Consider the following 56,058-nt stretch of genomic DNA (forward strand, 5'->3'; position numbering starts at 1 on the left):
AAGCTCAGCGAAGTCGAGTCCATTAGCCTGTCGAAGACGGCAACGGGCTACGCGTTCAATCGCGAAATCAGCAAGCCCAACGTGCGTAACGTCTACGTCCACGGGGTGATCAACAGCTCCCTGTCGCAGTCCGCGCAACGTGCCGGCCTGACTCATAGCATGACGATGGACATGGCCAACATCTTCGGCTACGACATCGACTTCGCGCAGGACATCCGCAAGGGTGATGAATTCGATGTGGTATACGAACAGAAAGTGGTCAACGGCAAGAGCGTAGGTACAGGGAATATCCTGTCCGCCCGCTTCACTAACCGGGGCAAGACCTACACCGCCGTTCGTTACACTAATAAGCAAGGTAATACCAATTACTACACGGCTGATGGCAACAGCATGCGCAAGGCCTTCATCCGTACCCCGGTAGACTTCGCCCGCATCAGCTCGATGTTCTCGATGGGCCGCAAGCACCCGATCCTCAACAAGATCCGCGCCCATAAAGGCGTCGATTACGCAGCGCCACGCGGTACGCCGATCAAGGCAACCGGCGATGGCAAGGTGCTGCTCGCCGGCCGCCGTGGCGGATACGGCAATACCGTTATCATTCAGCACGGTGACACCTACCGCACGCTGTACGGCCACATGCAGGGCTTCGCCAAAGGCATACAGACCGGCGGCACTGTCAAGCAAGGTCAGGTTATCGGCTATATTGGAACTACCGGCCTGTCCACAGGCCCACACTTGCACTATGAGTTTCAGGTCAATGGCGTTCACGTAGATCCACTGGGCCAGAAGCTCCCAATGGCGGACCCGATCGCCAAATCCGAAAAACAGCGGTTCATGCAGCAAAGCCAGCCGTTGATGGCACGCATGGACCAGGAAAAAGCCACCACGCTGGCCTCGAATAAAAGGTAATCCATGGACTTCTTCTATATAGGTGTGATGTCCGGCAGCAGTCTCGATGGGATTGATATCGCCCTTTTGAAGCAGGATGACCGATCAAGGCTTCTGGCCACTCACTACATCCCCATGCCGGAAGACCTGCATGCCGAGCTGCTGGGGCTTTGCTCCAGCGGCGCTGATGAGCTTGCGCGTGCTGCAATTGCAGAGCAAAAGTGGTGCAGGCTGGTCGCACAGGGCGTGCATACCTTGCTAAAAGATCAAAACATGGTGCCCGCTCAGATTCGCGCCATCGGCAGCCACGGCCAGACTATTCGCCATGAGCCCGCGCGCGGCTACAGCATTCAGATCGGCAACCCTGCGCTGCTGGCAGAGCTGACTGAAATTACCGTGGTCAGCGACTTCCGCCGCCGCGATATCGCAGCAGGCGGCCAGGGCGCCCCTCTGGTACCGGCTTTCCACGAAGCGCTGTTCGACGACAACAAGGATCATCGCGCCGTATTGAACATCGGCGGGTTCAGTAACCTGAGCCTGATCGAGTCCGATCGCCCGGTCGAAGGCTTCGACTGCGGACCCGGTAACGTCCTGCTCGATGCGTGGATACAATCACAGCGCCACGAGAGCTACGACAAGGATGGCGCATGGTCGGCGAGCGGCAAGGTTGATTCTGCGCTGCTCAAGAAACTGCTCAGCGATCAGTTTTTCCTGACCAAGGGCCCCAAGAGTACAGGCCGGGAAGTATTCAACCTGGGCTGGGTTCACCACCATCTGTTCCAGTTGCCAACCCTGGCGCCCGAGGATGTGCAGGCCACTCTGCTGGAACTGACGGCGTTGACGATCACCGAATCCCTGCAATCGGCGCAAGCGATTACCCGGGAGCTTCTGGTCTGTGGGGGCGGTGCGCATAACAAGGCGCTGATGAAACGCCTCGCAGAACTGCTGCCCGGCACCGAGGTCAGCAGTACCGAGAAGTTCGGCGTAGACCCTGACTGGGTTGAGGCGATGGCGTTTGCCTGGCTGGCTCATTGTTGCCTCGAAGGCGTTCCGGCCAACCGTCCGACGGTGACCGGCGCCAAAGGCAGACGCGTTCTGGGCGCCATCTACCCCGCCTGACGCGATGCCACAATGCAAAACGCCGCTCAATGAGCGGCGTTTTTGTTTACAGCAAGCTTCAATCAGATCGAAAACGAAGAGCCACAACCACAGGTCGTGGAGGCATTCGGGTTCTTGATCACGAAGCGCGACCCTTCAAGCCCTTCCTGATAATCGACTTCTGCGCCGGCCAGGTACTGAAAGCTCATTGGATCGACAACCAGGCTTACGCCCTCGCGCTCGACGATGGTGTCATCGTCTGCCACATCTTCATCGAAAGTAAAACCGTACTGAAAACCTGAGCAACCGCCACCTGTAACGAATACACGCAGTTTGAGACGATCATTGCCCTCTTCGTCGACCAGGGTTTTCACCTTGTGCGCTGCATTTGGAGTGAACTCCAAAGCGGTAGGCGTGAAGGATTCGACACTCATGTCAGATATCTCCCGGCGTTAGCCGTCGTAATGCGTAATGACGGCATTATCCGCTTCTCCTAGAAAATCGGTCAACTATTTGCTGGACGGCGGCAGCCCTTACGGCATCATGCCCGCATGAGACAACCCGGCGCGCTCATCAAGGCCGAACAGGATGTTCATGTTCTGCACTGCCTGACCGGACGCACCTTTGACCAGGTTATCGATCACCGAAAGCACGACGACCAGATCGCCGCCCTGCGGACGATGCACTGCGATGCGACACACGTTGGCGCCACGCACGCTGCGGGTTTCGGGATGACTGCCTGCTGGCATCACATCCACGAATGGCTCATCGGCGTAGCGCTTCTCGAACAGTGCCTGCAGGTCCACCGAGCGATCAGTGACCGTTGCATAGAGCGTTGAGTGAATGCCGCGAATCATCGGCACCAGATGTGGCACGAACGTCAGGCCGATATCCCCACCCGCTGCGCGACGCAGCCCCTGGGTAATTTCAGGCAGGTGACGGTGGCCCTTCACGGCGTAGGCCTTGAAGCTTTCATTGGCTTCCGAGTACAGCGAACCGATGTTCAGACCACGTCCAGCGCCGCTCACGCCAGATTTGCAGTCGGCAATCAGACGAGTGTTATCGGCAATACCGGCTTCAAGCAGCGGCAGGAAACCCAACTGGGTAGCGGTCGGATAGCAACCCGGTACGGCGATGAGTCGCGCGTTCCTGATCTGTTCGCGATTGACTTCCGGCAGCCCGTACACCGCGTCTTCCAACAGTTGCGGAGCACCATGAGGCTGGCCGTACCACTTGGCCCACTCGACCGGGTCCTGCAGACGGAAGTCGGCAGACAGGTCGATCACCTTGGTGCCTGCCGCGAGCAGTTCACCGGCCAGGGCATGAGCGACACCGTGGGGCGTGGCGAAGAACACAACGTCACAGGCACCCAGGGTTTTCACGTCAGGCACGCTGAACGCAAGGCCGTCATAGTGCCCGCGCAGGTTCGGATACATCTCGGCGACTGGCATGCCGGCCTCCGAGCGCGAGGTAATGACCACTACTTCTGCCTGCGGATGCTGTGCCAACAGACGCAGCAGCTCGACCCCGGTGTAACCCGTGCCGCCGACGATACCGACCTTGACCATAACCTGCCCTCAACGAAACAACTGGAAAGCGGTCGATAATAGGAGCCTATCGCCTCTGCGACAACCGACAACGTGACGTATGGGCGCACAAGACACTACTATTCGGCCACCGTGAACCTGGGAATAATCAAAAATGCTCTATCTATGGATAAAGGCGCTTCATGTCATTTCAATGGTCTGCTGGTTTGCAGCCCTGTTCTATCTGCCAAGACTGTTCGTCTATCACTCAATGAGTGAGGACACAGTCAGCCGCGAGCGTTTCATCGTCATGGAGCGCAAGCTGTACCGTGGCATCATGACCCCGGCAATGATCGCAACCCTGGTCTTCGGCGGCTGGCTGATCAGCTTCGACCCCAGCGGTTATTTCAGTCAGGGCTGGATGCACGCCAAGCTCGCACTGGTTGTCCTGCTGATCGGCTATCACCACGTCTGCGGCGCACAGATGAAACGCTTTGCCCGTGGTGAAAATGGCCGCAGCCATGTGTTTTATCGCTGGTTCAATGAAATCCCGGTACTGATTCTGATCGCCATCGTCATTCTGGTTATCGTCAAACCCTTCTGATTCCAGGAGTCACCCGGCCTCATCAGTAACGCGGCAGGGCGCCCTGTCTCAGACAGGCGCCCGGCATTGTTTTCCATTTAAAGACAAGGAAGCCCCGTATGGCCGATTCACACTTCAAGATCGTATTTGAAGGGCAGGTGCGTGAAGGCGTCGAGCTCGACACCGCAAAGGCCAACCTGGCGGGGCTGTTCAAAAGCGAACCGTCTGCAGTGCAGAAACTGTTCAGTGGTCAACCCGTTGCGCTCAAGCGCGGGCTTGCTTACGAGGACGCGGAACGCTACCTGAAGGCGCTGAACGATGCAGGCGTCGAAGCGCGTATCGAACCCGACATTGAAATCAGCCTGAGTCTGGATGAAGTGGTCAGCCAGCCCTCCCCCAAACCCGCGCATCTGGACATATCACCCTACGCACCGCCCAAGGCACAGGTTGGCGCTGATCAGCCCGGCCATTCGACGCTGAAGGTGCTGAGTATCAACGGGCGTATCGGGCGCTTGCGCTATCTGGCGTGGAGCATGGTCTTGAGCGCCGCGACGCTGGTGCTGGTAGGTGTGTGCCTGCTGGTCATGAACGGTTCGCTGGTCGCCGGTGGCCTGCTGATGGCGGTGGTGCTCGTCGTGTTCGCGGTCATCGGCGCACAGATCGGCGTTCAGCGGCTGCACGATCTGGGTTGGTCAGGCTGGCTTCTGCTGCTGACCATGGTGCCGTTCGTAGGCAGCGTCTTCCCGTTCCTGATGATCCTGCTGCCCGGAACAAAAGGTCCCAACGCTTTCGGCCCACCGCCGCCACCGAACTCCAGAGGTGTGAAGACACTGGCGATTCTTTGGGTGTTACTCATCCCCATAGTCGTGATGGTGCTCACCGCTGGCGGCGCAGGCATGCTGCGCGATGAGCTGGAATTGCAGACCGATGAATACGAGCAATCCCTCCCCTATGACGACGAAGAAAGCCGCGACAGTGCCTTGACCGCGCCAGCGGATGTCAACATAGAGCCCGAAGAACAAAGCGACAAGTAATAGACTGCCCCACGGTTCGGCAGACTGCCGGTCGCAACACGCTCAATGGAGAACTGCATGACCCGTTACGCCCTGATCACCGGCGCGTCCAGCGGCATAGGCCTGGCGATGGCCGAAGCGCTGGCACGTCGCGGTCGCAACCTGATCCTGGTCGCCCGCCAGCGCGACCTGCTGGAAACAATTGCACTGGAGTTGACTCAGCGTTTTGGCGTGGAAGTGCTGTTTCGAGCATGCGATCTGGGCGAGCCACTGAGGCTCTCGGGCTTTCTGCTGGAGCTGGAAGACGGTGCCCACCAGATCGATCTGCTGGTCAACGCTGCGGGCATCGGCACATGCGGACCTTTTCTGGCTCAGGACTGGAGTGCCGAGCAGGACCTGATCGATCTGAACATCCTGGCCCTGACGCGCCTGTGCCACACGGTCGGCAACCTGATGGCCATTCAGGGCGGCGGCCAGATACTCAACATCGCCTCGGTGGCGGCGTTTCAGCCTGGGCCATGGATGAGCACTTACTACGCGAGCAAGGCGTATGTGCTGCATTTTTCCGAAGGGCTGCGCGAGGAAGTGAAGAAGGCCGGGGTGAAGGTCTCGGTGCTGTGCCCCGGTCCGACCAGGACGGCTTTTTTTCGCACCGCGCAGTTGCAGGTCAATGTGGATAACCTGATGAGCCCGGAAGAAGTGGCGCTGTATACCGTTCGCGCGCTGGCAAAAAACCGTGCGGTGATCACTCCCGGTTTCGGTAACCGGTTGTGGACGCTCGGCCCGCGCCTGGTTTCACGCTGGCTGGCTCGCCAGATCAGCGGCTATATCAACAAGAAATACTGCCCGCGCTGAGCGACAAACGGCTGGGCGAGCCGCGTCCCGCTCAGTACACTCGGACGCGCTGAAGCACAGCGATACCCTGTGACGACCATCAACCGACAAGGAGCAAACGGCTGTGGACACTTTGTTTACCAAGATCATCAATCGGGAAATCCCGGCGAAGATCATCTATGAGGATGATCAGGTACTGGCCTTTCACGACATCGCCCCACAGGCACCCGTGCATTTTCTGGTTATCCCGAAAAAGCCTATCCGCACCCTGAACGATCTGACCGAGGAAGACAAAGGCCTGGCCGGGCATATTCTGTTCACGGCGCAGCGTCTGGCCCTCGAACTGGGCTGCGAAGAAGGCTTCCGCGTGGTGATGAACTGCAATGAGCTGGGCGGGCAGACCGTCTACCACATTCACATGCACGTACTCGGTCAGCGTCAGATGAACTGGCCACCGGGCTGAGCCAGCGTTTTCGGGCTTTCCGGCCGACCAGCGGGTGGGATCAGCGCTGGTCGGACCACACAAGCCCTGCCCGCTCCGGCCGATTGGGGTAAACTGCCCGCATGATCTTCCGGAGGTGCCCATGGCTACCGAACGTCAATACTCCCCCCTCGACCGTCTGTTACTGCAAGCCGACAGCGCGATGCGCACCTTGCTGCCGTCCAGCGCGCACTCGCAGCGCCCTTCCCCAGCCGTCGTTCAGCCCGAACACAAGATGAGCGAAGTCGACACGCGCCACGTCGCGGGTCTGATGCGCATCAACCATACCGGCGAAGTCTGCGCCCAGGCGCTTTATCAAGGCCAGGCCCTGACGGCAAAGCTGCCCAAGGTGCGCAAGGCGATGGAGCATGCGGCTGAAGAAGAAATCGATCATCTGGTCTGGTGCGAACAGCGCATCCATCAGCTTGGCAGCCATACCAGTGTGCTGAACCCGCTGTTCTACAGCCTGTCCTTCGGGATGGGCGCAATAGCCGGTGTTATCAGCGACCGGGTCAGCCTGGGTTTTGTCGCGGCGACTGAAGATCAGGTCTGCAAGCACCTGGCTGAACATCTGGAGCAACTGCCGACCGAGGACGGAAAGTCCCGGGCTATTCTGCAACAGATGCTCAGCGATGAAGAACACCACGCTGAATCCGCACTGGAGGCAGGCGGTTTTCGTTTCCCGGCACCGGTCAAGTTCGGCATGAGTGTGCTGGCCAAGGTCATGACCAAGTCGACTTATCGCATCTGACGAGGCGTATACAACGCCCATAAAAAGGCGCCTGAATCAGGCGCCTTTTTAATGTCCGGAATCCAGGCTTATACGGCGACGTTGCGGCCGTAGAAGATTTCCAGCATTTCGTGTTTGACCTTGGCGGTCACTTGCTCGCGCTGCTCGGGAGACAAGTTGCTGGTGGCGTCGCCAAACAGGTAGTTGTCCAGTTCGAACTGCTTGAGCAGCATCTTGGTGTGGAACAGGTTTTCCTGATACACGTTCACGTCGGTCATCTGGTAACCGTTGCGCGTGTCTTCGGAGAGGTAGTTCTGGATCGAGTTGATCTCGTGGTCGATGAAGTGCTTCTTGCCTTCCACGTCACGGGTAAAGCCGCGCACGCGATAGTCGACCGTCACGATATCCGACTCGAATTTATGGATCAGGTAGTTCAACGCCTTGAGCGGTGAAATAACGCCACAGGTCGACACATCGATATCCACGCGGAACGTGGCAATACCGTCAACCGGGTGGATTTCCGGGTAGGTGTGGACCGTGATATGGCTCTTGTCCAGGTGCGCCAGGATGGTTTCCGGCAGTGGACCTGGCGACTCTTCGATCTGGCTTTCGGTAGGCGTCACCGGCTGCTCAGAGATCAGAATGGTCACACTGGCACCTTGTGGATCGTAATCCTGACGCGCAATGTTCAGGATGTTGGCACCAATGATATCGACAACATCAGTCAGAATCCGCGTCAGGCGTTCTGCGTCGTACACACTGTTGATGTACTCGACATACGCCTGCTGGTCCTGCGGGGTTTCCGCATAGCAGATGTCATAAATGTTGAAGCTCAAGGTCTTTGTCAGGTTATTGAACCCGTGGAGCTTGAGTTTGCTTTTCACCGTTAAAAACTCTCTATATGGGTGCGGCGCCAGCCGCGTGATCAAGCATGCCCGTCAGGTGAGCCCGGCTCATCTGCGTAGGACGGTTAACACCTCTTCGCGTTGGCGATTTTGGTTGTCTGTTCGGACCGGCAGCAGAAAACCAATACATGCTGCGCCCGTAAAAAGTGGCGCATTATGCAGACGTCCGAAGCCGTCTGCCAGAGTGTGCGCCGTTTTTATGATCGTTGGATGTCTGGCGTTCAGCCCAGTTCGACAATTTCATAATCGTGAGTGATCTTCACACCCGCGTTGCCGAGCATGATCGAGGCAGAGCAATACTTCTCTGCGGACAGTTCGATCGCGCGCTTGACTTGCGCTTCTTTCAACCCGCGCCCCTTGACGACAAAGTGCAGGTGGATTTTGGTGAACACTTTCGGGTCTTCATCCGCACGCTCGGCATCCAGAAACGCCTCGCAGCTTTCGACGGGTTGGCGCGACTTCTTCAAAATGCTCACAACATCGAAGTTGCTGCAGCCACCCAGACCGATCAAGACCATTTCCATAGGGCGTACACCCAGGTTGCGACCGCCGCTTTCCGGCGGACCATCCATTACCACCACATGACCGCTTCCGGATTCGCCGAGGAACATGGCTTCGCCAGCCCATTGGATGCGTGCCTTCATCGCCAAGACTCCACTGTAAAAAAAGGGGTCGCCAGCTTAGCACAGGGCCAAAAGCTGCCCGAAAGAAATGCTTTTTGTAGGAAACGCGTAGGAATGTTCGCAAATAGCTTCCTACACGTCTGGAAAAGCTGGCGAGAATAAAGGCGCAGCCGATACCTATAGGTATGCCATTTGGCCATACACCTTATTTCGGAAGTCTCGCATGGTCGCAATAACTTTTACGCCCAAAGCAAACAGTCTGGACAAGCTGCTGCCCCATGCAGAACGCCGCCGCTGCCCCGCGAAAACCAACATCATCAATGCCGGTGAGCGCTCCGAGTCGTTGTTTCTGATCCTCAAGGGTTCAGTCACGGTTCTGATCGAGGATGACGAGCGCCGGGAGATGATCGTCGCCTACCTCAACAGCGGGGATTTCTTCGGCGAACTGGGCCTGTTCGAGCAACCGGGCAAGGAATCCGTGCGCAGCGCCTGGGTGCGGGCCAAGACAGAGTGCGAAGTGGCCGAGATTTCATATGACACGTTCCGCGAGCTGACCAGGCAAGAGCCGGAAATTCTGTATGCGCTCGGCAGCCAGATGGCCGAGCGCCTACGCAACACAACGCGCAAGGTGGGTGATCTGGCGTTCCTTGATGTCACCGGGCGAGTGGCTCGCACGTTGCTCGAGCTGTGCAAGCAGCCGGATGCAATGACTCATCCGGACGGCATGCAAATCAAGATTACCCGACAGGAAATCGGACGCATTGTCGGCTGTTCAAGGGAAATGGTCGGACGTGTGCTCAAGGCCCTTGAAGAACAGCGCTTGGTCAACGTCAAAGGAAAGACCATGGTGGTCTACGGGACACGCTGAGCCCTTGCTATTCAGAGCCCGGCGAGCAGTTTCCGGTAAGCCTGCGCCAGACGCTCCAGGACATCAGCGCCCGGAAACGCTTCGTACAAGGCGATGTGGCTTTCGGCCTGAACACGCGGCTCGAGCTCGCACAGCTCATTGAAGCGGTTTACCGCAGCGGCCATCTGGACGCGCTCGTTATCCAGCAACAGCGCACCATGCGCCAGCACTACAGGACGCGTTCCGCCCTGGCTCTGACGCCAGCGCTGAGCCGTTCCAACCATCTTGCGACCATCGAGATTGACGTTGAAGCGGCCATCGCAGAATGCGCCTGCCACCTCACCCAGTGAAGCCTTGCCGCCAAGCTCGCTCAACAGATCGAGAATCGGCTGACACAATCGCAGGTAGGCGGTTTCTATGCGGTCACGATCGACATCAGTGTGCGGCTGCGCATAGACCAGCGCGATGTTCAGCGTGGCAGAGGACTGTGGCACTGGCTCGCCGCCGGTTTCACGCAAGAGGACGGGCCATGCATTGTCCGACAGGGTCTCGCTGGCCTCGGCAAAACCTGGTAACCGGCTCATCCGCCGTGGCATGACCAGCGCTCGATCATTGGGTCGCCAGAACAGCAGCCCGTGATCTGCCGCCCCGGAGCATACCGAGGCGAGAAGATCCTGCTCGGCCTGCAGGCCTTGTTCGACACAAATGTCGATGATCGCGTCTTGCATGCCGGACCTCGGGAGGGTGTTCAGCTCAATGCGCTCAGTCGATGGACGAAGCGCTTACCGCGATTTTGCGCTCAGGGAAGAACAACCGCTGCAGCTCGGCGCCAGGGTGTTCGGCACGCATGAAGGCCTCCCCCACCAGAAACGAATAGACATCGCTGATTTCCATCAGCTCGACATCCGCACGATTGAGAATGCCGCTTTCGGTGACGACCAGGCGATCACGCGGAATACGTGGCAGCAAGTCCAGCGTGGTTTCCAGGCTCACTTCAAACGTGTGAAGGTTGCGATTGTTGATGCCCACCAGCGGTGTATCGAGCGTCTTGAGTGCACGGTCCAGCTCGTTGCCGTCGTGCACCTCGACCAGCACATCCAGATTCAGGCTCTTGGCAACGGCAGCCAGTTCAGCCATTTGCGCGTCTTCCAGTGCCGACACGATCAGCAGAATGCAGTCAGCGCCCAATGCACGCGCTTCGACCACCTGATAAGGGTCGATCATGAAATCCTTGCGGATCACCGGCAGGTTGCACGCTGCACGGGCCTCCTGCAGATAGCCATCGGCGCCCTGAAAGAAATCCACGTCGGTGAGCACTGACAGACAGGTCGCGCCACCGGCCTGATAACTTCTGGCGATCTCGCCCGGCAGGAAGTGTTCGCGGATGACGCCCTTGCTTGGCGAGGCCTTCTTGATCTCGGCGATAACGGCAGGCTGCTTTGCCTTGGCCTGAGTGATCAATGCCTTGGCAAAGCCACGTGGCGCGTCGGCCCGGGCTGCCTGTTGTTCAAGCTCGGCCAGGCTCACAATCGCACGACGAGCCGCAACTTCCTCGGCCTTTCGGGCGAGGATCTTTTCCAGTACGGTTGGCACACTCATGCTTCGTTCTCCTGCTTGAATACCGCCGTGAAGGCACCCAGCTCTTCCAGTTTTTCCCGCGCCAGGCCAGTGTGCAGCGCATCGTGTGCCAGGGCCACGCCCTCTTTCAGGCTGGTGGCGTGATCTGCAGCATAAAGCGCGGCGCCGGCATTGAGCACGATCATCTCCGCAGCTTTCTGGCCGTTCTCGGTTTTGCGGCGTCCCAGTGCATCGCGGATCAGCTCCAGCGAAGCCGCCGGGCTTTCCACGGCAAGGCCGTACAGGCTCTGGCTTTTGATGCCGAGGTCTTCGGGCTGTACCCAGTATTCAGTGACTTCGCCGTTTTTCAGCTCGGCCACGAAGGTCGGTGCGGCCAGGCTGAATTCATCCAGGCCGTCCTGCGAATGGACCACCAGCACATGCTTGCTGCCCAGACGCAGCAGCACCTCGGCCAGCGGGCGGCACAGCGCCTGGTTGAACACGCCGACGATCTGGTGACGAACACCCGCCGGATTGGTCAGCGGGCCGAGCATATTGAACAGTGTGCGCAGGCCCAGCTCGCGGCGCGGCCCGGCCGTGTGCTTCATGGCCGTGTGATGAGACTGGGCGAACATGAAACCGATGCCCACGCTGTCGATGCAACGCGCCACCTGAACAGGCGTGAGGTTCAGATAAACCCCGGCAGCCTCAAGCAGATCGGCACTGCCGCTTTTGCCCGAGACAGCACGATTACCGTGCTTGGCCACGGTGCAACCGGCGGCTGCGATGACGAAGGCAGAAGCCGTCGACACGTTGAAGATGTTCGCGCCGTCGCCGCCCGTCCCCACGATGTCGACCACGCCGTCCAGGGTTTTCAGTTCGACCTTGCCGGCCAGCTCGCGCATCACCGAAACCGCACCAACGATTTCATCGATGGTTTCGCTCTTCATGCGCATGCCCATCAGAAACGCACCGATCTGCGCTTCAGTGCATTGGCCGGTCATGATTTCGCGCATGACATCGCTCATCTCTTCAGTGGTCAGGTCCAGTTGGTTGACCACGCGATTCAGCGCGCTTTTGATATTCATGGGGGTACTCATAAAAAATCCTTAGCCCTGACGATGGCCGCCACTCTGCTTGAGAAAATTGGCGAACAGCTCGTGGCCCTGCTCGGTCAGGATCGACTCGGGGTGAAACTGCACCCCTTCGACGTTCAGTGTCTTGTGGCGCAGGCCCATGATCTCATCGACCGAACCGTCTTCCAGCGCGGTCCAGGCCGTCACTTCCAGGCAGTCGGGGAGCGTATCCTGCTTGACCACCAGCGAGTGGTAGCGGGTGACCACCAGCGGATGATTCAAACCATCGAACACCCCGCCATCTTCGTGAATGACCGGGCTGGTTTTGCCATGCATGACCTGACGCGCACGAACCACGTCGCCGCCAAAGGCCTGACCGATGGACTGATGCCCCAGGCACACGCCCAGAATCGGCAGCTTGCCCGCGAAGTGCTTGATCACATCCAGCGAGACGCCGGCTTCATTGGGCGTGCACGGGCCAGGCGAGACCACGATGTGCTCCGGGTTCAGGGCTTCGATCTCGGCGATGCTCAGTTCGTCATTGCGAATGACTTTGACGTCTGCCCCCAGCTCACCAAAGTACTGCACGACGTTGTAGGTAAACGAATCGTAGTTATCGATCATCAGCAGCATTTTGCTATCAACCTTTTGATTTACTGACTTGATTCAGGCCTTCCGGATTCTGCTTCACTCATGCATCCCCTCGTCAGCCATAAGGCCGGGGGACGGAGAAAAACATCACAAAATCGAAGGCATACAGGTACGGGACCGGCAGGGCCGGCAAGGAAATAGTCAGGCGCGCCAACGCCAACGGGCGTGAGCCTTGATAACGCGCATCAAAAGCTTGCTGACTGTCGTCACGGAAGGGGTCTCATCGGTACGTTTCAGGACATTAGCGTACCGAATCGGCCGGTGCAATATGAATGTACCGGGCTGCGCTGATTGAAAAGCGGTTAAAGGCTGAAAAGAGGGCCGCGCCTCCTCGCGGAGGCGGGATTGAGGCAGGGGCACGATGGCCGAGGGTGGGGAGCCGAGAGGAACATCAGTGCGCAATCTCGCGCACGTAGGCTTGGCAGGCCTTCAAAGCGATCAATCCCTGATCGCCGTAGTCGGTGATGGCGACAATTCGTCCAGCAGCCGCTGGGTCAAGTTCGCCTCGCGAGCTTCCATGAACCACGCCGCCGGTATCGGTGCCGGCTGGCATGCCATCACGGTTTGCGGGGCTGTTGGCGAGGAGGACTGACAACCGCAAATCAGCGGTAGCCAGGCGATCACGCAAACGAGCCTGAGCAGTCTGTGCATCGCTCAACTCCTTGTGGATGGTTGTATCGTTGGTGTGCAAACGGACTTCCAGCGCCCGTCGTTGTGCCTGCTCGGCGTTCTGCCAGTCGACTAGCGCGAGCGCCGCCTGCTCGCGCTCGCGCTGCCACGTCNCGGGCCCCCTGCCATTTCCAGGCGGCCCATGTACCCAGCCCTGACCCCAGCACGAATGCGAGGATCAGGAATCGCATATCCAGCACTTTCACGGCAGCACCTCCAATGCCCGCTGGTAAAGCGCCTGCCGATCCGCCAGGCCGTTGGTACCGCCGTTGATGCGGCGGGTGATCATCAGAAAATCACCCTTGTCTGCCAGCGCATTGAGGTTGGCCCTGTCCCAGAACCATGCCGCCGACATAGCGGCGTGGTCGGGTTGTTCGAGCAGTTGCGGCTGGGCAAGCAAGTCCAGTCCGAGCGCCTCCCCGCACGCCTCGTAGTTGGTCCGCCCCGTCACCTGAATCAGCCCACGGCCCCGATACAACTGACCGTCACCATCTGCCTCTGGCGTATTGCCCAAACGCAGCGCCAACTGGCCCGTGTCGTACTTGGCCAGATAGCTGTCGCTACCCAGCTCGCGCACATAACGAAGCTGCCCGGATTCATGCCCGATCTGAGCGATGAACGCGGCGATACGCAGCCGAGTGTCGATGGCGTAACGGGCCATGGCGGTATTGAGAGCAGGAACGAAAACGCCGGCTTTAGGGCCGGCGTTGGGGAGGATTTGCAGTAGTTGTTGCTGGTTGATAGGCATTGGTCCTCCTACAGGGGTTACGGGACTTACCCGCCCTCTGAGCCGATAAAGTCCCCTGTGTAAAAGCAAGTTGAACGGCAGATAAAACAACGCCCCGTCAGTGCGGGGCGTTATGGCTTGGGCAGTTCGTCTTCACTTACGCCTATTGACAACGGCGGTGCCTCAGACGGCTTAACGTATACAAATGGAGTTGCAGGCGGCACCGGCCAATCGAACGACATTGGATAGCCTGGCAGTGTCTCGAGTTGGGCAAGTTGCACCCGGTACAGGCGCAGCGCGTCGAGCTCGGCTTTTACAGCAGGCAGTGATTTACGCTGATCGTCAGTGGCCATGTCCAACGTTATGGCATCTTGCAACATATCCAGATCGGCAACCAATTCGTTGACTTTCGCAGTGACCTCGGCCGAGTAAATACCACGCTGACACATTACCTGCGCCTGAACCATCTGCTCGGTGGGTTCGAGAATCTCGCCAAATTCGCCTGCAACTGCACGATTGAAAAGGTCTACACCGTGTGGCTCAGGGTCTTGGGCAGAGGCAGCAAAAGGCACCTCACCGAAGATATCCTTTGTTTCCTCGAAAATCACCGACAGGACGATAGAGGTATGGGCCAGATCGGCCCAGCGAGGGTTTCGCGCACTTATTACTGTGTTCATATAAAAACCTTTATCCAACTCGTTGAAAGAGTGTGCGTTCGCCGCCTGAAAAAGCACCGTGTGCACGCCAAGTGCCTACGCCGATAAACCCGGAGTTGTTAGAGGCGCCATCGCTACCGTTTGTGGAGCTATAGATCAGGTTGTTACCGGATACCGTGCCTCCCTGATTGACCTGTCCCTGGGAGTTGATGACACGTGCAAATGCATAGGAACCGATGCCGCCGAGTCCCAGTGCGGCAACCTTTGCCGGCAAATTCTGATCGTTGATCATGTCGCCAAAGTCAGAGCTGTCGACCTGAAGGCGCAAACTACCGGCACCGTTGTAGCCAAGGCGAACCTTGTTAGCGGACATGTTGGCACCGCCGCCCTGCTCGACTGGCGTGTAGCCAAGACGCGGTTGCAGGTAATAGACCTGACCGTCAGAGGCTCTGCGCATATAAGGCAGGTTTACGTCATTACCGGCAAAGCCGAGAACAGTTATGGAGTCCGCTGTGGGTCGCTGCGCGTCACGAGCATCCGTCTCGGCCTTGGTATAAGCGTCGGTGATGCCATACGCAGCAAGCGTGGTCCCCCAGTTGGCCTTTCCATTGGGATCAAAGTTGGCCGCATACCAAATGCGTCCCAAGTCTGTAGCGTCCACGGTCAGTTTGAGGCCGTTATCCGACCAGCCTATCTTCACAACGTTATTGAATTGACCTGTGCCTGTACCTTGCTGGACGGGCGTGTACCCCAACTTTGTCTGAAGCCAGCTAATGACAGAGTCAGCAGCACGCCGCATGTAGGGCTGCCCTAGATCCCCACTGCCCAGCCCCACATAAGTAATGCTGTCAGCCAATGCTCTGGTTGCCAAACGCGTATCCACTTCGCTTTTGGCATACACCTCAGCCTTGGTATAAGCGTCAGTAATTTTATAAGACGCCAGCGTAGTGCCCCAGTCAGCTTTGGTGGCTGGATTAAAGTTGTTCGCATACCAGATATTGCCAAGGTCAGTATTATCGACCATCGCCTTGAGGCCGTTACTCGACCAGCCGATCTTCACCTTGTTGTCTAGCTGACCGGTACCTCCTCCTTGTTGTACCGGAGTGAATCCCAGGCTCGGTTGCAGGGAAACCAGAGCGCCATCGGACTCACGGCGCATATAAGGCGCATCAGGCTTATTGTTGGCCAGCCCCACATAGGTAATGGAATCACGTAGCGGCCGCTGAAGATCGCGCAGATCGGCCTCGGCCTTGGTGTACGCATCCGAAATACCATTGCCGCTAAGTGTTGTCGGATTGCTCCCCTCTTCCACCTGCCCATATTTATTGACCTTGACCCGCGTGTAATCACCCGCGGCCACACCACTGCGTCCCAGCAGACGCTCGAACGCAAGGTCAGTTGTACCCAGCACCGGCACTGTCGTATTCACCAGTTGCCATACGGTGCCCGCGTTCTTCGTGCCGGCCTGCACCGGCACCATATGACCCGGCGTGCATTCGGTGCTTTCGTTCGCATCCTGCGCACGAGCCCAGGCGCCTGCCGCGGCCACATAAATCCAGTTCTGCGACGCAGTGTCCTGATTTTTGACCAGCACCCGATCACCGGCCACCAGTGTGACGTCATCGATGGTCTGCAAACCGCTCAGCCCAATGGAAACTGTCGTGGCGCAACGCACCGATTTTTTGTAATCGGATGCTGCCAGGCCAAGAATGGCTCGATGTAACTGGGTGACATCCTCCTCATTAGGTACGAGACCAGCCCCCAGGATCACGTTCAAGATCTCCTGCGTCACCGAGTTGCCCCACTGCGCCGGGATCAGCGAACCAGGGGTGCCGGTCGCCGGGTTTTCATCTACAAACTTGCCGCTTGCCAAGCCTACGCCCGGCACACTCTTGGGATAATCCACATTGTGTTCCTCAGTTGAAGTTTACGAATTCGACGCTGTGCGCCGGTGCTGCTCGACGGATCAAACATTCGATGGCGAGCCCGGGATTCACCCCGAACCGCTCTCCCCAGTAGCTGGCCCCGAAGCGCCGCCCCAGGCGCTGGCGCCCGCCGGTGTTCAGGGTCCACATGAATTGCGCGCTCCAGGTGCCGAAGTGCGCCTGGCCAAAACGCGAACGCCCCATACGGGGCGCTCGGTGCTCGGTCACGGTGGCATCGGGGTAGCCTTGGCTGATGGCAATGTCGATGTAGAACGCCGCGTTCTGCCCTCCTGTCGCCACAAGCCGCTGACGCACCGACAGACGCCGGTCTGCGAACAAGGGTTTGAGCCCCAGGCACGGATCAGGCAGGTTCATCACCCGCTCCCAGTCCGGGACCAGTTCGCTGACGGTGGCGGGGTCCATCTCGTTGAGCAGGTCGAACGCGCGGCCATCGATGCGTGCGAACTCGCGGGACAGGCCGGTAATGACCTGCTGCAATTCCGGCACCCGCTCCGGATCCCACGCGGGACCGGGTGGCAACAGCGCCTGCAGTTGTCCGGCGTAATGTTCGGCAGTTCTTATGACGACCATTGAATACCCCCGAACGTGAGCAACTGGTTGGCCGCCGCAGTAACGTTGGCCACGGGTGAAACCAGCACATGATCGGTTTCGCCTGTCGCGCGGCTGATGGCCTCGGCGATGTGCGTGAGCAACAGGGTTTCGCCCAGTCCGCCCTCACGGTTGTGCAGGTCCAGCAGTTGCGCCTCGACCGCCGCCCGCACGGCGGAGGTGTCCGGTGTGAGCCGGATGGTGTAGACCACCGGTTTCTGCACCGGCGCCAGCACATACACGTCTGCCGTGACTGGACGCAGCGGCTCGATATACGCAGCGACCGCAGCGAGCTGCTCGGCGTAAGGAATGGGATCGGCCTGGTCGTCACGCATGAAGAACACCGCCACCGTCCCCGGCCCCATGAACCGGCGCACACACCAGGCGCGCGTCACGCCCGGCACTTCCAGCGCCCAGGTCACGTAATCATCCTGATTGCCGCCATGTGGGATGACCCGGTAGGAGCGCACGACACGCGCACGCAACGACTCGATACTTTCCTGCGAGATGCCGCCGGAAAGTCCGTCGGCAATGACGGTGAAGGTGCTGTCGATGCCTTCGACCGGTTGCACGGCAGTCATCACCAGACCGGCATCCGCATTACCCAGAACACCGGCATCCACCGCTTCGACCGTGGTGGTGTTATTGCCCGCAACCGTGGTGACGCCTTTGGTCACGCGGTAGAAGCGTCCATCACTGAACTGCAGCACAGTGTCCGCATCCAGCACCGCGCCGGCTGCAGCGGTAAAGCGCACCGTGCCGGTAGCGGCCTGTGCCACCTTGCGCGGTTGCCTCAGGCGCAGGATGGCCTGCCGCTCGAGGGTTTCCTCGTCGGCGGTGTCCGGCAGAATCTGGTCGGCGATCCAGTCCTGATAGCCGTACAGACCGTAGGCCGCGCCGCTGTGCGCACGGGACAATACCCGCGCATCGGACTGACGCAGCGCTTCGTCGGCGAGGTCGACCTGGGTTCGGTTGATCAGCGCCGGTAACGTAGGTGTTTCAAACGGCATAAATCACCTGCCACTGTTCAGAAGGGTTGAAACGCACGAGCTGACCGTCCGAGACGACCAGCTCGACGCCCAGGTTCAGGCGGTTGCTCTGAACCTGTTCGGTAAGGATGTTGATGTGCTTGACCTGGCCATCTTCGATCAGCCAGTCGAGCGCTTCGCGGGCATAGAACTCGGCGTCGCGCTGGGTCTGGGCAGTCAGCCTGACCCGGCGCAGCAGCCACAGCCTGGAACCAATGCGGTCATTGGCCTGTGCCGGGTAGGTGTCGCCCCACCAGCCATAGCGCTCGGCATCGTCGAACGGGTCGTCCGCTTCGGCACGCCGCCAGGTGAACAGGCTGATGACCACCGAGCGCAGCAAGGACGCTTGCAGAGAGCCTTCGATAATCATCCAGCACCTCCAACGGGCGGCCCGCTCTGGCCATTACCGCCCTGCACGTTGCCGTGCAGATGGCTGATCTGGCTGATGCCAGCGGCAAGCTGGTCGCCCTGGGAGACGATCTTTCCGGTCTGGGTGATCTGCGGTGTGTCGAAGTTCACGGCCACCGTCGCCTTGATGTTCAGGGTGTCGGTTTCAATGTCGATGACCTTGCCGCGCTTGAGGTGAATCTTGTCGCCCTCGTCGGTATAGATCGCCACTTCGCCCGACTCCAGGCCCTTGAGGCGATAGCGCCGGTCGGCCACCACCAGCAGCAGACCGTGCGACCGGTCGCCACCAATGAAGGCGGCAATGCCCTCGGCGCCAGCCAGCGGGTTGCTGGTGAAGCCATAGGGTTCGAAGTGCTCCATGTCGTCCTTGACCTCTCCGGCGGTGAGGCGCATTTGCAGCGCCTGCATTTTGCTGCTGGCCCTGGCGAGCACCACCGTGCCGCGCACCAGCATGCGATTGAGTAAGCTCATGAGGTTGTTTCCTCGTCGATGGGCAACAGCCAGGAGTAAGCGTCCTGATTGACCTGCACCTTGCTGCGCTTGTTGGGGTCACCTGGCTCGGCCTGGAAACCTTCAGGCGGACCGACCACCAGTGTGGTGATCGTGCCTTGGTCGCTCAGCGAGTAGGTCACGGCTGAAATCAGCATGTTGCGGCTTGTGAAACCGATGACCGGATCAATCACCCGGACCATGGTGTTGTGCCGCCAGAGCGCCCCGTTGGACTGCCGCCAGCCCTGGACCTTGTAGGTGGTGAGCAGCGCCTTGCCGGCCCGCTGACCACGCTCCCAATTGGCGCGACTCAGGGCAAGTTTCGGTGTGATCGGCGCATCCTCATGAACGACCAGTACGCGAAGACGCTTTTTATGCGCAGGGTCGTCATGCCGGTTATCCGTGACTTCTGCCGAGACCTCCGACGACTCCTTGCCGAAAGTCTGGTCATTACCAGTCTGTTGACCGATGACCCGGTACTCGGAAAAAAGCCCGGAAAAGTCCCGCGTGATGACGGCGCTCAACACATTCTTGCCGAGCTCGAGCGCGTCTGCGCTCTGCCCGCGACTACCCGGCCTGGCCAGCACCACATTGCCGTATTCGTCATCGGTGGAAAAAATCCGGAACAGGGTCAGCAGCCGGTCAATGGACTTGAACACGGTTTCGGCAGGCTCGATGGTGTGATCGGCCATCTTCGAGGTCTCCGGTATTTCGCTGATCACCGACAAACCATAAGGAGCAGCCAGCGCTTCAACAATCTTCAACACCCCCACCTCCTTCCACTGGCTCGGCCTGTTGATGGCCGAGCAGTCGATGAGGTCGGCGGTTTTCGAGCGTCCGGAAATCTTTAGCGTGATTTGCTTGCCGTCATAGCTGATCGGCGCGGCAAACACCCAGCCGGTCAGAATCAACTCGCCGCCGATACGCACTTCGCACGCTGCGCCGGGCGTGATCGGATGCGAGATTTCAGTGCCCGGCCACTGCCAGGTAATGCTCACGTCAAAGCTGCGTGCCTGACGCTCGATACCGGCAGAGATTTCCACCGACTTCCAGCCGGCATAGTCGTGCTCGTCAACCGTCAGGGTGACAACGTTAGGGTCGATCATGGGTCACTCCTGTGCGATCTTCAGCGTGCCTGGCGGTACGAAACCCGGGTGGGCCAGCCGATTGCGCTGCACCATTTCCTGCGCCCGGCTGGCGTCACCGAATCGGCGATAGGCCAGCACCAGCGCGGGCAAAGGCTCGGAGACCTTCATGTCCACCAGACGTACACCGGAGGCCGCCACCGCGTTGAGGTGCCTGATCAACGCCTGACGCAACGTGTTGAGCGCCAGGTAATGTTCGGGATCGGCTTTCAACGACGCTTCCCAGATCGCCAAACTCAGCGTGTCACGCAGTTCGATGACGTCATCGGCAACCGGCACATCGACGCGCTGCAGCGCTTGCGTCACTTGCTGATCCAGCGACGGCACCACTGTGAGCGGCGTGACGGTCGTCGCAACCGGCATGCTCGCGACGATTTTCGCCACCTTGACCAACAAGGCATCCTGAACCAGATTGGCCGCGGCCTGAGCCGTCACGCCGGTATCCAGCCCGCTGCCCTGGCTAACCAGATTGATGCCGGACACCGCTTCCGCCTGTTGCGTGGCCTCGGAAATCACGGAGCGATAATCGACCGTTTCAACAGAGGACACGCCGCCATTGCTGCCGGACCTTGCTGCCGTGCTGCTCGCAGCGGTGCCGTTACTGCCACTCGCGGAACCGCTGCCTGAACCGCCCCCTGTCGAGCTGCCGGAACCTGACCCGGCATTCGTTCCGGTACTCGCCCCGCCAATACTGCTGGTGCCGTTCGCTCTTCTGGCTCGACGGCTGTCGCCGTCGAAACTGGCGAAGAACGTGGTAAACAGCGTGCTGACCGTCAACGGCGCATTGACCAGCGAATGCACCAGCGCGGTGACATCCGAATAGATCGTCATGAACGGTGTGAACTGCCGCTGAATGGTCGCGAATACGCCCGACAAGGCACTGCGCAGCGCCTGAATGTTGATACGTACCGCGTCCACTGTGGCCATCACCGAGCGGTAGCGCCTGAGCGCCGAATCCAGCAGGCTCTCGGACGCGCCCAGCAACTGCCGTCGCGTATTGAGCGTCGACACGGGAAACTTGAGCGGGTTGGCCGGATAGAATTTCAGGTCCAGTCGGACGAGTCCGCCTTCGTTCAGGTTGTGTGTGACGCCGCACTCGCCAACCTGGACCTGCACACGACCCAGCCACGGATGCACCAGCTCGCCGGCACCTTCCTGCTCCAGTGCCTGTAGCAGCCTGTCTCGCTGTTCGAAACAGTCGGGACCGACAATGAACCCCGTCAGCGTATGCACTTTCGACTGTTTGCCCAGCGACTCGAAATAAGGCTCGTCGCGTTGTGGAAACTCATGCAACTGCCCCTTGCGACCTGCCGGAACGACGGCTTTTTCAATGAAAAAACCGACGCCACGGAAAGACGCCGGCAGCAGGCTGTCACGCCATGTACTCATGATCCGGCTCCTGCGCCGAGGGTTCGATAACCGACGTTTGGCGATATCGTCAAACCCGGCTGGTTGGTTTGCACTTGTACGGCGCGCATGCCCAACGGCGCGTTTTCAAAGCGAATGTTGAGCTCGCCTTCAAGTCGCGGGCCGGCCCCGGCTGCGCCCTGTTGCAACAACAGGCTGCCGGGCGCCAGCGGGGTGGGTACGCCGAGCAATTGGCTGGTCGACGGCACGCCAGTGGCCTGATTGAGCAACTGCTGATTCATGCGAACGTTCTCGACGGCACCGGCCGCCAGAAACGCACCGGTCCCGCCGCCCGGCCCTGCGTTGCGTATCCGCTGTTCTTCCGCGAACCGATTGGCCGTCTCGGTCGCCCTCTGCAGGACGGTCTTATCAGTGTCGCCACCAAACCGGCTCATGATCGGTTCGATGAATGGCTTGATGCCCGCCCACAGACCTGCGAACCAGGTTTTGATCGGCTGCCAGTTCTCGATGACCATGCCCAGCGGCGAAAAACTGAACAGCGTTGCCAGCACATCGGTAAACGGTTGCGCCTCGGCCTTGATGGTTTCCCACAGGCCGGCCAGGTACTCGGACAGCGGCTGCCAGTTGGCCACGACCATGCCCAACGGCGTCCAGGCGAACAGCGTCTGCAGGAAGTCGAAAAACGGGGTTGCCAGCGCCTTGATCGCGTCCCACAGCGCAGCAAAGAACTCGGACAACGGCTGCCAGTTGGCTGCGATCATGCCCAGCGGCGTCCAGGCGAAGACCGCCTTGAGTACGTCCCACAGCGCCATCACCGGTCCGCGAATCGCCTCCCAGACCGCCTGGAAATAAGGTGCGACGGTCGACCAGTTGGCGATCAGAAAACCTGCCGCCAGCGCGAGGCCGCGCACGATCAGGCCCAACGGTGACATGCCCATGACCGCAGCCAGCAGCTTGGCGGCACTCGTCGCAGCGAGAACGGCGACTTGCAGCACGCCGAAAGCAATCGCGGCGCCCACGACGCCCTTGATCACCTCTGGATGTTCGGCCGCCAGCGCGGCGACCTGAGAAATCATCGGCCCGATCACGGCCATTGCTTCGTTCATCGCCGGCAGGAACATACTGCCGATATTGATGCCCAGACGATCGACACGGTTGGTCATCTCTTTGATGGCAGTGGCCGTGGTCTGGGAGTTGTCTGCGAACTCCTTCTCGATGGAGCCGCTGTTTTGCACGCCCTCCCCGACCTTGGCCAGGTTGGACCTGAGCACATCGAGGTGGGCCAGCAGCGGCGTGATCGCGCCCAGCGATTCGGCACCGAACAGCTGCGTGATGACGTCCGACTGTTTGCCGGGATCAACACTGGAAACCGCCGTCAGAACCTTTTCAATGGTCCCGGACGGGTCACTCTGCATGCCTTGGGTCAGCTGGTTGACGTCGAGCTGCAACGCCTCGAACGCCCCGGCTTTCGCCGCGCCCCCTTCGGTCAACGACTGCATGAAACGCTTCATGCCGCTGGCGGCCACATCGGCCGGCACATCGACGCTGGCCAGGGTTGCGCCCATGGCCGCCAGTTGCCCGGAGGCCATCCCCGCAACCGGCCCGAGCGGGCCCATTGCAGTGACCATGGTGGCGATTTTCTTTTCCAGGTTGTTGCCGCCGAGCACGTTGATCTTCTCGGACAGCGCCGCGACTTGCGGTTGAGTCATCTGGAACGATGAGCGCCACGAAGCCATCATGTCGCCCGACTCGGCCGCCGTCTGATCGAATGCGACACCCATTTTCACGGCGTCGCTGGCAAACCCGGTCAGTTCTTCGCGCGGTACATTGGCCTTGGCGCCCGCGGCGACAATCGCCGCGATACCGTTGGCGCTTTCCGGCAGTCGTTCACTGAGGTCCAGAATGTCGGAACTCATCTGCTGGAACTGTTGCGGTGTTTCAAAGGTGACCGACCGTTTCACGCCGGCCATGCTGGTCTCGAAACCGATCGCTGCCTTTACCCCGGCAATCAAGGGCTCTGCCAAAGCATTGCCCTTGATCATCTCGCCCACTTCGACGTTCCCAAGACCAGAGCCCTTAAGCCTGTCCTCGAAGCCTTCAACGTTGTTGCGGATAGTTGCCAGCGTTGGAGACAGCTTGTCGACGCCGGTAATCAGCGTCTTGATAGTGTCTGCCATCACTCCCCCTGCAGGATCTGGTTGATGCGTTGCGTCTGCAAGATCGACTCGGTGATGACGTCCAGCTGCCTGGACATCATCAGTTCGGGATCGGTCTTCCAGAAATACGCGAGGTCGTAAACGACGGCGATCAGTCCTTCGAGGTTGCTGATGCCGCTGCCATGAAAAAACTCGCAACCTTCCAGCTCAACGTATTGATGTCGCACAGGTCCATCTGATTGACCGACGAGGGCGGGATGCCGGCGCAGACGGCGATGTACTTCGCCGCCACGTCCAGATCCAGGGAAACTTCCTCGTTCTTGTCGATCCTGTACGGCAGAGCCTTGATGGCCCGCGCTTCCTGCGCCGTAGGGCGCCGGAAGGTCAGTTGCGAAAGGGTTTCGCCGTGCGCTTCGATCGGGCTGGCCAGGTCGATGACTTCACTCATTGCCAGCTCCCCTGATTGCCGTCGAATTGCAGCTCGATGGTGCCGTCGTCAGCTTTGCTGCTCGGCGTATCCACCAGGTAGGCGCCGGACAGGACGTAGGTCTTGCCGTTCTTGAATTCACAGGTGATGGTCATGTCCACACCGGTAGTGAGCAGCTTGAGCGGCAGATCCGCGGTATGCACGGCGGTGAATTTCAACCAGGCAGCCTTTTCGGTTTCCTTGTAGTAACCAGGCACGACCGTCTCGCGCTTGATGTTCATCAGAGGCGCTTCGCCGCCGCCGCTGATGGTCAATTGGGTGCCATCCACTTTGATGTAGCAGGTACCCGCAACTTTCTGACCCATGTTGTTTATCTCCAGAATGAAAAAACCCGCACGAGGCGGGCTTGAAAGGGTTGGTTAGGCTTATGCCGCTTCGTCGTACTGCAAGCGGAACTGGTTGAGCAGCGCGAACACGCGCAGGCCGTTGATGTAGTCAGGCGGGAACATAACGTTCACGCGGCTTGGGTCATTGCCGTCACGCTCGACGATCAGGTGCTGGGCGAACGTTTCGGCGTTCTCCACATGACCCTCTTCTTCAAGACGTGCGTATTGCGCAATCAACTCGCCACGGATGGTGCTCGGCGTGATGATCGGCTGGCCGGCACCGAAGCGCGTGCCATCGTTGGCCAGCTTGTGGCGGCCGTACTTGCTGGTGATGATGCCTTGCAGACGACGGATGATGAACGCCGACTGGTGCATGGTTTCACTGTCCAGGTACGAGTTGTCCGCCTGGCCGTAAGCGTTCTTCTGGTAGGTGGTGATCGAACGCTGAATGCGCACGTAACCGCCTTCGTAGTACGCCGTGGCGATGCCGTAACGCAGCAGCGACTCACGCTCGGTCAGGGTGAAACGCTGACTGGCCGGAGCCGGATCGATACCAGGCATGGTGCCGCTCTGGGTCGGACGGCTGGCGTCGGCAGAAATGAACACCGCCGTGCGCGCAGCCAGGGCAGCGGCTTGCAGCCAGACAGGTTGCGGCACACCGTTTTCGACACCCTGCAGGGTGATGTGCTGATCGTTGCGCAGTTGACCTGCGGCCACCAGCGTACCGACCGTGCCGCGCTTGGCGCTGTAAACGTGACCGTACAACTGACGCGCCCAGCTCCAGCGACCGGTGCTGTCGTCCATTGCCGCTTTCCAGGCATCCAGCGTGGCGGTGTCGGTCCAGGGCATGCAGATGAACTCGAACGGCTCATCGCCCAGCGCAGCCAGTGCCTTGAGCTGATCAGGCGTACCTACGCCACCGGTCATGGCGGTGACTGCCGCCGTCAGGCCGGCAGGAATGACTTCGCCATTGGTCTTGCCCTGGCGATTGAATTCCAGCTGGATGTCATTGCCGCTTGCCCCGCTCCATTTGCAGGAAAGGGTCAGCACACCCGCTTCGACAGCCGCGGTGATCGGCAGATCAGGTGTGGCGTTGATTTTCACCGACAGTGCCGTGGCCGCCTGGGCAGCGGTTGCGCCGTTAACGACAGTGGCCTGCACTCGCATGCCGCCGACATACAGGTTCAGCAGACCGGCTTCGGTCGCCGCCCCGCTGAGGGTGACTTTCGCGCTGGCCTTGGCGCCTTCGGTATTGAGCAGCGGCAGGCACCAGACTTCGCCGGTGGGGTCCGCCTTGCGCCAGGTTTCATACATCGAGGCCAGCATGGAGCCCTGACCGCCGATGTTTTTCGCCAGCGCCACGCTTGGCACCAGCACCAGAGAACCCAGTTCGGGGCCGGACACATCGTCGTTGACCTGCGCAACGATCAGTCGACGCATGCTGGCCGACGCGCTGTTGGCGGCCGAGTTGTCCATCTCCGCATAAAACAGCGGAACGCGAACATCGGATGGAATGTTGTTAAAGCTGATAGCCATTGTTTGGCTTCCTCTTGGTTAAGCCGTGAAGGCTTGATGGGTGGTGGTGGATTGCTCGGTTTTAAGGGTGATGTCGCCGTCGTTCTGACGACGCTGCCACCAGGCGTTGAAGGTCACCTGCCGGCCTTCGACGGGCAGCAAATCGCCCGCCTCCGGATCCGGCACAGTGCGGCCCTCGGCCGGTACTACAGTGATGCGTTGAGTCATGGGGTTACCTCTGCTGTGAACTTCGCTTCGATACGGCCATCAGGGCCGGGGGATTTCAGGTTCGGATCTGCGGGGTCAACGCAGTCCATCTCAATGGTGGCGCCGGTAAACCCGGGCAAACCATCCAGATACGCTTCGTGCCAGGTCTCGGCAGGCTGATCGGAGGTATTGCGGCCCAGTTGAAACTGCGCTGCAAAGCCGAAGCGATACGTCACCCGGTCGCCGCTGATCTGCACCAGCGCGCCACCGGTGTACTGCATCGCGTCGTAATCGTGATCCGGGTTCCAGCCCACCAGCGCACGCCACAGTTCGGCGCGCAGGGCATGCAGTTGCTCACTTGCTTCCTGCCCGCGCTTGTCACCGCCATCGAGCACCACCACGACATCGATCGTGTCGGTGATGTTCTGGCGAATGACGTTCTGCAAATCGTTGGCGGTGGACTGATCGCCAGTGGCAATCACGTACGCTGACGGGTGGGCGAGCTGATCACCGAGGGCGACCGCCGCCCAGTCGATACCGGCACTGATTCGCCCGGCAAAGCTCGGGCAGGTCGCCTGCAAGTGGGCAACTATCGGGGTTATCTTCATGAGGGGTTCCGCGTGTGTTGAAGGTTGATTGCGGCGTGGGAAACGCCTACTGGTTCGCCTTGCCCAACGCCTCATCAGCCTTGTCTGCAGCACGGCTGGCCGTGTGAGCGGCCTGATTGGCAATTGATGCAGCACTCTCGACCTTGTCTGCCGCCTGGGTGGTGGTTTCGGCCAGCCTGTCCAGGCGCCGGTCGCGCTTGCCCAGTGCCGCGTCGTAGGCATTGCGAACCTCGGCCAGCTGCTGCGTATGCTCGGCATTCGCCGACCACTGCCCGGCCTGAAAACCGAGCATCAGGCAGCCAGCGATCAGCAGCACGGAAATCAGCCAGACCTCCAGGCGCCGCCACCAATGGCGAGCGATGAAATCAATTGCGCATCTGTGCATCGTTTGCACCTCCGAGTTGGGATCGCAGCCGGGCTATTTCGGCGCTTTGCGTGGTGACCTTGTCGGTGAGTTGAACGATGTGGCTGGTGAGGGCTTCGATCTTGCCCTCCATCCGCCCAACCGCTGCGGCGAGCTCGTTGCGCTCCTTGGCGAACTGATCAGCCCGCGCTTCAGCTTCCTTGCGCGCCTGGCGCTCGGAGTCGAGCAGTTCATTGAGGCGGCGCACCGTACCGATGTCCGCGTTGTCCATCGCCCGGTCTGTTGCATCTCTGGAAAGAAACTTGCGCAGCCATAGAAAGCCGCCAAGCAGAATTGTGCCCGTGCCGCCCAGCCAGGTAGCTGTGCCTGGGCCTAGGTCGGTTGGGTCCATTGGTGCTCCGTAATAGGGTGGTGGACTCTCAAGGCCCTCGAAAATCGAAAGCCTGAATAAACTGGAAAGAGCCCCTTGATGCGGGGCTCCGTTGCTGGGTCAGAACGGAATGACTTGCACCGTCATGCCTGTGCATAACCCCACAGGGCAATACGCTCGGCAAAGTACGGTGTGACCAGTGCGACGGTCTCCGCCTGATTGCTGGCCTCCAGGCTCATCTTTTCGCCATCGGTGCCTGGCCCTGTGACCCACAGTGTCACTGGCACTTTTTCCGCCTTCGCTTTATCGAGCAGGTTTTTCAGCGCGGTGCGACCGGCAGCCGTTGGCGGAATCCCTGTTTCGCCGATAAATGCGGCCATCTTGTTGGTCTTGGCATAGGTCAGAAACGGACCCACGATTTCATCGCGCAGAACGGTCGGCGAGATCAGGTCGTTGTTATTGGCGTAGGCACCGCTGGAGCTTTTATCGTAATCGCCGTAAGCATGGGCTTCCCAGACAATTGCATTGGCCGGGTCGACGATCTTCGACTGAAGGTTGGCAGAGACGGTGGCCCAGTTTCTGGCGCTTGCAAACTCAAGCCCACAAATGAACACCGGCTTTTTCGAGCTGTTGCGCAACGCCTGCAGCACGGTATTCATCGTGCTGATGTACAGCGCCTCAAGAGCAGGGAACGTAATGTAGTCCTTGGCACCCACCGTAGTATTCGAATACGGCTCGTTACCCAACCCCCAGCCCAGCACCATCGGATCGTCGCATTCGGTGACCAGCTTCTGGTGAAAGTTGGCCAGGTGAACGGCGCTCCAGAAAGTGCCACTGACACCGTTCCCATCCTTGATCAATACCGACTCGGTTGCCTTCCAGCCGTTCTGATTACCGGCCTCCGCGGCAGGAAGAATGCGCCCGGTCAGGTTCCCGTTTGCATCGGTTTCGTAGCGATGCAAACGCATGTAGTGGTGCGGATCAGGAATGATTCTGGCCTCGCCATTGGAGTCTTCACGAATCCAGCCAAGCATTTCTTTCCAGCGCTTCACGAAGTCGGTATTCAGGTTCGCCCCTTGGCCTGGCAAGCCGTCCAGAGTCGACAGCTGAATAGCGCGCTGAAGTTCGAACGGGAAACGGATCAGACGCACGCCCCGATTCTTGACCCAGGTAGTGATGGTTCCACGATTGGGCCACTGATAATGAGTCCCTGCCTCGCCCGGCACGATCTGCCCGGCGTTTGCCACTGAACCCAGGTTGATACCTACCAGCGGAATATTCTTGAGCTGGCTGACAGCAGAACTGCTATTGGACATGATTAATACCTCTGGTTAGCACCGCGAGGCAGCAACGACGCTGCTGTACCTCTGTCGCTCAACGGCGATAACTCGAGGCTCGTGGCCTTCACATGATTCAACGTTCCGCAGCGGGAACATTTGATCTGGAGCTCTGTGTACTCACCCATGCGGGCCAGCAGCTTTTTGCACTGCCCGCATCGATAGTCCTTCAACATGTGCACTGGCCTCCGTGTGCCTGGCCCAATAAAAACCCCCGCCGAGGCGGGGTTTGAGATGGGTCGCGAGTGACCGGTTGTGGCTGTTGATCAGCCTGTTTCCGGCTGCTGCCCTGAGGCGCAAATCGCATATCGTGGGACCTTTTTACCCCCCTCCGGAAAGCCTGGGAAGGGGCAGTTTCGGGGTGGGTCGAGTTTGACCGGAGTTCAACACGAGTTCGGCCACAGCTGTGCAATCGACCCGGATAAACGGCGTGAAACCGTGTCTTCATTTACCCTTGCGCAGCCTTGTCGGCGACGGCGTTGTTGCTTCTGGAGGCGCTGCGCTCAGCGAGAGTCGCCAGCACTTGCTGGTGAAGCTTGTTGATCCAGTTGCGATAGGTGCGGTCTGCGCCTTCATTGATGCCCACCAGACGCATCTGCTCGCGCACCGGCAACGACTCGACATAACGCAATGTCGCCAGTTGCGCCAGTTCAGGCCCGCGGCTCTTTGCAGGGCTGCGCGAAAGCTGCGCCACAGCCGCCTCGACTTCGCTGCTTATATAGTCCAGGCCGCTGCCATTACCCACCAGTGCGCGCGAGCCGGGTGTGCGGCGCGGAATGTACGCGCCCCATTCCATGATCCCGGCCATCGGGCTGCTCAGTCCGCCGCCCAGGCCAATGCGCATGCGCTGTTCACCCCAATGCTGCATCACGGCTTCTATTTTCTCGATCATCGTGTCTCTCCTGTAGGACCTTTCTGAAACGCTGCGCAGCGTCTTTCGCTGCGCAGAACCAAGGCCTTACAATACATTTTGTATTTTTATGACACAACGAAGCATTACATTATGTATATTGCTCAACACCCTACAGCCTGTATGATTCGACGCATGAACAGAAAATGGTATGAAGTCGCAAGACAGGTCATGGAAACCCAGCAGATCAGCCAGGAAGAGATGGCTGAGCGGATGGGCGTGACGCCCGGCGCGGTAGGGCATTGGCTGAATGGCAAGCGTGAGCCGAAGATCGAGGTTATCAATCGATTCCTGACAGAACTCGGCCTGCCGATTCTCACCACCTCCATTCCGGCCAGCGAGCCCGGCATGCACAACGTGGAGCCCACGGTGCAGCCCTCGCGTTTCTATCGCTATCCGGTCATCAGCTGGGTAGAGGCCGGTGGCTGGAGTGAAGCCGTCGAGCCCTACCCTGCCGGCTATTCGGACACCTTCGAGATCAGCGACTATAAAGCCAAGGGCAGAGCCTTCTGGCTGGTGGTCCGTGGCGATTCGATGACCGCACCCGCAGGCCAGAGCATTCCTGAAGGCATGTTGATTCTGGTCGACACCGGAATCGAGCCCACTGCCGGCAAGCTGGTCATCGCCAAACTGCCGGAAAGTAACGAGGCCACGTTCAAAAAACTGGTCGAAGACGCCGGACGCTACTTTCTCAAGCCGCTGAACCCCGCCTACCCGACCCTTGCGGTGACCGAGGAGTGCAAACTGATCGGTGTCATCAGGCAGATGACGATGCGTCTCTGACCCGGCATGCCACGTCCAAGCCCCGATAACCGGGGCTTTTTCATGCGCCACTGTTTCGTCCCGGGCAGGTGTCCGTGTAGGAAACATTTGTAGCTTGCGTGAGAAACACCCCTCAATTACTGTATGCACATACAGTAAAAAGGAGTTCACTCATGCTCAAGCAGTTCCCCGACACCTCGCAACATGACGCTTACCTGGCCTTGGCACAGCGCATTCAGGACGCTATCACCAGTGACAAGGCGCAGATCGAGCATCAGGTCCTGCTGATCAGGGAGCCTGGCGAATCGGTGGCTCACTGGGAGCGCATCATGGATCAGATCAGCGAGGCCGAAGGTATCAGCGTGACCCGCAATCCTGAAAACGGCACTGCTCGCGTGTCCTGGTACATCGATTCCCTGTGAGACGAACAATACAAATCGTATTTAAAATACAAACTGTATTGTCACGACGCGCTACATATCGTATTGTTTGTCTGCACCCCATCTCGGGAGTACTCACATGCAAACCACAGGGAGTCATGGAATGAACGAAATACTGGATCAACTTCGCAAAGAATTCGCCACGCCGTGCCCTTCACTGAGCGCCGTCCGAGAGCGTTATTTTTCGCACCTGTCGAACGACAGGAATCTGCTGCGCAAGATCAACGCAGGACGCATCGACTTGAAAGTCAGCCGCACAGGCGGCAGTCGTCAGGGTCACCCCTTCGTGTACCTGCATGACCTGGCTAACTACCTGAGCGCCATCGTGACCAACAGGGCAGCCTGAGGTCAAAAAAGCACCGCCGCAGCGCGATAATGTTCATCGAACTTTGCAGTCATGAAAAATCTTGCTACGTTTCCGGTACAAAACAAAAACAATCGGGATCCGTTCATGACCAAGACATCAAGGCGCTGGCCCTTCGCGGCCTGCCTGTTATCGCTTGCCTGCGGCAGCGCTGCTGCCGCGCCCTATTCGACCATGGTGGTGTTCGGTGACAGTCTCGCCGATGCCGGGCAGTTTCCGGACACCGCCGGGCCCAGAGGCTCCACGCTCAGGTTCACCAATCGTGTCGGCCCCACCTATCAGGACGGCAGCGGTGAAGCGTTCAACCTGAACTCGTCTACGCTGATCGGCAGGATGCTCGGTGTGCCGTCAGGAGATCTGGCGGCGTCGACGTCACCGGTCAATGCTGCGCTGGGAGTGCCCGATGGCAATAACTGGGCGGTCGGCGGCTATCGGACCGATCAGATTCTCGACTCGATCAACTCGCAATCCACCGTCGTCGACCCGAACACCGGCACGCTGCTGCGCAGCCGGACAGGTTATCTGCCCGCCAACGGTTTTCGCGCTGACCCCAACGCTCTTTACTACCTGACCGGAGGCGGCAACGACTTTCTGCAAGGTCGCGTGTTGAGTGCCAGCAGCGCCGCGCAAGCTGCCAATCAGCTGGCGGACAGCGCGCAAGCCCTGCAACAGGCCGGTGCGCGCTACATCATGGTCTGGTTGCTGCCGGACATCGGTAAAACGCCAGCCTTGAGCGGTTCGCCACTGGCTTCGGCCACCTCGGCACTCAGCGCGGGTTTCAATCAGCAACTGGTCAGCCGACTGGCGCAGATCAATGCGCAGATCATTCCGCTGAACGTTCCGTTGCTGATCAATGAGATCCTCGCTGAACCGGCACGCTTCGGGTTCGATCCCAACGAGAATCTGGTCAGCACCTGTTTCAGCGGCAATAGCTGCCGGGAAAGCACCACCAACGGCAGGTCCAGTGCGACGCCGAATCCGAACCGGCTGTTCTTCAACGATCGCGTGCACCCGACCGAGGCCGGACAGAGGTTGCTGGCCGACTACGCCTACTCGCTGCTTTCGGCCCCTTGGGAAGTCTCCCTGCTGCCGGAAATGGCCAATGGCACGCTGCGTATGCATCAGGACGAAATTCGCGCCCAGTGGCTCAGCGACTGGGGCAACTGGCAAGGTGTCGGGCAGTGGCAGAGCATGCTTTCGGCAGGCGGTCAGAAAATGGACTTCGACGCGCAGGACAGCTCGGCTGATGCTGACGGAAGAGGCTATAACCTGACCATAGGCGGCAGCTACCGGTTTGCCGAAAACTGGCGCACAGGGATTGTCGCCGGCGCGTATCGCCAGAATCTTGAGGCCGGCCCAAGAGACTCGGACTACAAACTCAACAGCTACATCGCCACTGCGTTCCTGCAGTATCAGGCCAACCACTGGTGGGGTGATCTGGCAGTGTCGGGCGGCAAACTGGACTACGAAAATGCCGAGCGCAAGTTCGCGCTGGGCGTCAGCGAAGGTCAGGAAAAAGGCGATACCGACGGTGAAATGTGGGCTGCCAGCGGGCGAGTGGGCTTCGACATCGCGGGCCCGACCAGTCGCTGGCATCTGTCGCCTTTCGTCAGCGCCGATTACGCGCACATCGATGTCGATGGCTACTCGGAAAAAGGCGACCGCTCGACCGCGCTGACCTTCAGTGACCAGACGCGCAAATCGCGGCGTGCAGGCGTGGGTGTACAGGGCAAATTCCAGGTGACACCGAGCACACAGGTATGGGGAGAAGTTGCCCATGAGCGGGAGTTCGAGACCGATCAGCAGGACGTAACCATGGCGCTCAACAGTGTCCAGTCAGTGGGTTTCACGCTGGAAGGCTACACGCCGCAACGCGACCTGAACCGGGCAACGCTGGGCGTCAGCCAGAAGCTGACTCAGGACCTGACACTGCGCGGCAATTACAACTGGCGCAAGAACGATGACGTTACCCAGCAAGGGGTGAATGTCGCGTTGAGTCTGAGTTTTTAGACTGCCGCAGGAGGGAGCGTGAGGGACGATGATCTGACTATCGTGCCCATGCTCCGCGTGGGCATGCCTTTCTGGACGCTCCGCGTCCTATCCTGAGAACTGCGGCGCAGTGCGGATCTGTGACGCGGAGCGTCACCCACGGCATTCCCACGCTGGAGCGTGAGGAACGATAATCTCAACTATCGTGCGTGGCGCTTTTTCAGGGTTTCACTATCGTGCCCATGCTCCGCGTGGGCATGCCTTTCTGGACGCTCCGCGTCCTATCCTGAGAACTGCGGCGCGGCGCAAATCTGTGACGCGGAGCGTCACCCACGGCATTCCCACGCTGGAGCGTGAGGAACGATAGCTCTCTAACTACCGTTCATTACCAGAGCAGCAAGCCTGCTCAACCCTCGGCAGTTTGCGAGGCCAGGGCCACGGCGCGGAACATGGCGCGGCGTTTGTTCAGGGTTTCTTCCCATTCCAGCACTGGCACGGAGTCGGCGACAATGCCGCCACCGGCCTGTACATGCAGCTCACCGTTCTTGATTACCGCAGTCCGAATCGCAATCGCCGTGTCCATGTTGCCGTTCCAGGCCAGATAACCGACTGCCCCGCCATAGACGCCGCGCTTGACCGGCTCCAGCTCATCGATGATTTCCATGGCGCGGATCTTCGGTGCTCCGGACAGGGTGCCGGCCGGCAGAATCGCGCGCAGAGCGTCCATCGCGCTCAGCCCGCTTTTCAACTGGCCTGTAACGTTGGACACAATGTGCATCACGTTCGAATAACGCTCGATGACCATTTTCTCGGTCAGTTTGACCGTGCCAATCTCGGACACCCGACCGGTATCGTTGCGGCCAAGATCGATGAGCATCAGGTGTTCGGCGATTTCCTTGTGATCGGAAAGCAGGTCTTCTTCCAGCGCGCGATCCGCCTCTTCGGTGGCGCCACGAGGGCGAGTACCGGCAATCGGACGCACGGTGATCAGGTTGTCCTCGACCCGCACCAGCACTTCCGGCGAACTACCGACGACATGGAAGTCGCCGAAGTTGAAGAAATACATGTAAGGCGTCGGGTTGAAGCAGCGCAGCGCCCGATACAGATCGATGGGCGCGGCGCTGAAATCGATGGACATGCGCTGTGACGGGACAACCTGCATCACGTCGCCAGCGAGGATGTACTGCTTGATCGTGTCGACCGCCGCCTCGTAATCATCCTGAGTAAAGCTGGAGCGAAACACCGGGTCGGCAGCCGGAGGCCGGTCCAGATCAAGACCGCGGCGCGGCGTGATCGGCTGGCGCAGCTTGTGCATCAGTTCATCGAGCTGCGCCACACCACTTGCGTAGGCGTCCTGCTGCGCTGGATCAATCAGCACGATGGCGTGCATCTTGCCCGCCAGGTTGTCGAACACCACGACCGCGTCAGACACCATCAACAGGATATCCGGCACGCCCAGCGGGTCAGGATTCGGGCAGTTGGCCAGACGCTTCTCGACATAGCGCACACAGTCGTAGCCAAAGTAGCCCACCAGCCCGCCGTTGAAGCGTGGCAGCCCGGCAATCGTCGGCACGTTATAGCGCGCCTTGAAGGTCTCGACGAAGTCCAGGGGGTCTTCGACATCCAGGCTTTCGATCTCGACGCCATCATGGGTCACGCTGACGTGATGACCATGCACGCGCATCACCGTGCGGCATGGCAGGCCGATGATCGAATAACGCCCCCACTTCTCGCCGCCCTGAACCGACTCCAGCAGGTAGGAGTTGGGCTGGTCGGCAAGCTTGAGGTAGATCGACAGCGGTGTGTCGAAGTCGGCCAGGGTTTCGCGGGCAAGCGGGATGCGGTTGTAGCCTTCAGCGGCCAAACGCAGGAATTCTTCACGGTTCATGAGCAACCTCGTGGTTTGAGGACAAAACGGTCAGGTAGGCAAACGTGCCGGCAGGCCGGCCAGAATCAGGTCAGGCGCGCCAACGCCAGCGGGCCAGGGCCTTGATGACTTTCATCCAGAGTTTGCGAGTGACCACCACGATGGATTCTCTTGAGGAGGGACGTTTGATGTCGGGCAACAGTATCTCAGCGTCCATGTCCAGGCAACCGGGAATCAGCCTGCGCAGATCATCGATGACCATCGCCGGGTTTTCCTCGGCAATCGGCCGCCCATGGTTATAGCCATAGCTCAGCGCGACGCAGGCCACACCGGCAGCCTTGGCCGCCTGCACATCACTGCGCGAATCGCCAACGAACAGTGATTGCGAGGCCGGTACGCCGGCCATTTTCATCACGAAAAACAGTGCAGCAGGATCGGGCTTTTTCTGGGGCATGGTGTCACCGCCGATGATCCAGCGAAAGAAACGCCCCAGTTTCATCTCGTCCAGCAGCGGCGCGACGAAGCGCTCCGGCTTGTTGGTGATGAGGGCCATTTCGACACCCATTTTCTGCAGCCACTTGAGGGTTTCGCGCACGCCGGGATAGACCACGGTGAACTCATGCTTCTGCGCATAAGCGCGCATGAAGATCTCCAGGCCCTGCTCGGCCAGCGCGTCATCGACCCCGCTGTGGTCGAGGTTGTTGGCCAGCGCGCGGCGTACCAGCATCGGCGCACCGTTGCCCACCCAGGACCGCACCGATTCCAGCCCGGCGATCGGACGCCCCAGCTCGGCGAGCATGGTGTCCACCGCCACGGCCAGATCGGGCACCGAGTCCACCAGGGTGCCGTCCAGGTCGAACATGATCAGCTTGGGAAGTTTGCCTGCAAACAGCTGCTCGAAGCCGCTCATGCGCGGGATGACGCCAGTTCTGTGCGCATCTTTTCGATCACTTCGCGGTAGTCCGGTGCATTGAAAATGGCTGAACCGGCGACGAAGGTATCAGCACCTGCCGCTGCAATTTCGCGGATATTGTTGACGTTCACGCCGCCGTCGATTTCCAGGCGGATGTCGCGTCCGGAAGCATCGATCAAGGCGCGTGCTTCACGCAGCTTGTTGAGCGTGCCGGGAATGAACTTCTGCCCGCCAAAACCGGGGTTGACGCTCATGAGCAGGATCATGTCGACCTTGTCCATGACGTATTCGAGCAGGTTCAACGGCGTGGCCGGGTTGAACACCAGGCCCGCCTTGCAGCCACCCTCGCGGATCAACTGCAGCGAACGATCAATATGCTGGGTCGCTTCCGGGTGAAAGGTAATGTAGGTGGCACCGGCCTCAATGAAGTCGCCGATGATGCGATCCACCGGGCTGACCATCAGGTGCACGTCAATCGGTGCGGTGACGCCATATTTGCGCAACGCGCTGCACACCATCGGACCAATGGTCAGGTTCGGGACATAGTGATTGTCCATGACATCGAAGTGGACAAAGTCGGCGCCGCTGGACAGCACGTTGTCGACTTCCTCACCCAGACGGGCGAAGTCAGCGGAAAGAATCGATGGGGCAATAACGAAGGGCTGCATGACGCACCTGTTTGAGCAGAATCACGGTGCGCGGATTGTACGCCAAGCTTCGCCCGGAGCGGTAAGCCTCAAGCTGCACGCCAATGGATTCGCCCTGGCTGGCCGCTTGAGACTTGTCGCGCTCGGTTACTGAGCCGTTCTGAGTTTTTCGCTGCGCCCGCGTAACCACTCAAGCACCAGCAGCAAGACCACCGAAAAACCGATCAGCAAGGTCGCAGCGGCGGCGATGGTCGGGCTGAGGTTTTCGCGAATGCCGCTGAACATCTGCCGAGGCAAGGTGGCTTGTTCCGGCCCGGCGAGGAACAGCGTGACCACCACTTCGTCGAACGAGGTCGCGAAGGCGAACAGCGCGCCGGAAATCACCCCCGGCGCAATCAGTGGCAGGGTCACGCGCCGGAAGGCGGTCAGTGGCGACGCACCAAGGCTGGCAGCCGCACGCACCAGATTGTGATTGAAACCCTGCAAGGTCGCCGACACGGTGATGATCACGAACGGCACACCCAGCACCGCATGGACCAGAATCAGCGAGGTGTAGCTGTTGCCCAGGCCCAGCGGCGCGAAGAACAGGTAACTGGCGACGCCGACAATCACCACCGGCACCACCATCGGCGAAATCACCAAGGCCATGACCAGCGCCTTGCCAGGGAAGTTGCCGCGGGTCAGGCCGATCGCTGCCAGCGTGCCGAAGCCCATCGCCAGCAGGGTCGCGGCCGGGGCGACGATCATGCTGTTCTTCAGCGCGCGCATCCACTCGGCGGAGTTGAAGAAGTCCTGATACCACTGCAACGAGAAGCCTTGCAGCGGGTAGACCAGAAAGCTGCCGGAGTTGAATGACAGCGGCACGATGACCAATACCGGAAGCACGAGAAACAGCAGCACCAGGGTGCAGATGATGCGCAAGGCGTAGTACCAGAGGCGCTCGATCGGCGATGTGTAAGGGTTCAGCATGGTGACACTCCTCAGCTCAGACGCAGGCGGCTGGCGCCGACCAGCCAGCTATAAATCAGGTACAGCACGATGGTCGCCAACAGCAGCAGCCCGCCGAGCGCGGTGGCCATGCCCCAGTTGATGCTGGTGTTGGTGTAGAAGGCGACGAAGTAGCTGACCATCTGATCGTTCGGGCTGCCCAGCAATGCCGGGGTGATGTAGTAGCCAATCGACAGAATGAACACCAGCAGGCAGCCGGCGCCGATCCCGGCGTAAGTCTGCGGGAAGTACACGCGCCAGAAGCTCGCAAACGGGTGGCAGCCCAGCGAAATCGCAGCGCGCATGTAGGTCGGGGAGATGTTCTTCATCACGCTGTAGATCGGCAGGATCATGAACGGCAGCATGATGTGCACCATCGAGATGTACACGCCGACGCGGTTGAAGACCAGCTCCAGCGGCTTGTCGATGATGCCCATCGCCAGCAGCGCACTGTTGATCAGACCGCTGGACTGCAACAACACGATCCAGGCAGCCACGCGCACCAGAATCGAGGTCCAGAACGGCAGCAGCACCAGAATCATCAGCAGGTTGCTCTGCCGGGCGGGCAGGCTGGCCAGCAGATAGGCCAGCGGATAAGCCAGTACCAGACAGATCGCGGTAATCACCAGGCCCATCCAGAATGTGCGGGCGAAGATGTCCAGATAGATCGCCTGGTCCGGGGTCGCCGGGGCGACTTCGCCGAGGTCATCGATACGATGGTCGACGGCCGCCAGCAGGTAATACGGCGTAACACTGCTGGTATTGCGGCGCACCGCCTGCCAGTACGCCGGGTCGCCCCAGCGCTCGTCCAATGCTTCGAGCGCTTCTTTATAAGAGGCAGGCTCGGTCTTGAACGGCAGCGCGCGGGCGGTCTTGCTCAGCAGGCTGCGATAACCGGCCAGTTCCATGTTCAAACGCTTGGACAGATCGCCCAGCGTGGAATTCTTGCGTGTTTCGGCCAGGTCCAGGCTCATTGCCTTGTAGACCGACTCGGGCGGCAGCCCTTTTCCATCCCACTTTTGCACTTCGACCACAGTGGTCGGCAGTGCAGTCACGACTTCCGGGTTGCCAACACTCTTGTAGAGCAGCGCGGCGATGGGCACCAGAAACACCAACAACAGGAAAATCACCAACGGCGCGATCAGTGCCTGAGCCTTCCAGCGGTTGACCCGCTCGGCGCGAGCGAGACGTTGCTTCAAGTTGGGGCTGGCGCCTTCAGTCAGGGGCACGGCGATGGCCATAGCGAACTCCGGGATCTTTCAACGAGGGGGCGCTCCCCGTTTCAGGGAGCGCCCGGTTCTGACTCAACGCAAATGACTTACTTGGCAGCCCAGGCAGTGAAACGCTGCTCGAGGGATTCGCCGTTGTCGGTCCAGAACGCCACGTCCATCTGCACCTGATCCTTGATGTTCTCAGGCGTGGTCGGCATGTTCTGCAGGGTTTCCTTGTCCAGCAGCTTGACCGCCTGGGTGTTGGCCGGGCCGTAGGCAATGTTCTGCGAGTAGGTCTTCTGCTGATCGGGGCTCAGCATGTAGGCGATGAACTTCTTCGCGGCATCGGCGTTTTTCGAACCCTTCGGGATGGCCCAAGCGTCGAAGTCGTACACGCCGCCAGCCCACACGACCTTGAGGTTGCTTTCCTTCTGCACGGCGGCGATCCGGCCGTTGTAGGCCGAGCTCATCACCACATCACCGGAAGCCAGGTACTGCGGCGGCTGTGCGCCAGCTTCCCACCACTGAATGTTTGGCTTGAGCTCATCCAGCTTTTTGAACGCGCGGTCCTGGCCATCTTTGCTGGCCAATACCTTGTAGACGTCTTTCGGCGCAACGCCGTCGGCCATCAGGGCGAATTCCAGGGTGTACTTGGCGCCTTTGCGCAGGCCGCGCTTGCCTGGAAATTTCTTGGTGTCCCAGAAATCGGCCCAGCCGCTGGGTGCAGTGCTGACCTTGTCAGCGTTGTACGCCAGCACGGTGGACCAGACGAAGAAGCCGGCACCACAGGTGGTGATGGCGCCAGGCACGAAGTCAGCAGCATTGCCCAGCTGTTTCGGGTCCAGCTCTTCGAACATGTCTTCGTCGCAACCACGCGCCAGTTCCGGCGATTCGACTTCTACCAAGTCCCAGGAAACGCTCTTAGTGTCGACCATGGTTTTGACCTTGGCCATTTCCCCGTTGTACTCACCGGCGATGATCTTGCCGTTGCCGGCCTTTTCCCAAGGCGCGTAAAACGCTTTTTCCTGAGCGGCCTTGTTGGCACCGCCAAAGGAGATGACGGTCAGGTCGGTGGCAGCCATGGCCTGCGCGGCGCACATCAGGCCCAACGTGATAGCGGTGAACTTCAAAGACTTCAACATAGGTTCTTTTCTCCACGAGCAGTGTTGGTAAGCGATTGGGATGGGCGATCAGGTCGCCTCTGTTATTGCTTTTATTGATAGATCAATGCACTTGCTGCAAGGGGTCGAGCGCGCGGACGTGCTCGACTTGCCAGCCGATCGGCACGACATCGCCCACGCTGAGCGTCGGGTCCAGTTCAGCAATCGGCTGTTTGACGAAGAAGTCGTTCTTGCCTGCCACTTCCAGGCGCACGCGAACGTGGTCGCCCAGATAGATGAACTCGGCCACACGACCGGAAAACCGGTTGGCACAGCTCTCGCTGCGACCATTGAGGTTGATGCGCTCGGGACGGATCGACAGGGTCACCGGACCGCCAGGCTGACCGACGTTGATCGCCAGTGCGTGGACTTTCTCGCCACGCTCCAGCTCGACCACGCAGCGGTCGCCGTCCTGGCTGACCAGACGTCCATTGAGGCGGTTGTTCTCGCCGATGAAGTTGGCCACGAAGGTGTTCTTCGGCTCTTCGTACAGGCTGCGGGGCGGTGCGATCTGCTGGATCTCGCCCTGATGGAAGACGGCGACCCGGTCGGACATGGTCAGGGCTTCGCCCTGGTCGTGGGTCACATAGACCACGGTCACGCCCAGGCGCTGGTGCAGGTGCTTGATCTCCATCTGCATGTGTTCGCGCAGCTGCTTGTCGAGAGCACCGAGCGGCTCATCCATCAGCACCAGCTGGGGTTCGAACACCAGCGCGCGTGCCAGCGCCACGCGTTGCTGCTGGCCACCGGACAACTGCGCCGGGTAGCGATGCGCAAACGTGTCCAGCTGGACCATGCCCAGTGCCTTTTTGACCTTCTCGCCGACGTCGGTCTTGCTCATGCCACGCACCGACAACGGGAACGCCAGGTTCTCGGCCACAGTCATGTGCGGAAACAAGGCGTAGTTCTGAAACACCATGCCGATGTCGCGTTTGTGCGGCGGCACGTTGTTGATGGCGCGGCCACCGAGGAGGATTTCACCAGCCGTCGGGGTCTCGAAACCGGCCAGCATCATCAGGCTGGTGGTCTTGCCCGAGCCGGACGGACCGAGCAGGGTCAGGAACTCGCCCTTGCGAATGTCCAGGTTGAGGTCTTTGACGATCAGTGCTTCGCCGTCGTAGCTCTTCTGCACACCACGAAAGCTGACCAGAACATCATTTGCTCCAGCGCTTGTATCGACGTCGCTCATTACCCACACCTTTGTTTTGTCTGCGTGGGCTCAAGCCTAGAGCAGCCCGAAGCCCCGGCAAATCGGGGGCCGGGAGAGAATCGCCTAGGCTGGCTGGAAGGCCAGGGGTAGGGATTGCCCTACAGAGATGGCGCGATTGGATATGTCGGTTCCTCCCCTTCTCGACGCGCGGCATCGCAAGAGGACGCAGAGCGTCCCGAACGGCATGCCCACGCGGAGCATGGGCACGATAGCGTTCTCAAGGACGCCTATCGCTCCGAACGGTATGCCCACGCAGAGCACGAGAACAACAGCGTTCTCAAGGACGCCTATCGTTCCGCAGGCTCCGCGTGGGAATGCAGGTCTCGACGCTCTGCGTCGCAAAGGGGCGCGGGGTGTCAGGTGTCGTTTTCAGACTCAGAGCAGCTTGTGCTCCATTGCGTACTTGACCAGATCGGCCAGCGAGTTGAGTTTCATTTTTTGCATCAGCCGCGCCTTGTGGGTGCTGATGGTCTTGCTGCTCAAGGCCAGTTGCTGAGCGATGTCGTTGACGTTGGCGCCCTGGGCGAGGCGCTCGAATACTGAAAACTCGCGCTCCGACAGCAGCGAGTGCAGAGGCCGGCTGTCGGTGAGGCCGACTTCGAAGACCATGCGGTCGGCCAGATCCGGATCAATATAACGCCCGCCGGCTGCCACCCGGCGAATGGCCGTCAGCAGCAGCGCCGGATCGCTGTCCTTGGTGGCATAACCTGCCGCGCCGACCTTCAATGCACGCGCAGCCATCTGCGCCTCATTGTGCATCGACAGCACCAGAATGGCCGGCGGGTTGGTCAATGCGAGAATCCTCGGTATCGCCTCAAGCCCGTTGACGCCGGGCATGGAGATATCCAGCAGCACCACTTCGCAGGCCACATGACGCAGGGTTTCGAGCAACTGTTCGCCATTGCTCGCCTCGCCCACCACTTGCAGATCTCTGGCCAAGCCAATCAATTGCTTGATTCCTTCGCGCACGATGGTGTGGTCTTCGGCTACCAAAACACGAATCACTGTCTTCGCTCCTGTGCGAGGGTGTCCAGCGGGATATAGGCGCGCAAGGTTGTGCCCTCACCCACCTCGCTGTCCAGCTCCAGTCGGCCACCGAGCATCAGCACCCGCTCGCGCATCCCGACCAGACCGAACGAAACCGCCCTGCCTGACTCGATGACAAACCCCTGCCCGTCATCGGCGACGCTCATGCACATCAGGCCGTCCTGCAGCGTCAGAATGATCTCTACTGTGTGTGCCCGTGCATGGCGCATCACATTGGTAAGGGCCTCCTGAAGGATCCGGAACATGCCTGTAGCCCGGGCATCGCTGAGCGCCGGGAGATTGTCCGGCACCTGCACCAGACAAGGGATCTGCGTGCGCGCCTCGAAACGGCGCGCCTGCCATTCAATGGCTGATGCGATGCCGGCATCGAGAATCGGCGGCCGCAAGGCCGTGGCCACATCGCGCACCAGTTGAAACAACTGAGCGATCAGACGCTTCATGCTGTCCAGTCGCTCGCTCAGGCCAGGGTCGAGGTCGGCATAGGCCAGCTCGCACATCGACGTCTCGAGCTTCAATACCGTCAGCATCTGACCCAGTTCGTCATGAACCTCGCGGGCAATATGCGCCTTCTCCTCTTCACGCACGCTTTCCAGATGCGCCGACAAGTCACGTAACTGGTCATGCGCGCGGCGTCGTTCGCTGACGTCAGTGAGGAATACCACCAAGTATTCGGCGTCACGAAAGCGCAGGAAGCTCAACGAGATATCGGTGGGCAGCAGGCTGCCATCGGCGCGCAGGCAATGGGTCTCGAAGACTTGCGGGCTGTCTTCGCTGGAGCGCGCGTTCTTCCACAGGTTGAGCCAGCGATCCATATGCAGACCGGGCTCGAAATCGATCAGCGGGCGCTCTACCACCTGCCCCGGCGCATAGCCCAGCATGGACTCCGCTGCCCGGTTGGCGTAACGCACACGGCTGTCCCAGTTGACCCACAGGATGCCGACGGTGCTTTGATCAATAGAGAATTGCGCCAGATGCAAGGCTTCCTCGCCCTCGACACGAAGGGCGAGTTCCTCGCGTGCAGCCAGCAGTTCCTGCTCCAGCGCCTGCTGCTGGCGTCGCTGCCAGACCACGATGGCAAAACACGCCAGCAACATCACCAGCAGCAGAATGCACAGGTTCTTCCAGAGCTTGGTCGACTCGATGAAATGTGCGGGGGTCAGCGGCATCCAGCGAGAATGCAGTTGCTCCAGCTCCTTGGCAGGGATCGCCCGCAATGCTGCGCTGACGATGGCCGCCAGTTCCGGCATGTCGCGACGTGAAGCCACACGTAACAATTGGGGCAGCCCGATATCCCCCACCACCGCCAGCCCTGCGAACTCCGGCTCGCGCAGCAAACGGCTGAGTTGCGCCTCGTCCACCACGGCATAACGTGCTTGCTGACTGAGCAGCAATTGCAGCGCCTGGCGCTCCAACAGCACTCCTTGCAGATTGAGGTGCGGGAAATTGCTGCGCAGGTAGTCCGCCGTGGTGCCGGGCATGCGCACCGCAACGCGGGAAAGGCTGTCGAGTTTCTCCAGGTCCACGGCAGTGCTGCCATCACGTTCGCCGATCAACAACTGCGAAACACGCAAATACGGGTCGGAAAACAACCACAGACGCAGGCCTGCCGGGGTTTGCATCAAGCCGGGCGCAACGTCGATTTCACCCTTGGCCAGCGCGTTCTCCAGCGCGCTCTGGTCAGGAAAGTTTCGCCACAGCAACTCGACCGGCAGCGTCGCCGCCAGCGCATTCATCAAATCGACATTGGCGCCGGACAACTGCTGCAAACGTTGATCGAACTGCGCGTAAGGCGCCCGCAGTACCAGCCCTACGCGCAAGGGACCATGCTGGTCGAGCCAATTACGCTGCGCCGAACTCAACTGCGCAACGGCAGGTGTTTCAGGTTCGTCAGCCTGCGTATCGACCATCTGAGCCATCAAGAGCAAAGCCAGGCAGCCGATAAAACCGGTGCGCAGAAGACGAATCATCAGTATGTCGCTCTCGTGTGTGCGTATCGCGGTCATGTGCCGCGCAGGCTCAGGCCTGACAAAAGCCGATCAACCCATTAGGCTGCCGGGATAGTTTCTGGCTTGGAATATCCGATGTCCTACACCTTTCGCGCAACGTTTCCTGCATTGTTTCTGTCATTGATACTGCCTTGCGCCTTGCCTGCCGTCGCAGCCGACCCGGCCCCTGCCAAAGACGCTGCCGCGGATGCGCCGGTCGAAAGAGCCCCGCTGCTCAGCCGCTCGCAGGAAGACGCAATAGCACTGGAACGCCAATTGCCTCGCGAAGACCAGCAGCAACTTCAGGCCGGAGACGAAAGCTTTCTCGCGCTCTGGAAACCCGCCAACACCGACACCCCTGAAGGCGCGGTCATCATTGTGCCTGGCGACGCTGAATCACCGGACTGGCCCGACGCTGTCGGCCCGCTGCGTCGCAAGTTTCCGGATGTCGGCTGGTCGAGCCTGAGTATCACCATGCCGGATCCGCTCGACAACACGCCGGGGGCACGCGAGCCCGATGCAACTCCGGCAGATGCAAACGCCAGCAAAGCCACTGAAACGCCGAAGGAAACACCCAAGGACGCCAGCGCGACAGCGAAGGACCCGGCGGCAGAAGCCGAGGCTCTGGCGGCTGCTGAAACAGCCAAGGCTGCAGCCGACGAAGAGATTAACAAGGCCCAGGCCGAGCGCATCTTTGCGCGGATCGAAGCCGCGATCAGCTTTGCGCAGCAGAACAAGGCACGCAGTATCGTGTTGATCGGCCACAGCAGCGGCGCGTACTGGGCGGCCAGGTTCCTCAACGAGCGGACATCGCCTGTGGTGCAGAAGCTGGTGATGCTGGCGGCGCGCGAACCCCTGAATGCCAAGCCTTCGCTGCTGGACATGGTGCCTCAGTTGAAAGTAAAAGCCGTCGACTTCATCTACAAAAACTCGCCTGACGAGGCTGCAAAAGCCCGCCTGCAGGCCAGTAAACGCACCAAGGGGCCGGGTTTTACCCAGATTGGTCTGATCAACATCGCCGGCAGCGGAGATACCGAACAAGAACAGCTATTTCGCCGTGTCCGTGGCTGGATAGACGCCAAAGAGGAAAAGTAAGCGCAGGTTCAGTTGAACCCGCGTCGGGCTTTCACCACCCGATAGGCATTGTGCAACTCGCTGGTCTTCTCGGTCGCCACCCGCACTTGCTGCGGATTGGCGCCCGAGCCGGCAATCTTGTCAGGGTGATGCCGGCTGAGCAGACGCCGGTAGGCACGCTTGATGCTCAGAGGATCCGTGTCCGACCTTATGCCCAGCAGCGTCATCGCACTTTTGTAGTCGTCGCCGCTGCTGATCGGTGAACGCTTCATAGGGTCGTGGTCAGCCGCCAGCGCCTCGACCTGCGGCCCTGTCCAGCCAAGCCACATGCCCCATACCCCGATCAGCTCGCGCTCGACCCGAGAAGCCTTGCCGTCCGCCCAGGCCATCCGCCAACAGGCGCGCAACATGTCTTCGGCAATGTCCGGCTGCCGTTGCAGACCACGCAGATAACTGCGCAGCCCATCGGAGCCGTCGCGGCCGCGCTTGAAAGCGTTGATGGCGCGCAACTGATCCGTCTCGTTCAGATTCAAACGGCGCATCTCGATACGTGCCTGGTGGATATGGCTGGCCAGAACCCGTCCGTCACTTTTGGCCAGACGGCCCAGCAACACGAACAGCAGGTCGTCCTGGGGAATCGTTGCACGCCCACCCAGACGCTCACGCAGATGCGCCCAGCTTTGCAGCTTCAGGCGCCGGTCCAGCGCCTGCCCCAATAGAGCACCGAGCATTGCGCCTGGAATACTGGCAATTGCGTAACCGACTCCAGCGCCGATCAGTGTGCCGGGCCAAAGCATTCAGCGAGTCTCCGCAAGCATCTGCTCGGCTTCGGCCAGACGCTCGTGGGTACCGACATCGACCCAGCGCCCTCGGTAGTGCTCGCCCGTGACCAGTCCCTTATGCATCGCCTCGCGCAACAGCGGCGCGAGCTTGAACGCGCCGGGCTCAGAGTTGGCAAACAGCTGTGGATGGAGGATGGCGATGCCGCTGTACGTCAACCGCTGACCTGCCGAATCGTCGTCGCGCACCTGACCGTCAACCAGTGAGAAATCACCCGTCGGATGGTGCGCAGGGTTATCGACCAATACCAGATGCGCAAGGCCCGCAAGCGGCACGCGCAATGCACCGAAGTCGTAATCGGTCCAGATATCCCCGTTGATCACCACGAACGGCTCAAGGCCAAGCAGCGGCAATGCACGCTGAATGCCACCGCCCGTTTCCAGCGGCATGCCTTCAGGCGAATAACGGATGCTCAGGTCGAAACGCTGACCGTCACCCAGGTAATCCTCGATCTGCTGGCCCAGCCACGCATGGTTGATGACCAGTTGGTGAAACCCTGCATCGCGCAAGGCGCTCAGGTGGTATTCGATCAACGGCACATCACCGACACGTACCAACGGTTTGGGTGTGTGCAGGGTCAACGGGCGCATTCGCTCGCCTTTACCGGCGGCGAGAATCATCGCTTTCATGCAGTCCTCTTCGACACAATCAAGATCTTTTCCAAAATGGCCATCTTTCAAGGCGGCCATGTCTAAAACGGCTCTCTCACGCTGGCCGTCTCTGTCCTTTCAGACAGCCGCGTCTACCGGTTGCAGACTGGTGAGCAACTGCCCGAGTTGCGCCAGCTCTGGGCGACGCGACAAAACCGCCTCTATATAGGCGAAAAAGCGCGGAACGTCTTCCAGGTAGCGCGGTTTCCCATCTCGGTGGCAAATGCGGGCAAAAATGCCGATCACCTTCAAATGTCGCTGTACGCCCATCAGATCACTGGCGCGCTCGAATGCGGCAAAATCTTCCTGTACCGGAATGCCGACGGCACGCGCCTGATCCCAGTAGGTGCGCAGCCAGTCACTGACACGCTCCTGCGGCCAGCTCAGAAATGCGTCCTTGAACAGGCATGTCACGTCATAGGTGACCGGGCCATAGACCGCATCCTGGAAATCCAGCACGCCCGGGTTGGGCTCGCTGATCATCAGGTTTCGCGGCATATAGTCGCGATGCACCAGTACTTTGGGCTGTGCCAGGGCGCTGTTGATCAACAGCTCGCTGACCTGCTGCCAGTCGCTCAACTGCGCCTCGTCCATCTCGATACCCAGGTGCCGCTTTACGTACCACTCGGGAAACAGCTCCAGCTCACGGCGCAGCAACGCCACGTCATAGCTGGGCAACGGCGCGTCCATAGGCAGTTGCTGGTAGGCCAGCAACGCCTGGATAGCATCAGCGAACAAGGCATCGGCATTATCGGCGTCAATGACATCCAGATAAGTCTGGCGACCCAGATCGTTGAGCAGCAAAAAGCCTTGTGTCAGGTCTTCGGCATAAATTTTTGGAACATTAATGCCCGACTTTTCCAATAAATGAGCGATATCCACGAACGGTTTGCAGTTTTCCTGCGGTGGAGGGGCGTCCATGACAATAAAAGTTCGGTCCGCCCCCTCCCAGCGAAAATAACGGCGAAAACTTGCGTCACTACTGGCCGCAGTCAATGTAGCCGGGGGCACAGCGCCCCAACCGTGCGCCGAAAACAGCGCCGGCAACTGCTCATCGAGCCAAACTTTCAGGGATTGCAGGCGTATATCTTGATCTGACATTACAAGGGTCTCCGACGGCGCTAGCCGTCAAGCGGGTCATGCTTTATTATCCGGAATCTTTTTCAGCCCATCGAGAGGCGTGCGGCCCCCCCGCGGGCAGATGGCGCGCAGGAAGCCCGGACTAATAAGATGGCATTGAAATCCCCCGCGTTTCGTAAAAAATTTCCGTTGCTCGTAACCGGCAGTCTGCTGGCGATGCAACCTCTGGCCACTCAGTTCGTGGTCGCCGCGGAACAGTATGACTGCTCAGTCTCTGCTTCGGGTGCCTGGAACTGTGCGCCGAAATCCAATGCTGCTGCAGTGGATCTGCCTCCGCGCCCCGTGCATGACACGACGTCGGTCAGTTCCAACGGCACGGTCACCTCACAAGGCACCTCTTCGGGTGAACAGTCTGCGGGTACGCAACTGGTCACTGAAGCCAAGGGCAAAGGTCTGAAGTCGCGTAGTGCTGACTACAGCCACCTCGATTGGGTTCCTCGCGAAAAGCTTACCGCAGCGCAACTGGCCGAGACCGGCCCGTATTGCTCGGGTGCCTACGTCGAGCCGATCCGTCCTGGCATGGACGACAAGACGCCGATGAAAGACGCGCCGATGTTCGTCGGAGCCAAGGCTTCGCGTTACGAACAGGAAGCGCAGGTCGCCACGCTGGCGGGTGATGTCGTGATGCGCCAGGGCAGCATGCAGGTGCAGGCCCAGGAGGCTGCACTGCATCAGGCCGAGAACCGTGGCGAGCTGAACGGCGATGTCCGTCTGCGCGACAATGGTGCGCTGATCGTCGGTGACAAGGCCGAACTGCAACTCGATACCGGCGAAGCCCGTGTCGACAACGCAGAGTACGTCCTGCACAAGTCGAACATTCGCGGTAACGCCCTGTACGCCAAGCGTGCAGAGAACGCGATCATCCGGCTCAAGGACGGTACCTACACGACGTGCGAGCCGAACAGCAACGCCTGGACGCTCAAGGGCAACAACATCACGCTGAACCCGGCCACCGGCTTCGGTACAGCGACCAACGTTACCCTGCGGGTCAAGGACATACCGGTTCTGTACACGCCGTATATCTACTTCCCGATCGACGACCGTCGTCAGTCCGGTTTCCTGCCGCCTTCCATTGCAGCAGGCGGCGACAACGGCTTCACGCTGGTCACCCCGTACTACTTCAACCTGGCGCCGAACTACGACGCCACGTTGTACCCGCGTTACATGGCTGATCGTGGCTTGCTGATGGAAGGCGAGTTCCGCTACCTGACCAAAGGCAGCGAAGGTCAGTTTGGCGGCGCGTACCTGAACGACGAAAACGACGACCGCAAACTGCAGTCGGACTACGACAAGACCCGCTGGATGATCAACTGGCAGCACAAGGGCGGGCTTGATACGCGCTGGCTGACCCAGGTCGATTACACCGACATCAGCGATCCGTACTACTTCCAGGATCTGGAAACCGATCAGATCGGCGTTAAAAGGACTGACTTCCTCAACCAGCAAGGCTCCCTGACCTACCGTGGCGACAGCTTCTCGGCAGTGCTCAATGCTCAGGCCTACAAGCTGGCGACGGTTGCCAACGTTACGCCGTACAACCGCCTGCCTCAGCTGACACTGAACGGTACGTTGCCCTACAACCCCGGCGGCCTGAAGTTCGATTATCAGACTGAAGCGGTGCGCTTCGAACGTGACCTGCGCAGCGGCGCGTTCATCGATGAAGACGGCAACTCCGAGACACGCCTGGACAACAACATCTCCGGCCTGGCTCGCGCCAACGGCGATCGTCTGAACCTGGCACCGTCGGTCAGCCTGCCGATGAACTGGACCTATGGCTTCCTGACGCCGAAGCTGAAGTATGTCTACACGCAATACGATCTGGATATCGACAGCCAGGGCAAAAACACGCTCCTGGCCGGCGAAGAGTACAGCAGCAGCCAAAGCCGCAGCGTGCCGATCTTCAGCGTCGACAGCGGCCTGTACTTCGACCGCAATACCAACTGGTTCGGCAAGGATTATCGCCAGACCCTGGAGCCGCGCCTGTTCTATCTCTATGTTCCAGAGAAAGACCAGACCGACATCCCGGTATTCGACACCAGCGAAAGCACCTTCAACTTCGCTTCGCTGTTCCGTGACAACCGCTTCACCGGTTCCGACCGCATCGGCGACGAGAACAAGCTGTCGCTGGGCGTCACCAACCGCTGGATCGAGGAAAACGGCTTCGAACGTCAACGCTTCAGCATCGGTCAGGCGCTGTATTTCGAAGACCGCAAGGTGCAGTTGCCGGGCGTGGTGTTCGCGGATCGTGATGATGCGCGCTCCAACGTTTCGCCTTATGCACTGGAATACGAATACCGCTTCAACCGCGACTGGCGCTTCAACTCCGATTTCAACTGGGATCCGGACAGCCGAAGCACCCGTTCGGGCAGCGCAATGTTCCACTACCAGCCTGAAGACAACCCGAACAAGGTCGTCAACCTTGGCTACCGCTATCGCAACGACCAGATTCGTTACGACGAAAGCACCGGCCGTTGGGTTGTGGGTGGTGGCGACTACGGCACCCCGGGTTCGCCAAACTATGTGAAGGACTACTACAAGATTCAGCAGCACGATTTCTCGGTCATCTGGCCGATCGTGCCGCAGTGGAGCCTGATCAGCCGCTGGCAGTATGACTACAACCGTGAACGCACCATCGAAGCTTTCGGCGGGTTCGAGTACGACAACTGCTGCTGGAAAATGCGTCTGGTCAATCGCTACTGGATCGACTACGACGAGTTCAGCCAGGCAGCACCTCAGAACGAGAAAGGCGACCGCGGCATATTCCTACAAATCGTGTTGAAGGGGCTCGGCGGTGTCACTGGCGCCAAGGTAGACAGCTTCCTCGACAAAGGCATTCAAGGTTATCGTGAACGTGAAGACCAAGCTTTCTGATTGTCTGCGCCCGCTGATGCTGGGCGCGTTACTCCTGAGCGGTGCAGTGCATGCTGCGGTTCAACCTCTGGACAGTGTTGTGGCTATCGTCGACAACGACGTGATCATGAAAAGCCAGATGGACCAGCGTGTACGTGAAGTTCAGCAGACCATTGCCAAGCGTGGTTCTGGTGTACCGCCTGCAGAAGCCCTGCAACCACAGGTTCTGGATCGTCTGATCCTGGAAAACCTGCAGTTGCAGATGGGCGAACGCTCTGGCATTCGCGTCTCCGACGACGAGTTGAATCAGGCCATTGGCACTATTGCCCAGCGCAACAACATGAGCGTGGATCAATTCCGCGCCGCGCTGGCGCATGACGGTCTGTCCTATAACGATGCGCGCGAACAGGTGCGCCGGGAAATGATCATCAGCCGCGTGCGTCAGCGCCGGGTGGCCGAACGTATCCAGGTGTCCCAGCAGGAAGTGAAGAACTTCCTCGCCTCCGATCTGGGCAAGGCTCAGTTGTCTGAAGAGTTTCACTTGGCCAACATTCTGATCGCTACGCCTGACAGCGCTTCTTCGGACGCCATCCAGGCTGCAGCGGCCAAGGCCAAGGGTATCTACGACCAGCTGAAGAAAGGTGCTGACTTCACCCGGCTCGCAGCCACCTCCTCGTCCAGCGAAAACGCACTGGAAGGCGGCGACATGGGCTGGCGCAAGGCTGCACAACTGCCACCGCCGTTCGGTGACATGCTCAGCTCGATGCCTGTCGGTGACGTGACACCTCCTGCACGTACGCCGGGCGGTTTCATCATTCTCAAGCTGCTGGAAAAGCGTGGCGGCCAGGGTCAGGCGCAAATGCGTGATGAAGTGCATGTGCGTCATATCCTGATCAAGCCAAGCGAAATTCGTAACGAGGCAGAGACCAAGCGTCTTGCCCAGAAGATCTACGACCGCATCCAGAACGGCGAAGATTTCGCCGAGCTGGCGAAAAGCTTTTCGGAAGATCCGGGTTCTGCGCTCAATGGCGGCGATCTGAACTGGGTTGATCCCAACTCTCTGGTTCCGGAATTCCGTCAGGTCATGAGCGAAACGCCACAAGGCGAATTGTCCAAACCGTTCCAGACCCAGTATGGCTGGCATGTTCTCGAAGTACTCGGTCGTCGCTCAACGGACGCTACCGATCAGGCTCGTGAACAGCAGGCGCTGAACGTATTGCGTAACCGCAAGTACGACGAAGAGCTGCAAACCTGGCTGCGCCAGATTCGCGACGAAGCCTACGTTGAAATCAAACTCCCTGGCGCGACCCAGGCTGCACAGTGAAACCCAAGCGTTTCGCACTGACACCCGGCGAGCCGGCCGGCATAGGTCCCGACCTTTGCCTGCTGCTCGCCACGCAGCCTCAGCCATACCCCCTGATTGCCATCACCAGCCGTGACCTGCTCCTTGAGCGGGCCGCGCAACTGGGTGTGGCGGTCAGTCTGATCTCAGTCACGCCCGACGCGCTTCCCGACCTGCCTGCACCTGCCGGCAGTCTGTATGTCTGGGATACGCCACTGGCCGCTCCGGTGGAAACCGGCGTGCTCAACAAGGCCAATGCTGCATTCGTCCTGGAAACCCTGACTCGCGCGGGCCAGGGCTGCCTGGATGGGCTGTTCAGCGGCATGATCACCGCCCCGGTGCACAAAGGCGTGATCAACGAAGGCGGTATCGCGTTTTCCGGACACACCGAATTTCTCGCTGAACTGACTCACACCGAACAGGTGGTGATGATGCTGGCGACCGGCGACCTGCGCGTAGCACTGGTGACCACTCACCTGCCGTTGCGCGATGTGGCCGACGCCATCACAGCGGATCGTCTGGAGCGCGTGACACACATCCTGCACGCCGATCTGGTCAACAAGTTCGGCATTGCCCACCCACGCATTCTGGTCTGCGGCCTCAATCCTCATGCCGGCGAAAGCGGGCATCTGGGTCGTGAGGAAATCGACATCATCGAACCTGCTCTGGAGCGCCTGCGCAGCGAAGGCCTGGACTTGAGCGGCCCGCTGCCTGCAGACACTCTGTTTACCCCCAAATATCTGGAGCACTGCGACGCAGTGCTGGCGATGTACCACGATCAGGGCCTGCCCGTGCTGAAGTACAAAGGTTTCGGCGCAGCGGTCAATGTGACGCTCGGCCTGCCAATCATCCGCACCTCTGTCGATCACGGCACGGCGCTGGACCTGGCTGGCACCGCAAACATCGACACCGGCAGCCTGCACGTCGCACTGCAAACCGCCTACCAGATGGCCGAGACCCATTCATGACCGAGCAATACCAACACCGGGCGCGCAAGCGCTTCGGGCAGAACTTCCTGCACGATGCAGGCGTTATCGACAAGATCCTGCGCGCCATCCGTGCCAAACCTGAAGACCGACTGCTGGAAATCGGGCCGGGCCAGGGTGCACTGACCGAGGGCCTGCTCGACAGCGGCGCTCAGCTGGACGTGGTCGAGCTGGACAAGGACCTGATCCCGATCCTGAACGGTCAGTTCGCCAACAAGCCGAACTTCAACCTGCATCAGGGCGACGCGCTGAAGTTCGATTTCAACACCCTCGGCGCCGAACCGCGCAGCCTGCGGGTGGTGGGCAACCTGCCGTACAACATCTCGACACCGCTGATTTTTCACCTCTTGCAGAACGCCAGCCTGATCCGCGACATGCACTTCATGCTGCAAAAGGAAGTGGTCGAGCGCATGGCTGCCGGACCCGGCGGTGGTGACTGGGGCCGCCTGTCGATCATGGTTCAGTACCATTGCCGCGTGGAACACCTGTTCAACGTCGGACCGGGTGCGTTCAACCCGCCGCCGAAAGTGGACTCGGCCATTGTGCGCCTCGTCCCTTATGAAACACTGCCGCACCCTGCCAAGGATCACCGTGTGCTGGAGCGCATCGTGCGTGAAGCGTTTAACCAGCGTCGCAAGACCCTGCGCAACACGCTCAAGCTGCTGTTGACCAGCGACGAGATTACCGCTTCCGGAGTAGACGGCAGCTTGCGTCCCGAGCAGCTCGATCTGGCTGCATTCGTTCGTCTGGCAGACACTCTCAGCGAAAAAGTTGTGACCGAGTGAACCCTGGGGACAAGTAAACGGCAGGCTCGGTCTTCATTTTCCGCTTACTTGTCCTAGACTGATCTACCTGCCGCACACGCCCTTTTTCGCAGCTATGGATTTCAAGGCCTATTGCATGCCCGATTCTCGTTACAAGGTCGACGTCAGCGTCGTCACACGCTTCCTCTCGGAACAGTCACAACCCGAGCAGAACCGCTTCGCTTTCGCCTACACCATCACCGTGCACAACAACGGCGAGTTGCCTGCCCGGCTGCTGTCGCGGCACTGGGTCATTACCGACGGTGATGGCAATGTCGAGGAAGTACGGGGCGAAGGCGTGGTTGGCCAGCAGCCACTGATCAAGGTCGGCCAAAGCCATACCTACAGCAGTGGTACGGTCATGACCACCAAAGTCGGCAATATGCAGGGCACCTACCAGATGCTTGCCGAAGACGGCAAACGCTTCGATGCCGTTATCGAGCCTTTCCGTCTGGCCGTTCCGGGCTCGCTGCACTGATGGCAGTGTACGCCGTGGGTGACCTGCAAGGCTGCCTTGAACCTCTGCAATGCCTGCTCGAGCACGTCCACTTCAACCCGGAGCACGATCGCCTCTGGCTGGTGGGCGACCTCGTCAATCGTGGCCCGCAATCGCTGGAAACGCTTCGCTATCTGTACAGCATCCGCGAATCGCTGGTGTGCGTGCTCGGCAATCATGACCTGCACCTGCTGGCAGTGGCCCGTAAAAAAGAGCTGCTGAAGAAAGGCGACACGCTGCTTGAAATCCTTGAAGCGCCTGACCGCGACGACCTGCTCGACTGGGTACGCCGGCAAAAGCTCATGCATTACGATGCAGAACGCAATGTCGCTATGGTGCATGCCGGTATCGCGCCGCAGTGGACGCTGAAAAAAGCCTTGAAGCACGCCGCCGAAGTCGAGCACGCGCTGCAGGACGAACAGTTGTACGGCGCCTTTCTCGACGGCATGTACGGCAATGAACCAGCCAAGTGGGACAACGACTTGCAAGGCGTAACGCGTCTGCGGGTCATCACCAACTACTTCACCCGCATGCGCTTCTGCACCAGCGAGGGCAAGCTCGACCTGAAGAGCAAGGAAGGTGTCGGCACCGCGATACCTGGCTACGCGCCCTGGTTCAGCCATCAGAGCCGCAAGACCCGAAACGTGAAAATCATTTTCGGCCACTGGGCTGCACTGGAAGGTCGCTGCGACGAACCGGACGTCTTTGCCCTCGACAGCGGATGTGTCTGGGGCGGCTCGATGACGCTGCTCAATGTCGATACGCTTGAACGTCATCAGTGCAATTGCGATGCTATCGGCAATGCCGCCGACGGGCTTGTTACCCGCGTGCAACCCGGCGCTACTCCCCTTTCGTAACCTCAGGCTCAGGAGCCCAGGCAATGACTGAATTCAAACGTATCCCACCTGAACAGGCGCAGGCTCTGCGCGAGCAAGGCGCCGTGCTGGTCGATGTTCGGGATCCACAGGCTTTTCAGAGCAATCACATTCCCGATTCCGTGCATCTGGACAACCACTCGATCGCCGACTTCATCCGCGAGGCCGACCTGGACAAGCCGTTGGTGGTCGTCTGTTACCACGGCAACTCCAGCCAGAGCGCTGCAGCTTATCTGGTCGGCCAGGGTTTCTCCGATGTGTACAGCGTTGACGGTGGTTTCGAGCTGTGGCGCGCCACTTACCC

The 56,058-nt window shown here is 59.8% G+C and carries 60 protein-coding genes and 1 pseudogene (2 of these 61 only partly in view); 20 read left to right on the forward strand and 41 right to left on the reverse strand.

The window, feature by feature from the left end:
• Positions 1–909: the 3' portion of a peptidoglycan DD-metalloendopeptidase family protein gene (locus tag AO388_RS11200; RefSeq protein ID WP_003433174.1), read on the forward strand. The gene continues 516 nt to the left of window position 1, outside the view; the window shows 909 of its 1,425 coding nt (coding positions 517–1,425); its start codon lies off the left edge, out of view; it ends in the stop codon at positions 907–909.
• Between the two features lie 3 nt (positions 910–912).
• On the forward strand, positions 913–2,007 hold the full coding sequence (locus AO388_RS11205; RefSeq protein WP_032609444.1) for an anhydro-N-acetylmuramic acid kinase: 1,095 nt from the start codon (positions 913–915) through the stop codon (positions 2,005–2,007).
• 62 nt (positions 2,008–2,069) lie between these two features.
• Here AO388_RS11205 and erpA read toward each other — a convergent pair whose 3' ends face one another.
• Both erpA and argC read right to left on the reverse strand, forming a co-directional pair.
• On the reverse strand, positions 2,070–2,420 hold the full coding sequence (erpA, locus tag AO388_RS11210; RefSeq protein ID WP_002551953.1) for an iron-sulfur cluster insertion protein ErpA: 351 nt from the start codon (positions 2,418–2,420) through the stop codon (positions 2,070–2,072).
• Positions 2,421–2,519: 99 nt separating this feature from the next.
• Positions 2,520–3,554 (reverse strand): N-acetyl-gamma-glutamyl-phosphate reductase, encoded by a 1,035-nt coding sequence (argC, locus tag AO388_RS11215; protein ID WP_003433179.1) that lies wholly within the window; start codon positions 3,552–3,554, stop codon positions 2,520–2,522.
• Positions 3,555–3,687: 133 nt separating this feature from the next.
• Here argC and hemJ point away from each other — a divergent pair, with 133 nt between their 5' ends.
• From hemJ to coq7, 5 genes are all read left to right on the forward strand, one after another.
• Positions 3,688–4,116, forward strand: coding sequence for a protoporphyrinogen oxidase HemJ (gene hemJ, locus AO388_RS11220; protein ID WP_003316309.1), 429 nt, complete (start codon positions 3,688–3,690; stop codon positions 4,114–4,116).
• A 98-nt stretch (positions 4,117–4,214) separates the two neighbouring features.
• Positions 4,215–5,129, forward strand: coding sequence for a DUF805 domain-containing protein (locus tag AO388_RS11225; RefSeq protein WP_058416467.1), 915 nt, complete (start codon positions 4,215–4,217; stop codon positions 5,127–5,129).
• A 57-nt stretch (positions 5,130–5,186) separates the two neighbouring features.
• Positions 5,187–5,963, forward strand: coding sequence for an SDR family NAD(P)-dependent oxidoreductase (locus tag AO388_RS11230; protein ID WP_003372679.1), 777 nt, complete (start codon positions 5,187–5,189; stop codon positions 5,961–5,963).
• A 103-nt stretch (positions 5,964–6,066) separates the two neighbouring features.
• Entirely contained in the window at positions 6,067–6,405 is a 339-nt protein-coding gene (locus AO388_RS11235) for a histidine triad nucleotide-binding protein (protein ID WP_003316306.1), read from the forward strand.
• Between the two features lie 121 nt (positions 6,406–6,526).
• Positions 6,527–7,174, forward strand: a complete 648-nt coding sequence (gene coq7, locus AO388_RS11240) for a 2-polyprenyl-3-methyl-6-methoxy-1,4-benzoquinone monooxygenase (RefSeq protein WP_003433185.1) — start codon at positions 6,527–6,529, stop codon at positions 7,172–7,174.
• Positions 7,175–7,242: 68 nt separating this feature from the next.
• Here coq7 and speD read toward each other — a convergent pair whose 3' ends face one another.
• Both speD and AO388_RS11250 read right to left on the reverse strand, forming a co-directional pair.
• On the reverse strand, positions 7,243–8,037 hold the full coding sequence (gene speD, locus AO388_RS11245; protein WP_003316303.1) for an adenosylmethionine decarboxylase: 795 nt from the start codon (positions 8,035–8,037) through the stop codon (positions 7,243–7,245).
• Between the two features lie 242 nt (positions 8,038–8,279).
• Positions 8,280–8,702: an OsmC family protein gene (locus AO388_RS11250; protein ID WP_003372688.1), complete on the reverse strand. Its 423-nt coding sequence runs from the start codon at positions 8,700–8,702 to the stop codon at positions 8,280–8,282.
• A 202-nt stretch (positions 8,703–8,904) separates the two neighbouring features.
• Between AO388_RS11250 and crp the strand changes: the two genes are divergently transcribed.
• On the forward strand, positions 8,905–9,549 hold the full coding sequence (gene crp, locus AO388_RS11255) for a cAMP-activated global transcriptional regulator CRP (protein ID WP_003433187.1): 645 nt from the start codon (positions 8,905–8,907) through the stop codon (positions 9,547–9,549).
• An 11-nt stretch (positions 9,550–9,560) separates the two neighbouring features.
• Here the strand turns inward: crp and AO388_RS11260 are convergent, their stop codons facing one another.
• The 25 genes and pseudogenes from AO388_RS11260 to AO388_RS11380 form a co-directional block, all read right to left on the reverse strand.
• Positions 9,561–10,256: a lipoate--protein ligase family protein gene (locus tag AO388_RS11260; RefSeq protein ID WP_003433189.1), complete on the reverse strand. Its 696-nt coding sequence runs from the start codon at positions 10,254–10,256 to the stop codon at positions 9,561–9,563.
• A 34-nt stretch (positions 10,257–10,290) separates the two neighbouring features.
• On the reverse strand, positions 10,291–11,127 hold the full coding sequence (gene trpC, locus AO388_RS11265) for an indole-3-glycerol phosphate synthase TrpC (RefSeq protein WP_058416468.1): 837 nt from the start codon (positions 11,125–11,127) through the stop codon (positions 10,291–10,293).
• Entirely contained in the window at positions 11,124–12,173 is a 1,050-nt protein-coding gene (trpD, locus tag AO388_RS11270) for an anthranilate phosphoribosyltransferase (protein ID WP_003372695.1), read from the reverse strand. The genes trpC and trpD overlap by 4 nt, the downstream gene beginning before the upstream one ends.
• Before the next feature lie 21 nt (positions 12,174–12,194).
• Complete coding sequence (locus AO388_RS11275) at positions 12,195–12,794, reverse strand: aminodeoxychorismate/anthranilate synthase component II (protein ID WP_003433192.1); 600 nt, start codon at positions 12,792–12,794, stop codon at positions 12,195–12,197.
• A gap of 409 nt (positions 12,795–13,203) precedes the next feature.
• A pseudogene (locus tag AO388_RS11280) lies at positions 13,204–13,687 on the reverse strand (lysis protein).
• The gene (locus AO388_RS11285) at positions 13,684–14,229 is read right to left on the reverse strand and encodes a glycoside hydrolase family 19 protein (protein ID WP_003433193.1); all 546 of its coding nucleotides are present in this window, start codon (positions 14,227–14,229) and stop codon (positions 13,684–13,686) included. Before AO388_RS11285 ends, AO388_RS11280 begins: the two are co-directional and overlap by 4 nt.
• A 110-nt stretch (positions 14,230–14,339) precedes the next feature.
• Entirely contained in the window at positions 14,340–14,885 is a 546-nt protein-coding gene (locus AO388_RS11290) for a hypothetical protein (protein ID WP_058416469.1), read from the reverse strand.
• A 10-nt stretch (positions 14,886–14,895) separates the two neighbouring features.
• Positions 14,896–16,770: a hypothetical protein gene (locus tag AO388_RS11295; protein ID WP_058416470.1), complete on the reverse strand. Its 1,875-nt coding sequence runs from the start codon at positions 16,768–16,770 to the stop codon at positions 14,896–14,898.
• Between the two features lie 10 nt (positions 16,771–16,780).
• A complete protein-coding gene (locus AO388_RS11300) occupies positions 16,781–17,380 on the reverse strand; it encodes a YmfQ family protein (RefSeq protein WP_003394883.1) in 600 nt (199 codons plus the stop codon).
• Complete coding sequence (locus AO388_RS11305) at positions 17,368–18,408, reverse strand: baseplate J/gp47 family protein (RefSeq protein WP_003433197.1); 1,041 nt, start codon at positions 18,406–18,408, stop codon at positions 17,368–17,370. The genes AO388_RS11300 and AO388_RS11305 overlap by 13 nt, the downstream gene beginning before the upstream one ends.
• Positions 18,398–18,796, reverse strand: a complete 399-nt coding sequence (locus AO388_RS11310; protein ID WP_003394886.1) for a phage GP46 family protein — start codon at positions 18,794–18,796, stop codon at positions 18,398–18,400. Before AO388_RS11310 ends, AO388_RS11305 begins: the two co-directional genes overlap by 11 nt.
• Positions 18,793–19,305: a phage baseplate assembly protein V gene (locus AO388_RS11315; RefSeq protein ID WP_003372720.1), complete on the reverse strand. Its 513-nt coding sequence runs from the start codon at positions 19,303–19,305 to the stop codon at positions 18,793–18,795. Before AO388_RS11315 ends, AO388_RS11310 begins: the two co-directional genes overlap by 4 nt.
• A complete protein-coding gene (locus AO388_RS11320) occupies positions 19,302–20,429 on the reverse strand; it encodes a phage baseplate assembly protein (protein WP_003372722.1) in 1,128 nt (375 codons plus the stop codon). Before AO388_RS11320 ends, AO388_RS11315 begins: the two co-directional genes overlap by 4 nt.
• 3 nt (positions 20,430–20,432) lie before the next feature.
• Positions 20,433–21,857 (reverse strand): DNA circularization protein, encoded by a 1,425-nt coding sequence (locus AO388_RS11325; protein ID WP_058416471.1) that lies wholly within the window; start codon positions 21,855–21,857, stop codon positions 20,433–20,435.
• Positions 21,854–24,013 (reverse strand): phage tail tape measure protein, encoded by a 2,160-nt coding sequence (locus tag AO388_RS11330; protein WP_058416472.1) that lies wholly within the window; start codon positions 24,011–24,013, stop codon positions 21,854–21,856. The genes AO388_RS11325 and AO388_RS11330 overlap by 4 nt, the downstream gene beginning before the upstream one ends.
• Before the next feature lie 130 nt (positions 24,014–24,143).
• The gene (locus tag AO388_RS11335) at positions 24,144–24,440 is read right to left on the reverse strand and encodes a phage tail assembly protein (RefSeq protein ID WP_003316280.1); all 297 of its coding nucleotides are present in this window, start codon (positions 24,438–24,440) and stop codon (positions 24,144–24,146) included.
• Positions 24,437–24,784, reverse strand: a complete 348-nt coding sequence (locus tag AO388_RS11340) for a phage tail tube protein (RefSeq protein ID WP_003372729.1) — start codon at positions 24,782–24,784, stop codon at positions 24,437–24,439. Before AO388_RS11340 ends, AO388_RS11335 begins: the two co-directional genes overlap by 4 nt.
• 60 nt (positions 24,785–24,844) lie before the next feature.
• On the reverse strand, positions 24,845–26,341 hold the full coding sequence (locus tag AO388_RS11345; RefSeq protein WP_058416473.1) for a phage tail sheath subtilisin-like domain-containing protein: 1,497 nt from the start codon (positions 26,339–26,341) through the stop codon (positions 24,845–24,847).
• 18 nt (positions 26,342–26,359) lie between these two features.
• Positions 26,360–26,548 (reverse strand): DUF2635 domain-containing protein, encoded by a 189-nt coding sequence (locus tag AO388_RS11350; RefSeq protein ID WP_003419716.1) that lies wholly within the window; start codon positions 26,546–26,548, stop codon positions 26,360–26,362.
• Positions 26,545–27,135, reverse strand: a complete 591-nt coding sequence (locus AO388_RS11355) for a phage tail terminator protein (RefSeq protein ID WP_003433201.1) — start codon at positions 27,133–27,135, stop codon at positions 26,545–26,547. Before AO388_RS11355 ends, AO388_RS11350 begins: the two co-directional genes overlap by 4 nt.
• Before the next feature lie 46 nt (positions 27,136–27,181).
• Positions 27,182–27,520: a hypothetical protein gene (locus AO388_RS11360; protein ID WP_003372736.1), complete on the reverse strand. Its 339-nt coding sequence runs from the start codon at positions 27,518–27,520 to the stop codon at positions 27,182–27,184.
• Positions 27,501–27,890: a hypothetical protein gene (locus AO388_RS11365; RefSeq protein WP_003411734.1), complete on the reverse strand. Its 390-nt coding sequence runs from the start codon at positions 27,888–27,890 to the stop codon at positions 27,501–27,503. Before AO388_RS11365 ends, AO388_RS11360 begins: the two co-directional genes overlap by 20 nt.
• A 122-nt stretch (positions 27,891–28,012) precedes the next feature.
• Positions 28,013–29,185, reverse strand: coding sequence for a cellulase family glycosylhydrolase (locus tag AO388_RS11370; RefSeq protein WP_016982694.1), 1,173 nt, complete (start codon positions 29,183–29,185; stop codon positions 28,013–28,015).
• 2 nt (positions 29,186–29,187) lie between these two features.
• Entirely contained in the window at positions 29,188–29,382 is a 195-nt protein-coding gene (locus tag AO388_RS11375; protein WP_003372742.1) for a Com family DNA-binding transcriptional regulator, read from the reverse strand.
• A 272-nt stretch (positions 29,383–29,654) separates the two neighbouring features.
• Positions 29,655–30,098 carry a hypothetical protein gene (locus AO388_RS11380; RefSeq protein WP_058416474.1) on the reverse strand — a complete coding sequence of 148 codons (444 nt, stop codon included), beginning with the start codon at positions 30,096–30,098 and terminating at the stop codon, positions 29,655–29,657.
• 189 nt (positions 30,099–30,287) lie between these two features.
• On the opposite strand from AO388_RS11380, the gene AO388_RS11385 reads away from it, so the two are divergent.
• The 4 genes from AO388_RS11385 to estP all read left to right on the forward strand — a co-directional run bounded on the left by AO388_RS11385 (position 30,288) and on the right by estP (position 33,692).
• The gene (locus AO388_RS11385; protein ID WP_003372744.1) at positions 30,288–30,899 is read left to right on the forward strand and encodes a LexA family protein; all 612 of its coding nucleotides are present in this window, start codon (positions 30,288–30,290) and stop codon (positions 30,897–30,899) included.
• A 152-nt stretch (positions 30,900–31,051) separates the two neighbouring features.
• Entirely contained in the window at positions 31,052–31,300 is a 249-nt protein-coding gene (locus tag AO388_RS11390; protein WP_002551908.1) for a DUF1654 domain-containing protein, read from the forward strand.
• 121 nt (positions 31,301–31,421) lie between these two features.
• Entirely contained in the window at positions 31,422–31,664 is a 243-nt protein-coding gene (locus AO388_RS11395) for a pyocin activator PrtN family protein (RefSeq protein ID WP_003316268.1), read from the forward strand.
• A 105-nt stretch (positions 31,665–31,769) separates the two neighbouring features.
• Positions 31,770–33,692 carry an esterase EstP gene (gene estP, locus AO388_RS11400; protein ID WP_058416485.1) on the forward strand — a complete coding sequence of 641 codons (1,923 nt, stop codon included), beginning with the start codon at positions 31,770–31,772 and terminating at the stop codon, positions 33,690–33,692.
• A gap of 385 nt (positions 33,693–34,077) precedes the next feature.
• Here the strand turns inward: estP and trpE are convergent, their stop codons facing one another.
• The 9 genes from trpE to AO388_RS11445 all read right to left on the reverse strand — a co-directional run bounded on the left by trpE (position 34,078) and on the right by AO388_RS11445 (position 44,716).
• A complete protein-coding gene (gene trpE, locus AO388_RS11405; protein ID WP_003433217.1) occupies positions 34,078–35,559 on the reverse strand; it encodes an anthranilate synthase component I in 1,482 nt (493 codons plus the stop codon).
• 70 nt (positions 35,560–35,629) lie between these two features.
• Positions 35,630–36,448 carry a phosphoglycolate phosphatase gene (locus AO388_RS11410; RefSeq protein WP_058416475.1) on the reverse strand — a complete coding sequence of 273 codons (819 nt, stop codon included), beginning with the start codon at positions 36,446–36,448 and terminating at the stop codon, positions 35,630–35,632.
• Entirely contained in the window at positions 36,445–37,119 is a 675-nt protein-coding gene (gene rpe / locus AO388_RS11415; RefSeq protein ID WP_003304938.1) for a ribulose-phosphate 3-epimerase, read from the reverse strand. The genes AO388_RS11410 and rpe overlap by 4 nt, the downstream gene beginning before the upstream one ends.
• A gap of 126 nt (positions 37,120–37,245) precedes the next feature.
• Positions 37,246–38,067 (reverse strand): ABC transporter permease, encoded by an 822-nt coding sequence (locus AO388_RS11420; RefSeq protein ID WP_003394916.1) that lies wholly within the window; start codon positions 38,065–38,067, stop codon positions 37,246–37,248.
• An 11-nt stretch (positions 38,068–38,078) separates the two neighbouring features.
• Complete coding sequence (locus AO388_RS11425; RefSeq protein WP_003372759.1) at positions 38,079–39,326, reverse strand: ABC transporter permease; 1,248 nt, start codon at positions 39,324–39,326, stop codon at positions 38,079–38,081.
• Positions 39,327–39,403: 77 nt separating this feature from the next.
• On the reverse strand, positions 39,404–40,438 hold the full coding sequence (locus tag AO388_RS11430; protein WP_003433222.1) for a polyamine ABC transporter substrate-binding protein: 1,035 nt from the start codon (positions 40,436–40,438) through the stop codon (positions 39,404–39,406).
• 82 nt (positions 40,439–40,520) lie between these two features.
• On the reverse strand, positions 40,521–41,645 hold the full coding sequence (locus AO388_RS11435) for an ABC transporter ATP-binding protein (RefSeq protein WP_003372763.1): 1,125 nt from the start codon (positions 41,643–41,645) through the stop codon (positions 40,521–40,523).
• 396 nt (positions 41,646–42,041) lie between these two features.
• Positions 42,042–42,671, reverse strand: a complete 630-nt coding sequence (locus AO388_RS11440; protein WP_003341145.1) for a response regulator — start codon at positions 42,669–42,671, stop codon at positions 42,042–42,044.
• Positions 42,668–44,716 carry a sensor histidine kinase gene (locus tag AO388_RS11445; RefSeq protein WP_003433224.1) on the reverse strand — a complete coding sequence of 683 codons (2,049 nt, stop codon included), beginning with the start codon at positions 44,714–44,716 and terminating at the stop codon, positions 42,668–42,670. The genes AO388_RS11440 and AO388_RS11445 overlap by 4 nt, the downstream gene beginning before the upstream one ends.
• 78 nt (positions 44,717–44,794) lie before the next feature.
• On the opposite strand from AO388_RS11445, the gene AO388_RS11450 reads away from it, so the two are divergent.
• Entirely contained in the window at positions 44,795–45,793 is a 999-nt protein-coding gene (locus AO388_RS11450; protein WP_003433226.1) for an alpha/beta hydrolase family protein, read from the forward strand.
• Positions 45,794–45,801: 8 nt separating this feature from the next.
• On the opposite strand, the gene AO388_RS11455 is transcribed toward AO388_RS11450, so the two are convergent.
• The 3 genes from AO388_RS11455 to AO388_RS11465 form a co-directional block, all read right to left on the reverse strand.
• On the reverse strand, positions 45,802–46,569 hold the full coding sequence (locus tag AO388_RS11455) for a TerB family tellurite resistance protein (RefSeq protein WP_003433228.1): 768 nt from the start codon (positions 46,567–46,569) through the stop codon (positions 45,802–45,804).
• Complete coding sequence (murU, locus tag AO388_RS11460; RefSeq protein WP_003433236.1) at positions 46,570–47,241, reverse strand: N-acetylmuramate alpha-1-phosphate uridylyltransferase MurU; 672 nt, start codon at positions 47,239–47,241, stop codon at positions 46,570–46,572. It lies immediately after the preceding gene.
• Between the two features lie 99 nt (positions 47,242–47,340).
• Positions 47,341–48,363, reverse strand: a complete 1,023-nt coding sequence (locus AO388_RS11465) for an aminoglycoside phosphotransferase family protein (RefSeq protein WP_003433240.1) — start codon at positions 48,361–48,363, stop codon at positions 47,341–47,343.
• Between the two features lie 129 nt (positions 48,364–48,492).
• On the opposite strand from AO388_RS11465, the gene AO388_RS11470 reads away from it, so the two are divergent.
• The 7 genes from AO388_RS11470 to glpE all read left to right on the forward strand — a co-directional run.
• The gene (locus tag AO388_RS11470; RefSeq protein ID WP_058416476.1) at positions 48,493–51,273 is read left to right on the forward strand and encodes an LPS-assembly protein LptD; all 2,781 of its coding nucleotides are present in this window, start codon (positions 48,493–48,495) and stop codon (positions 51,271–51,273) included.
• A complete protein-coding gene (locus tag AO388_RS11475; protein ID WP_003433245.1) occupies positions 51,254–52,576 on the forward strand; it encodes a peptidylprolyl isomerase in 1,323 nt (440 codons plus the stop codon). The genes AO388_RS11470 and AO388_RS11475 overlap by 20 nt, the downstream gene beginning before the upstream one ends.
• A complete protein-coding gene (gene pdxA, locus AO388_RS11480) occupies positions 52,573–53,562 on the forward strand; it encodes a 4-hydroxythreonine-4-phosphate dehydrogenase PdxA (RefSeq protein WP_058416477.1) in 990 nt (329 codons plus the stop codon). Before AO388_RS11475 ends, pdxA begins: the two co-directional genes overlap by 4 nt.
• Positions 53,559–54,365: a 16S rRNA (adenine(1518)-N(6)/adenine(1519)-N(6))-dimethyltransferase RsmA gene (gene rsmA / locus AO388_RS11485; protein ID WP_003433248.1), complete on the forward strand. Its 807-nt coding sequence runs from the start codon at positions 53,559–53,561 to the stop codon at positions 54,363–54,365. The genes pdxA and rsmA overlap by 4 nt, the downstream gene beginning before the upstream one ends.
• Before the next feature lie 115 nt (positions 54,366–54,480).
• A complete protein-coding gene (gene apaG, locus AO388_RS11490; RefSeq protein WP_003316251.1) occupies positions 54,481–54,861 on the forward strand; it encodes a Co2+/Mg2+ efflux protein ApaG in 381 nt (126 codons plus the stop codon).
• Positions 54,861–55,736, forward strand: coding sequence for a symmetrical bis(5'-nucleosyl)-tetraphosphatase (locus tag AO388_RS11495; protein WP_058416478.1), 876 nt, complete (start codon positions 54,861–54,863; stop codon positions 55,734–55,736). Before apaG ends, AO388_RS11495 begins: the two co-directional genes overlap by 1 nt.
• Before the next feature lie 23 nt (positions 55,737–55,759).
• A protein-coding gene (gene glpE, locus AO388_RS11500; protein ID WP_003372784.1) for a thiosulfate sulfurtransferase GlpE crosses the window boundary here: on the forward strand, positions 55,760–56,058 show its 5' portion. The gene runs 22 nt beyond the window's last position; only the first 299 of its 321 coding nucleotides appear in the window; the start codon lies at positions 55,760–55,762; its stop codon lies beyond the right edge, outside the window.

Origin of the sequence: Pseudomonas sp. ICMP 10191, from assembly GCF_001467335.1 — a bacterium.
Classification (GTDB): domain Bacteria; phylum Pseudomonadota; class Gammaproteobacteria; order Pseudomonadales; family Pseudomonadaceae; genus Aquipseudomonas; species Aquipseudomonas cerasi.

Bases quoted from the DNA above. Each gene is read 5' to 3' on its own strand.
- AO388_RS11205 (WP_032609444.1), top strand. From the start codon at position 913: ATGGACTTCTTCTATATAGGTGTGATGTCCGGCAGCAGTCTCGATGGG.
- erpA (WP_002551953.1), bottom strand. From the start codon at position 2,420: ATGAGTGTCGAATCCTTCACGCCTACCGCTTTGGAGTTCACTCCAAAT.
- argC (WP_003433179.1), bottom strand. From the start codon at position 3,554: ATGGTCAAGGTCGGTATCGTCGGCGGCACGGGTTACACCGGGGTCGAG.
- hemJ (WP_003316309.1), top strand. From the start codon at position 3,688: ATGCTCTATCTATGGATAAAGGCGCTTCATGTCATTTCAATGGTCTGC.
- AO388_RS11225 (WP_058416467.1), top strand. From the start codon at position 4,215: ATGGCCGATTCACACTTCAAGATCGTATTTGAAGGGCAGGTGCGTGAA.
- AO388_RS11230 (WP_003372679.1), top strand. From the start codon at position 5,187: ATGACCCGTTACGCCCTGATCACCGGCGCGTCCAGCGGCATAGGCCTG.
- coq7 (WP_003433185.1), top strand. From the start codon at position 6,527: ATGGCTACCGAACGTCAATACTCCCCCCTCGACCGTCTGTTACTGCAA.
- AO388_RS11250 (WP_003372688.1), bottom strand. From the start codon at position 8,702: ATGAAGGCACGCATCCAATGGGCTGGCGAAGCCATGTTCCTCGGCGAA.
- crp (WP_003433187.1), top strand. From the start codon at position 8,905: ATGGTCGCAATAACTTTTACGCCCAAAGCAAACAGTCTGGACAAGCTG.
- AO388_RS11260 (WP_003433189.1), bottom strand. From the start codon at position 10,256: ATGCAAGACGCGATCATCGACATTTGTGTCGAACAAGGCCTGCAGGCC.
- trpC (WP_058416468.1), bottom strand. From the start codon at position 11,127: ATGAGTGTGCCAACCGTACTGGAAAAGATCCTCGCCCGAAAGGCCGAG.
- trpD (WP_003372695.1), bottom strand. From the start codon at position 12,173: ATGAATATCAAAAGCGCGCTGAATCGCGTGGTCAACCAACTGGACCTG.
- AO388_RS11275 (WP_003433192.1), bottom strand. From the start codon at position 12,794: ATGCTGCTGATGATCGATAACTACGATTCGTTTACCTACAACGTCGTG.
- AO388_RS11285 (WP_003433193.1), bottom strand. From the start codon at position 14,229: ATGCCTATCAACCAGCAACAACTACTGCAAATCCTCCCCAACGCCGGC.
- AO388_RS11290 (WP_058416469.1), bottom strand. From the start codon at position 14,885: ATGAACACAGTAATAAGTGCGCGAAACCCTCGCTGGGCCGATCTGGCC.
- AO388_RS11300 (WP_003394883.1), bottom strand. From the start codon at position 17,380: ATGGTCGTCATAAGAACTGCCGAACATTACGCCGGACAACTGCAGGCG.
- AO388_RS11305 (WP_003433197.1), bottom strand. From the start codon at position 18,408: ATGCCGTTTGAAACACCTACGTTACCGGCGCTGATCAACCGAACCCAG.
- AO388_RS11310 (WP_003394886.1), bottom strand. From the start codon at position 18,796: ATGATTATCGAAGGCTCTCTGCAAGCGTCCTTGCTGCGCTCGGTGGTC.
- AO388_RS11315 (WP_003372720.1), bottom strand. From the start codon at position 19,305: ATGAGCTTACTCAATCGCATGCTGGTGCGCGGCACGGTGGTGCTCGCC.
- AO388_RS11320 (WP_003372722.1), bottom strand. From the start codon at position 20,429: ATGATCGACCCTAACGTTGTCACCCTGACGGTTGACGAGCACGACTAT.
- AO388_RS11325 (WP_058416471.1), bottom strand. From the start codon at position 21,857: ATGAGTACATGGCGTGACAGCCTGCTGCCGGCGTCTTTCCGTGGCGTC.
- AO388_RS11330 (WP_058416472.1), bottom strand. From the start codon at position 24,013: ATGGCAGACACTATCAAGACGCTGATTACCGGCGTCGACAAGCTGTCT.
- AO388_RS11335 (WP_003316280.1), bottom strand. From the start codon at position 24,440: ATGAGTGAAGTCATCGACCTGGCCAGCCCGATCGAAGCGCACGGCGAA.
- AO388_RS11340 (WP_003372729.1), bottom strand. From the start codon at position 24,784: ATGGGTCAGAAAGTTGCGGGTACCTGCTACATCAAAGTGGATGGCACC.
- AO388_RS11345 (WP_058416473.1), bottom strand. From the start codon at position 26,341: ATGGCTATCAGCTTTAACAACATTCCATCCGATGTTCGCGTTCCGCTG.
- AO388_RS11350 (WP_003419716.1), bottom strand. From the start codon at position 26,548: ATGACTCAACGCATCACTGTAGTACCGGCCGAGGGCCGCACTGTGCCG.
- AO388_RS11355 (WP_003433201.1), bottom strand. From the start codon at position 27,135: ATGAAGATAACCCCGATAGTTGCCCACTTGCAGGCGACCTGCCCGAGC.
- AO388_RS11360 (WP_003372736.1), bottom strand. From the start codon at position 27,520: ATGCACAGATGCGCAATTGATTTCATCGCTCGCCATTGGTGGCGGCGC.
- AO388_RS11365 (WP_003411734.1), bottom strand. From the start codon at position 27,890: ATGGACCCAACCGACCTAGGCCCAGGCACAGCTACCTGGCTGGGCGGC.
- AO388_RS11370 (WP_016982694.1), bottom strand. From the start codon at position 29,185: ATGTCCAATAGCAGTTCTGCTGTCAGCCAGCTCAAGAATATTCCGCTG.
- AO388_RS11375 (WP_003372742.1), bottom strand. From the start codon at position 29,382: ATGTTGAAGGACTATCGATGCGGGCAGTGCAAAAAGCTGCTGGCCCGC.
- AO388_RS11380 (WP_058416474.1), bottom strand. From the start codon at position 30,098: ATGATCGAGAAAATAGAAGCCGTGATGCAGCATTGGGGTGAACAGCGC.
- AO388_RS11385 (WP_003372744.1), top strand. From the start codon at position 30,288: ATGGAAACCCAGCAGATCAGCCAGGAAGAGATGGCTGAGCGGATGGGC.
- AO388_RS11390 (WP_002551908.1), top strand. From the start codon at position 31,052: ATGCTCAAGCAGTTCCCCGACACCTCGCAACATGACGCTTACCTGGCC.
- AO388_RS11395 (WP_003316268.1), top strand. From the start codon at position 31,422: ATGAACGAAATACTGGATCAACTTCGCAAAGAATTCGCCACGCCGTGC.
- estP (WP_058416485.1), top strand. From the start codon at position 31,770: ATGACCAAGACATCAAGGCGCTGGCCCTTCGCGGCCTGCCTGTTATCG.
- trpE (WP_003433217.1), bottom strand. From the start codon at position 35,559: ATGAACCGTGAAGAATTCCTGCGTTTGGCCGCTGAAGGCTACAACCGC.
- AO388_RS11410 (WP_058416475.1), bottom strand. From the start codon at position 36,448: ATGAGCGGCTTCGAGCAGCTGTTTGCAGGCAAACTTCCCAAGCTGATC.
- rpe (WP_003304938.1), bottom strand. From the start codon at position 37,119: ATGCAGCCCTTCGTTATTGCCCCATCGATTCTTTCCGCTGACTTCGCC.
- AO388_RS11420 (WP_003394916.1), bottom strand. From the start codon at position 38,067: ATGCTGAACCCTTACACATCGCCGATCGAGCGCCTCTGGTACTACGCC.
- AO388_RS11425 (WP_003372759.1), bottom strand. From the start codon at position 39,326: ATGGCCATCGCCGTGCCCCTGACTGAAGGCGCCAGCCCCAACTTGAAG.
- AO388_RS11430 (WP_003433222.1), bottom strand. From the start codon at position 40,438: ATGTTGAAGTCTTTGAAGTTCACCGCTATCACGTTGGGCCTGATGTGC.
- AO388_RS11435 (WP_003372763.1), bottom strand. From the start codon at position 41,645: ATGAGCGACGTCGATACAAGCGCTGGAGCAAATGATGTTCTGGTCAGC.
- AO388_RS11445 (WP_003433224.1), bottom strand. From the start codon at position 44,716: ATGACCGCGATACGCACACACGAGAGCGACATACTGATGATTCGTCTT.
- AO388_RS11450 (WP_003433226.1), top strand. From the start codon at position 44,795: ATGTCCTACACCTTTCGCGCAACGTTTCCTGCATTGTTTCTGTCATTG.
- AO388_RS11455 (WP_003433228.1), bottom strand. From the start codon at position 46,569: ATGCTTTGGCCCGGCACACTGATCGGCGCTGGAGTCGGTTACGCAATT.
- murU (WP_003433236.1), bottom strand. From the start codon at position 47,241: ATGAAAGCGATGATTCTCGCCGCCGGTAAAGGCGAGCGAATGCGCCCG.
- AO388_RS11465 (WP_003433240.1), bottom strand. From the start codon at position 48,363: ATGTCAGATCAAGATATACGCCTGCAATCCCTGAAAGTTTGGCTCGAT.
- AO388_RS11470 (WP_058416476.1), top strand. From the start codon at position 48,493: ATGGCATTGAAATCCCCCGCGTTTCGTAAAAAATTTCCGTTGCTCGTA.
- rsmA (WP_003433248.1), top strand. From the start codon at position 53,559: ATGACCGAGCAATACCAACACCGGGCGCGCAAGCGCTTCGGGCAGAAC.
- apaG (WP_003316251.1), top strand. From the start codon at position 54,481: ATGCCCGATTCTCGTTACAAGGTCGACGTCAGCGTCGTCACACGCTTC.
- AO388_RS11495 (WP_058416478.1), top strand. From the start codon at position 54,861: ATGGCAGTGTACGCCGTGGGTGACCTGCAAGGCTGCCTTGAACCTCTG.